Genomic DNA, 57,671 nt, shown 5'->3' with positions numbered 1-57,671 from the left:
GATGGAGCTTACAAACATGTACTTTCTCCTGAAAAAGTCGATACTTATGTTAAAATGCAGGAGGCAAAACGTGAAGGAGAAATTGGTTTAGTAGCTGGAGCTGCAGTTATAGCTTCTCTTCCTGTTACTGCTGTTGAAGGACTTACGGTATTAGGAACAAAAGCATTGATTAGTATTACAGCTCAAGGAGTTATAAATCAAAATATTGATTTAGTTGATACTACTGCTGATATCCTAGCTGTTCCTGGAATTTCAGGTTTGGTTGGAGGAAAATATGATTATTATATTTTTGGTGATAAAAAGCTTGAACTTCAAAGCAATACAGATACAAATGCAATACTATTTAATGGAGTAACAAGTACTCTTGGAGCTGGTTTAGGTAATCGTGCAGACAAATTTATTAATGGAATGCAAAAATCAGGACTTGAAAATACAATTGGGACTGTTACCAATACAGCCACATCATTTTTAGAACAAGAATTAAATAAAATATATGGAAACAATAATCAAAAATAAATGGGGATATTTTGTCTTCTTTTGCCTATCATTAGTAACTTTATATATAGTTGTAAATAATTATTTTGATAATTCTACCAAAGAAAATTTTAGATATAGTATTGCTACTTTAACAGAGGTAAATTTTATGGGTAAGAGTTCTTTAAATAAAATAAAATTCAACTATTCTTATAATAAAAATATATACAAAGGGAGTCATTATTTTGATAATGATAGCACATCTTACTATGATAGTAAAATAGGTAAAAGATTCTTAGTTAAAATTAATAATAATGAATGGGTTAATAAACTATTTTCCACAAGTAGGTTATGTATAAATAAACCTGTGCCAGATAGTATAAAAGAAGCTCCATTAGAAGGGTGGAAAGAATTACCTACTTGGGCAAAATAAATAAATTCACAATAATACAAAAGGCAAACTATGTTTTGCCTTTTGTTATTTTATAAGTTTTAGTAAATCCTTTATTTTTTCTTCTTGCTCCATCTAGCCTAACTTTAGTTCTTCACTAATTAAATACATTTCAAACTCTGCTACAGATGCTAAAATTAGTTATAAATATGTCGATTAACTTAGACTCCTATTTTGGTTTGCATATCCAATGATGAGGATGACCTAGAAGACTTGATGAAAAATAAAAAAGGAACTAAATATTTAATTTAGTCCCTTTTTTAGTCCTTTACATTTATAAATCATTGATTTTAAACGTTTATAGTAGCGAGGACCGGACTCGAACCGATGACCTTCGGGTTATGAGCCCGACGAGCTACCTACTGCTCCACCTCGCGATTTAGTAGCGAGAACAGGACTCGAACCTGTGACCTTCGGGTTATGAGCCCGACGAGCTACCTACTGCTCCATCTCGCGTTATTGGACTGCAAATATACGTTCATTATTTAAAATACCAAACATTTTTCGAAATTATTTTATTTTATTCGGACATAAAACAAATAAAAACCACATAAACTATTTTATTAAAGAGGTTTATGTAGTTTTAAATAATTAAATTTATTTTTAATAATCTTCTAAAATAATTTTAAATCGCTTTGATTGGTGGATGATTTTCGATAAAATCAATTGCTAAATCAGCACTATCTGTTAAAAATAATAACTCTTTATATGGTCTTCCTGTTGCTAATTGATGCAAAACCGAATAAATCGCTGTATCTTCTACATATCTTTTCTTGCTCAAAAAAATCATTGGACTATAATATCCTGAAGTTCCGTAATGATTTTGAGCTGCTTCCTGAAAAATTTCTTGGGTTGTTCCTGCACTTCCAGGCGCATAAACCAAACCGAACAAGCTAATTGTTAACAACATATCTTCTCTGATACTATTTGAAAAATATTTTGCAATATTCGTGGCAAATAAATTACTTGGTTCATGACCATAAAACCACGTAGGAATTGCCAAACTTTCAGCACCATTTGGATAGATTTCTAAAACTTTTTTAGCATTCGTCATAAAATTCTTCGCCAAATATTCAGTTTTATCTTCATCAATAAAGTCTAAATCAGCCAAAATATGAATTGCATTCATCAAATCTTCATCCGAATAATTTGCCATATAAGCTCCTAGATTAGCAGCCTCCATAATTCCAGGCCCTCCACCAGAAACAACAAAATACCCTTTTTCAGTTGCTAATTTCGCCGCTTTTGCCGTTTCATTATAAAACTCAGAATTACGCGCAGTAGAATGTCCCCCCATAAAGCCAACCACTTTTTTCTTCGTCATTCCATTATCATCATATTTCAAAATTCGACGCAAACCATCATCAATAGACAAATCATGTAAGCGTTGTGCCAAAGCTTCTGAAACAGACGGATTATATTTATGTTTTTTAAAATGTTTATAGATTTTAAGATCGATACTTTGGTCATTATCTGGATTATAACCTTCCATCAGCTCTTGCCAAGTGTATAATTTTCCACGATAAGGATTATAAGGAACTGATTCAAATTTTGGATAAACAAATGCTCCTTTTTCAATTAAATAGATCGCTTCGTGTTGTTTAAACTTACAACCCAAAAACGATGTATTGCATAAATTATATTCTTCCCAATTAATTTCTTGACGCAAAAAATTAATATCTTGAACTACTTTATCGGTTAAATCTTTGGTTTGAGAAACTAATTCATTCCATTCTGATAGATTATGAACTAAATCTTTGATTGGTTTTATTTTCATTCTTTTTTCTTACTTCATTAAAAATTCGTAAAATGAATTTACACGAATTATTCCAAACCAACGAATTCGGCACAATAAATCTGCTAATTTTCATTTTTCTAATTTATATTTGCATCAAATTCGTGCTCAACTTATTGGGGAATCGTGTGCAATTCACGAACTGTCGCGCAACTGTGAATCAATATTTTTGATAAGTCAGAATGCCACTAATTGAGTTAATAATTAGTCAAAAACTTTCGCAAAAAAAGTAAAAATTATGTTCTATGAAATCATCAAACCACCACAAAAAAACATTATCAACTCAAAAAATAATGAAGAAAAGTAACGTGTAAATATTATGATAATGGAAGTGGAAAAAACACCAAGAGAAGAGTTGATCGAACAACGTATCATCAATTCTGAAACTCGCATTTTCAAAGCTGTTTTTCCAGGAGATACAAACCACCACAACACAATGTTTGGAGGGTCAGTAATGTATTTGATGGATGAAATTGCTTTTATGACAGCAACTCGTTTTTGTCGCAAACCTATTGTTACGGTAAGTAGTGACAAAATTGATTTTAAACACTCAATTCCAGCAGGAACTATCGTAGAAATGGTAGGAAAAGTGGTACGTGTAGGACGTTCAAGTTTGGATGTACAAATTGACGTTTTTATCGAAAGTATGTATCGTGACGGACGTGATAAAGCGATTTCTGGAACGTTTACATTAGTTGCAATTAACGAAAACAAACGACCAGTTCCTGTTATTGACTAACACAAGCTATAGAAAATTTTTAATCCTTTATCTTTTTGATAGAGGATTTTTTTATGATTTTCAATTAATAATTGATAATATTCTAAAGGTTTCTTAGTTTTACATTAAACACAAGAAAAATGGAATTACCTTTTGCCGAACCATTTCGTATAAAAATGGTCGAAGAAATTTATCAATCTACTCGAGAAGAACGCGAAAAGTGGATCGAAGAAAAAGATTACAACCTATTTAACCTAGAAAGCCACAAAGTATTTATTGATTTATTAACTGATTCTGGAACTGGAGCAATGTCTGATAAACAGTGGTCTGCAATGATGACTGGAGACGAAAGCTACGCTGGTTCTCAATCTTTCTTAAAACTGAGAGAAACCATTAATACCATTACTGGATTTGAGTTTCTTTTACCAACGCATCAAGGTCGTGCAGCAGAAAACGTATTATTTTCAGCTCTTGTAAAAGAAGGTCATGTTGTTCCTGGAAATTCGCATTTTGATACAACAAAAGGTCATATCGAATTTAGAAAAGCGCACGCAATTGATTGTACTATTGATGAGGCTTTTGACAGCGAATTGATTCATCCTTTCAAAGGAAATATCGATTTACAAAAATTAGAAAATGTCTACAAAGAATATGGGAAAGAACAAATTCCATTCACATTAATCACTGTTACGTGTAATTCTTCTGGTGGTCAACCTGTGTCTATAGAAAATATTCGTCAAGTTCGTGAATTGTCTAATCAATATGGAATTCCAGTCTTTTTTGATGGCGCTCGTTTTGCGGAAAATGCTTATTTCATCAAAGAAAGAGAAGAAGAATTCAAAACGGAAACGATTAAAGAAATTGTTTTAGAAATGTTTTCTTACGGAGATGGAATGACGATGTCTGCGAAAAAGGATGGTTTGGTAAATATTGGTGGATTTATTGCACTGAATAATGAAGAGCTATATAAAATTTGTGGAAATTTTGGAATTATCTATGAAGGATATTTAAGTTATGGCGGTTTAGCTGGACGCGATTTAGCCGCTTTAGCACAAGGTTTACAAGAATCTACAGAATATTCTTATTTACAATCGCGCATCAAACAAATTGAATATTTAGGGAATAAATTAATTGAATTTGGGATTCCAATTCAGCAGCCAATTGGTGGACACGCTATTTTTGTTGATGCTGTAAAGTTTTTACCAAATGTAACGCGCGAAGAATTTCCTGCACAAACATTGGGAATCGAATTGTACAAAGAAGCTGGAATTCGTGGTGTAGAAATCGGAACTATTTTGGCAGATCGTGATCCTAAAACACGTGAAAATCGTTATCCAAAATTAGAATTATTGCGTTTAGCAATTCCAAGAAGAACTTATTTCCAAAGTCATATGGATTATATCGCGGTTGCGTTGAAAAATATTTTTGATCGACGAAACGAAATTAATTCTGGTTATGAAATTTCGTGGGAATCTGAAATTTTAAGACATTTCACTGTAAAATTGAAAAAGAAATAAATAAAAAATCCTTCAGATAATCTGAAGGATTTTTTTAATATTACCATCTCCAATCGCCCGAAATACGAAGTGGAGTTTCTAAATTTCCTTTGATTAAGGCTTCTTTTACTTCTTGCTCGTTCCAACGTTTTGAAGGAATTTCTTTCAAATTACTCAAACGATACAACAAATAGGTTTCCAAAATCACATTATTTTTCAAACCAATTTCTTCTACATAATCAAATGTATCGCAATTCGCGTGGTAACAATTTAACGCTCCTTTTGTAAATTGACTATCCGAAAGCCCAATAATAGGCACGCCTTGCAACATAAACGGTTGATGATCTGAATGTAAATCTACACTCGCAAATGTTTTCAATTTAAAATCTGGAATTACTTTTTGCACATCATTCGCATAATCAGTTAAAATAGGTAAATTACTTTCCATTGTCGAATAATAAGACTTTGGATTTGTCGTCATATCCATGTTCGACATTACTTTAATTTGATTGATAGACCCATCTTTCAACGCTTGATTGACATAATATTTAGAACCTATCAAACCTACTTCTTCGCCCATAAATAAAACAAATTCTATTGTTCGATCATTTTGAAGATTTAACTTTTTATACGTTCTCGCAATATCCATTACAGAAAAACTTCCAACGCCGTTATCAATTGCTCCTGTAGCCAAATCCCAACTATCTAAATGTCCTCCAAGAACTATTTTTTCATTTGGAAATTTAGAACCGATTTTCTTTGCAATAATGTTGCGACCTTTCATTTGTCCAACATCATTTTTCATTTCGATTTTAGCAATTTCTTTTCCTTTTGATAGATTTTCTTTGATTTTCAATCCATCTTCTAAACTGATATTAATCGCAGGAATTTTAATAATTTCTCCCGTTACAGAGGCCGTTCCTGTCAATAGAATTCCTCCAGCAGGGCGATTAAACAAGATAATTCCTTTCGCTCCGTACTTTTCTGCTAAAGCTGTTTTTTCGGAACGATGTAGATTTTCTATTTCTTTTGGCGTTCCATCCAACAAACCAAGCGCAGCAAAAACAATCTTTCCTTTTACTTTATCACCAATCTTTTTGTAATCTTCTTCAAGTCCATTTCCTAAATCAATCAATTCTCCCGAAAGACTAACATTTTCTGGCGAATGCGCCAAAGCAACGGCTTTTATAGGTTGATTATTGATTTTTAAATCTAAACTTCTACGATTCCATCCGCTAAATGTAAACTCTTGAAAAGACACATCATAACCATACGAACGCAACAAATTTGCTGCATATTCTTCTGCTATTCGTCCATTTTCTGTTCCTGTTGCACGATGTCCGATTGTTTCGGTTGCTTTTTTTAATTGTTGATAAGCTTCAGAATTTTGTTTTACTTCTTTGTTAATCAAGTCTAAAACTTGTTGATTAGTTTGAGCAGATAAACTCATGATTGTAGAGATTAAACCTAGTGTTAATAAAAATTTCGATTTCATGTGTGAGTATTTCTATAAACTTAAAAATGTTTTTGGAAATAGTTGATAGAATGGAAGAAAAATTTACTTAAAAAAAATAGTCCTCAAAAAATGAGGACTATTTATATGAAATTATAAATTATTTCTTAATGAGCTGGTACGAAACGCTCTCTTGCATCTTGCAATAATTGTTCTGCTTCTGCTTTATCACCGTACCCTTCAATTGTTGTTGTCTTATTTTCTAAGTCTTTATAAACTCTGAAAAAGTGCTCAACTTCTTTCAATGTATGAGGATTCATATCAGTGATGTTTTCTAATTGGTTCCATGTTGGATCAGCAACTGGTACACAAATTAATTTTTCATCTTGTCCTTTGTCATCAGACATTTTAAGAACACCGATTGTTTTTACTTCGATTACACATCCAGGAACAGTAGGTTCTGTTAAGAAAACTAATACGTCAATTGGATCTCCGTCTAATCCTAATGTATTTTCTACGAAACCGTAATCAGCTGGGTAGAACATTGGAGAGAATAATACTCTATCAAAACGAATTCTTCCTGTTTCGTGATCCATTTCGTACTTGTTGCGAGATCCTCTTGGGATTTCTATAATTGCATCAAAAGTCATTTTTAACTACGTATTTAATTTAATATTCTTTTATTTTTAAAATTTCCAATTTAATCCAACGGTTACTCCAAATTTTCGAGCTCCTGGGATATCTTTATAATTACCTCTCCAGTTAAAATCTACACGAATTGGTCTTATATTGCCATATCCTATGTTTTCAATCCCAAATCCATATTCATAATAAATTTGTTTGTTTGGAGTAAAATAATCTATCGTTGAACGGTTCATAGCTATACTTTTTTGAGATAAATCTCCATAAGCAGCTCTTAAAAACCCTACTTCTCTTAATTTTAATTTTTTAACCAAAGGAATTTTATTTAAAATCCATCCGTTAAAATGGTGCTCCCAGTTCATTGTAGCATATTGATCAGTTACGAACTCGTAATAATCAACTTGGGAAAATGTTCCATAAACCTGACCATAACTTTCATTACCTGGAATTGCACTCAGCAAAGATAATGGAACTGCTTGAAATGTTTTACCTGCTTCAACAGTTATTAATGTTCTACCAAAAGAACCTATTAAAATTGGTTGTGTATATAAAAATTGTAATTTATCATATTCAAAATCTGAATTAATTACACCTTTCAATCCTTTTGTATAACGCAACATCAACGTTGGAGCAAGTGTTGTCATTTCGTAACGATCAATTCCATATTGAGAATATTTTGCACCTGGACGAGCAATTACCGAAACACTTACACTTGAATTTGTTAAAGTTTCTTTAATCTGACCGTTTTTTTCATATCCAATCGAAAAATGTACTGCATCAGCTGGTTTGATCAATTGATAATTTCCATCAACACGAAACGTTACATTTTTCCAAGGCTCTATCGACGCATACACATTTGTCAAATTATTGTTACTCAAAAATGTATTATCTCCTTGATTGATGATTGATGACGAAGCAAAACTACGGGTCATAATTCCGTCAGAAGCCGTTAACGTTGCAGCCAATTGTTCTACATCACGTTTTGTTCCGATACCGACTTGAAAACGATTATATTTATTGAACATGTAACGAAAATCTGCTCCATATTTGAATTTATCATCTCGAAAACCATATGCCAAGAAACCTTGCGCACGCCACATATCATTTTGCGAAAAATATGTACGAGCTCCAGCTCTCAAACGGAATCCTTCGATTTGGTTGTATCCAAAAGATGAATATAAATTCCCGATATCAATTGCATTTCCAACATTGTAATATCCAGAACCAAAAATCTCGATTGCTTTCACAATATTATTGAATTTTGGTACTTTATTTAATTGCTCTAATGTTTCGTAAATCCCTTCTTGATCTTTTGTTAAAGCTTCAGGACGATTTTCTGCCCAAAACTGATTATCTTTTTCGTTAAGCGCAGCTTTTGCTGGATCTAATTTCTCGTAATAAAAAGCTTCGGGATGTGTTGTATCGAAATCGTAATTGTAATAATTCACCGTTTTATGCGCAAAAATACCTTTCGCACTTTCCTTTTTACTCAACAACGACATATCCAACATCGCGTATTCTTTTTTCGGATAGAAAATAGAATCATTTGGAATATCATATTCTAAATTCATGAAAATATTACGTACAAAATTCACGTTCATTTCTTTCGTTGTTTCCATCACAACCTCTTTCACCGCATAAGCATCTTTCGAAATATATAATTCTCCTTTAAATGTCAACTCTCCTTCACGACGCGGATAATATTTGATTCGATAAGATTCTATTCCATCTACATCAACTGTATCTTTCAATTCGTAATCATAAACTGCGAAACCATCTGTAGCAATTGGACTCACAAATTTGATGTCTAAAATATTGACACGATTATCATAAATATCAATATCACGGAAAAGATTTTTTACCGTAGAAGCTACCACTTCATTTTTCTCGAAACCAGATGTTTTATTCGCAATTAATTCTCGACGCTCCTTTGTTGAAGGTTTATTAATTCCCGCAACATTGTAAATTGACTCATTCAAGAAAGCTGGTAAATATGTTTTTCCATTAATAGAAGAAGTATCTACTTTCTCGAAAACAAACTCCATTCCTTTAAAAATCTTACGTTTCATAAAAGTTGAATCGATATTACTAATATCAAATTGCAACTTTTCGTATTCATCATATTGGTAATGTGGCGCTAATTTTAGTCCATTTTTCTTTTTATGCTTCCATACTTCACGTAAAATAGCATACGCTGGATTTTCTTTCTTTTTAAGACGTTTTTTCTTTGCCGAAACAACCGCAGTTTGTAAATCTACCGTTCCGTCATCTTCTTCTGAAGTATTGTCTTCTGCTAAAAATAATTGAGCAATAAAATTATAATCGATTTTATTTTCGATTACATAATCAGAAGTTTCGTATCCATTTTTTGATACGACAATTTTATTTGCATTCGAACTAGATTCGATATAAAAAGTACCATCAGAGTTTGATGTTGCACTTACTTTAAGTTCTGGTAAACGAATATCTGCGTAAGGAATAGGCTTCTGAGTTTCAGAATCGATGACCTTTCCTTGGATTTTTACTTGCGCGTGCACAGACGCTAGAACAACTATAAAAAAAGCTGTTATATAACTTTTCATCAATAAGATCTGTTTAAAAAAATAAAGTCTAGCAAAATGTATGCTAGACTTTACAAATATAGTTTATAAATCTTAATTATTTATACATCACAGCTTTTAAAGCTTCAACTACATCTTTTGCATTAGGAATCCAAGTCTCATACAAGTTTGGAGCATAAGGCGCTGATGTATCTTTTGTTGTGATACGTTTGATTGGTGCATCTAAATAATCGAATGCTTTTTGTTGAACCATATATGTAATTTCTGAAGCAACTGAAGCGAAAGGCCAAGCTTCTTCTAAAACTACCAAACGATTTGTTTTTTTAACAGATTTGAAAATTGTATCATAATCTAATGGACGAACTGTACGTAAGTCAATTACTTCTACAGAAATTCCTTCTTTTGCTAATTCATCAGCAGCGATGTAAGCTTGCTTAATGATTTTCCCGAAAGAAACTAACGTTACATCTGTACCTTCACGTTTGATTTCTGCTTTACCAATTTCGATTGTGTATTCTTCATCTGGCATTTCCATTTTATCTCCATACATCTGTTCAGATTCCATGAAAATTACTGGATCGTTATCACGAATTGCAGATTTTAATAAACCTTTTGCATCATAAGGGTTTGAAGGAACAATTACTTTAAGACCTGGTACATTTGCATACCAATTCTCAAAAGCTTGTGAGTGTGTTGCACCTAATTGTCCTGCAGAAGCAGTAGGTCCTCTAAATACAATTGGACAGTTGAATTGTCCTCCTGACATTTGATAAATTTTTGCAGCGTTATTGATAATTTGGTCAATAGACACTAATGAGAAGTTGAATGTCATATATTCTACGATTGGACGACATCCCGTCATTGTAGATCCAATTGCGATTCCAGAAAAACCAGCCTCTGCGATTGGCGCATCAATTACACGTTCTGCTCCAAATTCGTCTAACATTCCTTTCGAAGCTTTGTACGCTCCGTTGTATTCTGCTACTTCTTCTCCAATTAAAAATATAGATTCATCGCGACGCATTTCTTCACTCATTGCCTCTGCGATTACTTCTCTAAATGTTTTTATAGCCATTTTATGCGATTTCGTTCTTTATTATATTTTTTCCTAAAGCAAATGTAATAAAAAACTTGCGAATTATTTAAAACGAATTCATTCAATAAAAAAATCCCAAAATAATCTAAAGTTATTTTGGGATCGAAAAATATTTAAAAAAGAATGTAATCTCTATTTTAGAACCAGCCTTTGTGACCTTCTACATATGTTTTATCAAACTCTTCGTCAGATTTAGTCAAATAAATAATCCCTTCAATAAATCCAATAAGTCCAGCAAATCCAAATGTTACAAAAGTGGCAATAATTTGAATAACTCCTTCTTTTGTATATCCTAAATAGAATTTATGAATTCCTAAATATCCTACTAAAATTCCTAAAATTCCAGCAATGATTTTTTTCTCTGATTTGTACGGCTGATTGTTTTCCATCGTTTTTAAAGTTTAAATAATAATTGTTTTTGTTGGTTACAAATTTAATTTGTCCATCATTCTTAAAAATCACTAGATATAATGATTTTGAATACTGTACAAATAAAATAAATCTGATCTTAATTTAAGGCTAACGATTTAACAATCTACTTTTTATAAAATCAATTGCTTTTCTTTACATTTGCATAAAATGGTGCTCAACGAGTGAGTTAAAAGGGAATTTGGTTCAATTCCAAAACTGTCCCCGCAACTGTAAATTCTAACATACTTTTTGTAAAAGAATAAGTCAGGAAACCTGCCATTGCTAACAAATTAATAGAAAATGTTTTCGGAGGAAAAACAGATTTTAATATGAAAAAACTTTTTCTTTGTTTTAATCTTATCGCTGGAATTGCTTTTGCACAGACGGATACCATCAATTTGAAACCTTTGATTTTGAACGATGCTTTTCTTAAAAATCATTACAAATCTCAAAGTATTATCAAACTTAATGATAGTATTTTAGAGCAAAATCCTAATCAACTGACGCAAGTTTTACAAGCGCAAACGCCAATTTATTTTAAAGAAAATGGACGAGGAATGGTTTCTTCGCCTTCGTTTCGTGGAACTTTAGCTTCGCATACAGCGGTAATTTGGAACGGAATAAATGTCAATTCGCAAACAACAGGACAAACGGATTTTAATTTATTTGCAAGTAATTCGTTTGACGGAATTTTAGTGAAACCAGGAGGCGGAAGTATTGCGTATGGAACAGGTTCTATCGGCGGTACAATTCATTTGTTGAATAAATTTGAGTATGACAAAGGTTTACAGCAAAAAATAAATTTAGGATACGGAAGTTACGATACATGGTCGGGAAAATATCAATTGAAATATAGTACAGAAAAATTTAGTTCTTCAATCGATTACGAACGAAATCAATCTGATAATGATTATAAAATTCCGAATCACATGAAGAAGAATTTGAACGGAAAATATTATTTCAATACAATTAATGGAAATTTTGGCTATAAAATTAATCCTGAAAACGAATTGAAACTTTATTCAATGATCAATTTTGGGAAGCGCGAATTTCCTTTAGTTGACATTGGTTCAACGCCTTCTGGGTACGAAAATAAGGATTATCGTTTGATGACAGAATGGAATTTCAATCCAAATGAAAAGTGGCAATCGCAGTTAAAATTAGCTTATATACGAGAAGAAAGCAGTTATTTCAACAATATTCACAAATCTTATTCGGACGATTTACAGGTTGATAACTATATTTTAAAATATTATCTGAATCATCAATTGACCAATAATTTCGAGCTTTCGCTTTTATCTGAAGCTAATTATAATCAAGGAAGTGGAAATAATTTGACTAAAAGCGATCAAAACTCAATCAATTTTGCCTTAATCGCGAAGCATAAATTATCAGATGTTTTGGAATACGAAGCGAGTATTCGTCAAGATTTTTCTGATACGTACCAAAATCCATTTATTTATTCATTGGGTTTTAATTATCGTCCGATTCATTCGTATCAATTAAGAGGAAATGTTTCGAAAAATTTCAGAAATCCAACGTACAATGATTTATTTTGGAAAACTGGTGGAAATCCGGACTTGAAATCAGAATCAGCTTATCAATTTGAACTTGGAAATGATTTTATCAACAAAAATTTAAACATTCAAACCAATATTTTTTATAATAAGTTGAGTGATATGATTCAATGGATTCCGAGTTCGCAAAACAGTTCTTATTGGGTTCCTGTGAACATCAACAAAACTGAAACCTATGGTTTTGAAATGATTGGAAACTACAAATGGAATGCATTTAGTTTCAATACAACTTATGCATACACCAAAACAAAAGATAAATTTAAAAATAAGGAACTGATGTATTCCCCAAATCATAAATGGACGGCGAGCGCACAATACACTTACAAACGTTTATCTGCTTTTGTACAAAACATTTATACAAGTAAAGTTTTTACCGATTCGCAAGAAGAAAGAACACTTGATGGATTTTGGCTAATGAATTTTGGTTTAAATTATACAATTTCACCACTTTATAGCATTTCTATGAGAGTGAATAATGTGTTTAACCAAGAATATCAAACGCAAGAAAATCGTTGGCAACCTGGCACAAATTATAATATACAATTACAAATAAAATTTTAAAACTATGACTAAATTTAAATCTATTGCGCTTATAGCTTTAGCAGGAATTTTTTTACAATCATGTTCTAATGATGATGATAGTGTAAAAAATGATCCAGAAAATGGAAACTATTCAAAAGGAATTTTTATTTTGAATGAAGGAAAATTTCAAGCAGGAAATGCTGATATTACGTATTATGATCCAAGTACTGTAGTGGGAGATAAAAATCCTGTTCAAGAAATTTTCAAAAAAGCGAATTCAAGAAATTTAGGAGATGTTGCTCAAAATATGGTTATTAAAGGAAATAAAGCCTATGTTGTGGTAAATAATTCTAATAAAGTTGAAATTGTTGATAATACAAATTTTAAAAGTATAGCAACTGTTACAGATAATATTCTTAACCCGAGATATATTGTTACGGATAATAAATATTTTTATGTTTCTAACTGGGGAGATTCACAAAACCCGAATGATGATTATATAGCTATTTATAATTTGTCTGACAATAAATTTGTGAAGAAAATAAGTGTTTCTGAGGGACCTGGTCACATTATTGTTGACAACAATAAACTATATGTTGCATACGAAGCAAGTGGAAGAAATGGGATTTTTGGTAAATCTGTAGATGCTATTGATTTAGATACCTCTATAAAAACTAATTATCCAGTAGGAGATTCACCGACAGATATGGTAAAAGTAGGAAGTAACTTATTTGTGCTTTCTCAAGGAATTATTGATTGGAATGGAGGAGTTAATACAATTGGTGGAGCTTTAACTCGCATTAATTTAACAAATAATGTTTCAACAATAATGCCTTTTGACAAAACTGAACATCCTGATTTTTTGATTGAAGATCAAGGATATTTGTATTACTCATTAAATAAAGATATTTATAAAATGTCTATTAATGCAGCTTCTTTACCAACAACAAGATTATTCAAATCTACTGCAATATATATTTATGGATTAGAAGTTAAAAATAATTCAATCTATGTTTTAGATGCAAAAGACTTTGCTAGTGCAGGGAGTTTGTTAATTTATAATGCAGCAGGTGCCTTACAAAACGAAATCACAACTGGAATTGGACCAAACTCTGTTTACATCAAATAATATTTCCTGAAAAATCAACATAAAAAAATCTGAAGATTAAACTTCAGATTTTTTTATGTTTTTTAATTTGAAAATTGTTTGCGAATTAAATACTACAATCGCGAGTAAAATCAAACTATAACCGATCATTTGCATTGACGAAACGGCTTCTTTATAATAGAAAATTGCCAAAACAAAATTCATAATTGGATTCAAATAAATTAAAATTCCAACGGTTGAAGAATCAATTCCTTTTAAAGCAAAATTGTTTAAGAACATAGGAATAATGGTGAACAAAACTACAATCATCATAATACATTGATAGAAAATTGTTTCGGTCGGAATCGGTCCTGAAAAAATAAAAACCAATGGTAACATCAGAATAGCTACAATTAATAATTGCGTCATCAACAAATTAAAACTATCAAAAACATTCAAACTTCTCTGAATGATGATATACAGCGCAAATGTACACGCAACAATCAAACTATAAATCAAGTCAATCAAATGACCTATAGAAAGAACCAAACATGCTAAAAGACTAATACCAACTGCTATCCATTTTATTTTGGTTAAATGTTCTTTCAGAATAATGAAAGCCAAAACGGTTGTAATAATCGGACAAACCAAGTACGATAGCGACGCGGCTTGCACACTAATATGATTCATGACAATAATAAACATCAACCAATTTGTCATCAAAATCAACGATCCGCCAACAATTAAACTTCCTAATTTTTTCTGTTTCTTTTTATCAAATGATTTGAATAAATCAAAATCAGCTTTCATCTTATTGCGTCGAAATCCAAGATTAATTACCACTAAAAAGAAAACCGAAACGTACAATCTAAAAAATAGAATATCCAAAGGTGGATAACCGGCGATCGGTTTCAATCCGAAACTAAAAAATCCCCACATAAAGTAGGTTATAATGGCTGCAATGATATATTTTGATTGATTCATAAAAGAGGCATCAATTTGTACAAATGTATCGAATATCCAATTTGGAAATGATTATTTTTGCCTTAAATTTTATAGAAATGGAAAATCTTTTTACAGACGAATATTTTATGCGAATCGCCTTTAACGAAGCGGTTACAGCTTTCGAGCGAGACGAAATTCCAGTTGGAGCTGTGATTGTTTGCAACAACAAAATTATCGCGAAAGCACATAATCTAACGGAAACATTGACTGATGTTACAGCGCACGCAGAAATGCAAGCCATTACGTCTGCAGCAAATTATTTAGGTGGAAAGTACTTACAAGATTGCACATTGTATGTAACCTTAGAACCTTGTGTGATGTGCGGCGGAGCATTGTATTGGAGCCAAATCTCGAAAGTGGTTTATGGTGCTTCGGATGAAAAACGCGGTTTTAAAGCAAAAATTGGCGAATTACATCCAAAAACTGAAATTGTTTCGGGAATTATGGAAGAGAAATGCGGTCAATTGATGAAAGAATTTTTCCAACGTAAGCGCTAAATTGATTTCAAAATCGATAAAACTTCGTCATAATTTTCTATAAAAGCCATGTGTCCGCCATCAAATTTGTACAAATGAATATTAGGTAAATTTGGAATTAAAGTTAAAAATAATTCAGGATTAACTGTTTCATCATTCATTCCAACAATAATATAAATTCCACCTTTGAAATCATACAAAATCGACGAACGATCTGGACGCTCTCGCATTCCTTTCAAAGCTGCACAAACCCCTTCAATTGGAGTTTTTAAAGCAATTTCTTTTACAAATTTCAACTCATCTTTGAATTGATCTCGATGATGCGCTGCAAATAAAGTAGGCATACTAAAACTCACCAACGCATTGAAATTTTTACGAGCAGTTTCACACGCTTTCAAACGTTGATTTTTCTTCGCTTCATCATCTGGTAAAGTCGAGGAGTTAATCAAAACAATATTTTCTACTCGTTCAGGAAAAAGATCAGCCAACGCACACGTCACATATCCTCCCATCGAATGTCCTACAAAAGCTACTTTTTCAAGATTTAATTCATCCAGAACTTCAATCACTTTTTCTGCCATTTCTTCCATCGTATTCACCTCTTGAAAATTTTCAGAATTTCCATGTCCAGGTAAATCAATTGTAATAATTTGATTGTGATGAAATAAATCATTCTGTAAACGATTCCATATTTTATGATTTTCCAAAAAACCATGTAAGAAAACTATAGGTTTCCCAACTCCAATACTTTCGTAGAACAACATATTTTGGTTCAGAATTTGTAATTAATTAAATACAAATTTACAACAATGAAAAAATATAATCCTATTATAATACTCACAATAGCTATTGGTGCTATTCTTATTTATTGTATTACAAGAAATAAATCACTTATAATTGGAGGTTCTGTACAAAAAGAAATTAAAAAAGATTCTTCTATTCAGGAAATTGCTTTTGCTTCTCCAAAGATTATGAATAATTCTGAATTGAAATTAATACAAGGAAAAGGTAAATTTGAAATTGAAAAAGTAGCAAAAGAAGAACAAACATTTAGTTTTAGAAATGATTCTTCTTCATCTGTTTTTATTCAAATAATTCCTCAAGATAAACTAGGAAACATTAGAATTAATCAACTTATCTCTCCAAATAATGAAAAAGATGGTCCTTTTGGACAAGAAATCAATTACGATTTAAACGAAAAAGGTTTGTATCAAATTCGAATTGGCGAAAGTTTGATGCAAGGCGATCCATTTGAAGGAAAATATACCTTGAAATTGCAGTTAAAATAGTTACTTTTACAACAGAATTTTTCTGTTATGAAATGGACTTTTATCGCTTTTATTACATTGATTACGCTTTATAGTTGTGAAGACAAATCTACACCAACCATTTATCCAAGCAAGATTGGAGTTGATTCTGCGTACAAGGATTTGGTAAAAAAAGATAAACCAACAACAGAAGATGTAATGAAAGAAGAAGTGGTAAAAACAGCTTCTCCTCAGAAAAAAGTTGTGATAAAACCTCAGCAAAAAGTTATATCTAATACAGATAAAATTGTTCCTTTAAGCGCTAATAACACTACAGAGAATCTTGAAGTAAGTTATGCAAAAGCAAAAGCGGAACCGACTAAAATAGCGGGACAAACCAATACGTTTACGTTTAATGCAGATTCTGCAAAGAAAGTTTGGATCAAAATTTCTGCACAAGATTCTACAGCGAATATTAGAATTAATCACATCAAAGGACCTGCGGATTCTATAAAAGGTGGTCCTTTTGGCAAAGAAACCATTTTCGAATTACCTGCGCGTGGCGTGTATCAATTCTCGATTTCGGAGAAACCAACAACCCCAAAACCATACGCTGGGAAATATAAAGTTGAATTGAAATTATTGTGGAAATAAATCTATTTGTAATAGATTTTGTAGTTAAGTGAATGATTTTTCAAAATATCTTGTTTAATCATTTCACCATTAATTTCATTGTAATATTCGACTGATTTTTTTGTTACAATCAAATCAAAATAACCATTTCCTTCGGGACAAAAAGGATTTTCGTAAGAAGTTTCTAAACCAATAAAATAGTTTTTGGCTTCGGAAGGTTTAAGTTTTAAATGAATCGGAAAAATATATTTTCCTTGATAATCTTTATCCACTTCAAACCATTTTTCTTCAATCAAACTTTGTTTATCCTCAATCGATTTTAGAATCATTGGTTTGAAATAATAATATTCGTTGCAATAATTTTTCTTTTTCACTTTTGATTCAAACAAAATTTCAATTGCGACAATTTCAATTTCTTTCTCATTTGGAAGTAATAAATTCGAAAATATTTTAAGTCCGAAACTTGTGTTATCCGTTAATCGAACCACTTGTTTAAACTTTGGACGAAATTGTTTGTAATTGGAATAATTCACTACCTCAACTTGATTGAGATTAATCGTATCCAACTTTTGAGCAAAACTCATCACAGAAAGTAAGAAAAGAATTAGAAACTTCATTTTATAAAAATAGAAAAAATTTTCAGTAAATGATTTTCTCAATTCATCCTAAAAAATCAACAATTCGTAAACATATATTTATACAAGTCTTTTGCTAACTATAGTTTTGATAAAAATTAACAACATGAAAACACTTATCAAAATCCTAAAAATCTTCTTTATTGCTCTAATTTCAATAATTACACTTATTTTTTTGTATTTATTTATTAGTAATAAAATTTTCTTAGCTTCTAAAAATGAAACAAATATTGGCTATCTAAAAAATAATAAAACAACAATTGACAGCAACTTTGATTCTCAGATTTTTGATAATAACTTCAACACTTCAAATGTTATTCTATTAGGTGAAATTCATGGTTTTGCTGACAATCAAAAATTAGATGAATTTATGTTTAAATATTTGAATAAGAATCTTGGATTCAACTATTACATTGCCGAAATGGACAGTTTAAATTCTAAAAAATTAAACACATTTCTAAGCTCCGATGTTAAAAATGAAAAATTATTAAAAGAAGTTGTTTTAGCTATTAAAAAAAGAATTCCTCAACAATCAAGTCAAGAGTTACTAAAAAAATGGAACAACTTGTATGATTACAATAAAACATTAAATGATTCATCTAAAATCGTTGTTTTGGGTATTGATACAAACTTTGATGATTCTAACAACAAAATTTCAAGAGATTCTGCAATGATTGAAAATTTTAATCATATCATTTCAAAGAATCATCTACAAAATGAAAAATTCTATGGATTATTTGGTCTTTTTCATACACTTCAAAAAAGTATGAATGATAAAGAAAAACCTTTTGCTGAAAGACTTTTAGACAATAAATATAACGTAACAAGCATCGTAAGTTATACATTGGACAGTGAAATGTATTTACCTAAAAATGATCAATTTCCTACTCCAGAAAATGAAAAAATAAACTGGGTAAATGCTGATGGACCGATGATGTTAATAAAAGGTATTCTTGATTTTAAAGAACTTGCAAAGTCTAATTCCATTTCAATTTTTAATCTTAATGCGAAAAATTCACCATACAAATCTTCTCAAAATTTAATTCAAATAAAGTCAAGATTATTTGGAGAAAACTTTACACCAAAAGAAAATTTAAAAACAACTGATTATTTTCAATATATTGCAATACTCCGAAATTCTGAAGCGTTAACTCCAATTCAATAAAAAAAACGGAATCTTATAGATTCCGTTTTTTTATTTTCCATTTATCGATTAAATCAAGTTCAAAACTTGTTCTAAATCTTCTAATAAGTCATCTATATCTTCGATACCAACAGACAAACGAATTAGATCATCTGTAATACCAATTTCAGCACGTTTTTCAGCTGGAATAGATGCGTGTGTCATCGTAGCTGGATGATTTGCTAACGATTCAACTCCTCCTAATGATTCAGCTAAAGTGAAGACTTTTAAGTTTTCTAAAATTTTGAAAGCATCTTCTTTTTTCCCAGAAGTCAACGTAAACGTTACCATTCCTCCGAAATCTTTCATTTGCTTTTTCGCAATTTCGTGTTGTGGATGATTTTCTAAACCTGGATAATACGTATGCGCAACTTTAGGATGAGCTTCTAAAAATTGTGCGATTTTCATTCCATTTGAACAATGACGATCCATACGAACAGCCAATGTTTTGATTCCACGTAAAACTAAGTAAGAATCTTGTGGTCCTAAAATTCCTCCTGTTGCAAATAAATTGAAGTGAACATCTGTTGCCAATTGTTCAGAGTTTACCACAATTGCTCCAGCAACTAAATCTGAGTGACCTCCTAAATATTTTGTTGCTGAATGCATCACTATATCTGCTCCCAACTCAATTGGTCGTTGTAAATATGGCGACGCAAATGTATTATCAACAGCGACTAAAATATCAGATTTTTTTGCTTTTGCAGCATCATTTACCGCTTTGATATCAACCACTTTCATCAATGGATTTGTAGGTGTTTCAACCCAAACCATTTTTGTATTATCATTAATTAAAGCAACAACAGCCTCAACATTTGTCATGTCTACAAAATGGAATTTCAATCCGAATTTTTCATAAACACGTGTAAACAAACGGTAAGAACCTCCATATAAATCGTCCATCGCGATGATTTCATCACCTGGTTTAAATAATTTTAATACACCATCGATTGCTGCCAAACCAGAACCAAATGCAAAACCTGCAACTCCACCTTCGATAGATGCTAATGCATTTTCTAAAGCAGTTCTTGTTGGATTTGCACCACGAGAATATTCGTATCCTTTGTAATCTCCTGGTGATCTTTGCGCGAATGTTGATGTTTGGTAAATTGGAGTCATTACGGCTCCTGTAGAAGGGTCATGTTGTTGACCTCCATGTATAGCTTTTGTATTGAATTTCATTGTAAATGCTTTTAACTATAGCAAATATATGGAGTTTTATTTATTCTTTGTTTTAAAGATTTGTTAGAATTTATTTCGGGAGATTAACTAAACAATTCGTATAAAACTTGTAATGATTTTGGCTTCTTAAAATTATTGGTGTGAATTTGATAGTACTTCACTAGAATTTCGAGTAAAAGAGAACGTTGCGATTGGTTGAATGTATTTTTTGAATCTTCGGAAAAGTGTAATTCTAACAATTTTTTGAACAAAACAGTTTCATCTGCTTTCAACATATTGATAGATGAATTCGAATTTGTGAAAAATCCATTTTCTAAATCGAATAGATTTCCATCAATTTCTAAGTTGGGATAAAAACCAAGAAAATGTGATAATTGAATTAAAAAAATCAAATGAAAATCTGCAAAATCATCTTTTTTTTGATCAAATTCTTTTAACGAATCTTCGATGTAAAAATATAATTCTGGATTATCTGATTCTTCTTTTAGAACTAAGTTTAGGATTTCAGCTAAGAAAAAAACAATCGCCGATTTGATGGGATGAAAATGCAACGATTCATAATAATGCGACGTCTGAGCTGATTTTAAGAAAACTAATTGTTGTTCATTTGATTTCGGTTGAAAGCTCAAATCTATTTCTGCTAGCGGAAAATACAACGAAGTATTTCGTTTTTTTTTGGAGAAAACTCCTTTTGCTATAAATGATTTTAAGCCAAAATCTTGTGTATAACAACGAATAATTAAACTCGTGTCACCATATTTTAAACTCGAAAGTACAATGGCTTTGGTTTCTAAAATTTTCATTAACGGACAACTGCAATTTTTAATGTTTTGGTATCTGTACCATCAGCATTTGTCATCAAAACTAAGTAAATTCCAGAAGCTACGGGCTTTCCTTTTGCATTATTTGTGTTCCATTCTACAATTCCTCCTTCTGCTTTTTTCTCAAAAAGTAAATTTCCAACAATATCTGTAATCTTAACCAACGCACGATTTGGAAGATTTTTTATCGTGACATTTCCCTTATATTCTGGGCGATAAGGATTAGGATAAGCAATTGCATTGTTAAAATTATTCGCTTCTGTCGATACATCTCCGTTATACGAAACCACACCTTTTTCCGTTGCAAAATATACTTTTCCTGTCGATTCATCAATCGAAACATCGTACACAACATCCGAAGGTAAAGATGAATTTTTAGACGTAAAATGCAATTTCGTCGATTCTCCATTATCCGAAACATAATAAACTCCTGCCCCATTTGTTGCAATCCATTTATTATTTGCGTTATCTACTTTTATAGCGTAAATCCCAACATCGGTTAACAACGCTTCCGGAATTCCATCTTGAATAATGACAACAGGCTCAGCAATTATATTATTAGAACTTACAGCATTATCAGCTCCGTACAAAACGACTAAACCTTGTTGAGTTCCTATCCACAAGTTGTTTGATCTATCATTTGCAACTGTCAAAACGTTATTAATAGGCAACTTGTTTGAAGTTGTTAAAGTTGTTACTATTTGATAATTTTTATCTAATACAGCAACCCCTCCTCCTTCTCTACCACTTGGATAATAGGTATAAATATCAGAAAAATCAGGAGTTAGAGCCACTATTGCAGAGGCTTTATCAACAGAAATATTATTCCACGTCCCATTAGCATTACGTTCTAAGTAATAAACCGAATTATAATCAGGAGATTTTCCATCTGGAAATGAAGCGCCAATATGTAAGTTTCCTAACTTATCATAAGCCAAGCCCGAAATTCTAGAACTAGGGAACTGATTACTAATAATTCGATCAGGTTTATAATTATTTGCAAACTCGAATTTAGTTGGATCAAATTCTAATAAATCTGTTCGTCCATTTACATCGCGTCCATACTTATTGAATGATGAAACTATAAATGTATTATTATTTTTATCTGGATGAGGAGCGATTCTTAAAACATCTCGAATATCAAAAATATCTTTTGAACGAAAATTGTTCCATTGTTTTAGATTATAATAATAGAAACCATCACTATTATCTAAAACATTTCCATAACCTTGAGTTCCTCCTGGAGCAATCCAGACTTTTCCATTTTTTGTTGTTACAGACCAAGCTTTATTATTGAAAGGTCCATCGGGATAAAATTCTTTATGATTAGATAAATTAATAATTCCATGATTTACAGATCCTCCAAAATAAATATTGTTAATAAAAATTCCAGAATTGAAATTTATTTCATTTCCATCTTCATCAATTAAAGGGTAATTATCTCCTTTGAAAACAGAAATTTGATTATTCTGAGTAATTATTAATTTACCATTCGACGATTTTAACTCTTTAATCAAATTAAAAGGGGGGGTAGAAGTTCCACTTAATGATTTTAATTCATTGTTTACCGAATAATAAATCTCATTTTCAAATAATTCTATATTGGTAACATTTTGATTAAATGTTGGCTGTGTCCACGAATTAATATTTGGATTATTTATTTTTTTTGAAGTTAATTCACTTGAATAAATTCCGTTTGAAGTTGCGATATATAGTTTATTATTCAAAATTGTTGCATCATTTACAACAGCTGTATTTGTACGTGTTGTCTCTTTAAATTCTTCCTTTTTTAAGTCGAAAGAAACAATTCCAAAAGCTCCAGAAATAAACGCAATTCCATCATTTATAAAAATATGATTGACTTTTTTATCACCCGAAAAACCATTCCATTTGATATCCAAAACCATTGTTGATTCTCCAGATTTCAATAAATCTAAACCTCCATTTTCATAACCAACTAAAAACGAATCAGAATCTTTGTCATAAGCCATTGCAGAAACCCCAACATTGTTCAAGAAATTGGTTTTATTTAACTTAATCCAATCACTTGTTGGATTTTGAGGATTGAACAAGAAAATTCCGTTTTCAGTTCCACAATAAATCACACCATTTACTTCTTCCAACAATTTCACATTATTGTAAGAAAAAAGATCAGTCCAACGCACTTTATCATTTTGAGCGTTTAAACTTGTGAAAATCATGGTGATGAAAATGAACAATTTTGTCTTCATAATGCACAAAAATACTGTAATTTATAACAAAATAACTTGCTAAAAATTGTATTGCTTGTTACAATAAATCATAAAATTTACCTGGAAGAGTAGAAATTATTTGCTTCAATTCTAAATCTAATAAAGTTGGCATCAATTCGTAGGATTTCAAATTTAAGTCAAAAGACATTTTATCAATATGTTGTTTTCCATTGGTTTTGAGATAATTTACAATTAAATTTTCATCATCAGAAAACTCAATAAACAAATCTATTTGTTTTGGTTTCTTCTTCGAATTGAAGTTAAAATAATCAATAATATCTTTCGAATTTTCGACCAAATAAGCTTGATGAGATTTTATCAAATAATTACACCCAATACTCAACACATCGGTTGATTTCCCTGGTAAAGCAAATACTTCGCGATTATATTCATTTGCAAATTTTGCAGTCACCAAACTTCCTCCTTTAAAAGCAGACTCTACCACAATTGTAATATCCGACAAACCTGCAATAATCCGATTTCGTTGTAAAAAAGCTTCAGGTGAAGCAATTTTAAAACTTGGTTGCTCGGTAATCCAACCTCCTTTTTGTAAAATTTCAATCGCAATTTTTTTGTGAGCAACAGGATAAATTCGTTCAAAATTTGTTCCCATTACCGACCATGTTACAACATTATTTTTAAGCGCATTTGAATGTGCTTCAATATCGCAACCATACGCCAATCCACTCACAATTGTAACATCAAAATCAGCTAAACCTTCAATTAATTCAGTAATAAAATTTCGTCCATAATTGGTCATTTTTCGTGTTCCAACAATCGAAATCTTTTTATTACTGAGATGATTAAATTCTAAATTTCCTTTGCAAAAAATCACTAAAGGTGCATCAATACATTCTTTTAAGAATTGTGGATAAGCTTCATCATAAAAAGTTAAAATATTGATTTGATTATTTTTACAATATTCTATTTCGTTAAAAGCTAAATCTAACCATTTTTTATTCCCAAAATCTTTGCTTATTTGCTGTCCAATTCCCGAAATTTGCATCAAATCTTTTGGTTTACAATTCCAAGCAGCCGCTGCCGAACCAAAAAATTGAATAATTTTTCGAGCCGTGATATCGCCAATTCCTTTCTGGAAAGAAAGTGCTAAAATATATGGTAAATCGGTTTGCATTTTGTTAAATTATTAATATTAAACCAACTAAGAATAATTTTAAGTATTTATTTTTTGCTAAATCTAAAAAAAATGTTAATTTCGTAGTATGAGGTTAGAAGAGCATATTAGTCAATTATTATTTCAGCACGATTGTGTAATCGTTCCAAACTTTGGTGCGTTTATCTCAAACACTGCTAATGTGGCGTTTGACGAGCAAACAAACACATTTATTCCACCAAGAAAAGAGCTTTCTTTCAATACAACTTTAACAAAAAGTGATGGTGTTTTGGTTAATAAAATTGTAGAAGATGAGCCAATGTCTTTTGAAAATGCGCAAACATTTTTGAATGAACAAGTTTATTTTTGGCAAGAACATTTGAAAAATGGAAAAGTTTTAACCTTACAAAATATCGGATCATTACAATTTAATGACGCTGGAAAAATTGACTTCAAACCAGAAAATGCTCAAAATTATTTCATCGCCGCTTACGGTCTTTCAAATTTACAAGCCAATTACATTTTAGATTCGTCTAAAACTAAAACCTCTAACAAACACATGTCAAAATTTTTAGCCGCAGCCTCATTAATTCCCATTATTGTTGGTGGCTTCCTATATTTTAATACACCGCAACCCGTGCAAGAATTCGTAACGGAGCAATGGAGCGGTTTGGTTTTACCAATGATTGGTAAAGATGACGCAACCAAAACTGAAAAACCTACAGTGCAATACGATGTGTATAATATGCCACAAACCATTGCTGAACCTTCTTTGGTTGAATATCAAATTGCTGAAACCGTAACGAAAACAGATACAATTGAAACGCCTAAAAAAGTTGAAATTACAGTTGTAAAAGAAACGAAACTGAATGAGACTGAAAAGGAAATTACTGCAATTGTAAAGGAAAAACCTTCGACAAAAGAAGTTGTAAAAACAGAAACGAAAAAATTAACGAAAGTTGAAACTCCTAAAACAGCTGAAAAGAAAGTTGAGGACAAAAAAGAAATTGCAACTAAAACAACTGCAAAATCTAGCAATAAAAAATATCAAGTAATTGCGGCTTCATTAAAACGTCAAGAAGATGCTGATCGTTTGGTTGAAGAATTGAAAAAACAAGGTTACAAAGATGCTGGAATTTCTTATGTAAAAGGTCGCTATTATTATGTTACATATAGCAGCTTCAATAATATAGAAGAAGCGCAAAAATATATGAATGATGTGAATAAAAAGTCTCCTGGAACTTGGGTTAGAACTGAAAATTAAATCATTTTTTAATACAAAATAAATCGAAATAAGCTGCCTTTTGGGCAGCTTATTTCTTTGTTAGAATGAATATGAAAACTACTTCCAGCCTCCGCCTAAACTTTTGTAAATAGCGACAACTGTACTTAATTGTTTTTCTTTTGTTTCGATTAATTCCATTTTTGCATCCAATAAATCACGTTGAGTTGTTAACACTTCTAGATAATCTGCACGATTATTTTTGAACAACTGATTCGCAATATCAATAGATTCTACAAGTGCTTTCGCCTGTTTATCTTTGTACGAATAACTTTGTTCTAAATTATTAATCTTCGACATTTGATTTGACACTTCTAAATAAGCATTTAAAATCGTTTTATCATATTCGTACAACGCTTGTATTTGATGAGCATTTGCTGTATTAAACTCCGCTTTTATCGCACTTTTATTGATTAAAGGCGCAGCTAATTCTCCAGCCAATGAATACAAAATGGACTCTGGCATTTTTACCAAATAAGATGGTTTGAACGCATTTAGTCCTAAAGCCGCAGAAATATTAAGCGACGGATAAAACTCTGCACGAGCCACTTTCACATCTAAAGCAGAAGCTTTTAACTCTAATTCTGCTTGTTTGATATCAGGACGATTTGATAATAATTCAGAAGGAATTCCTGCATGCACTGTTTGTGGAATCAAATCCATAAAAGACGAACCATCACGTTTTATCGTTTGCGGATATCTTCCCAATAATGCATTAATTCTATTCTCAGTTTCTGTGATATCTTGTTTAATATTAAACTCTTCACTTTCTGATTTTAATAGCTCTGCTTCAAATTTTTTCACCGCTAATTCAGTTTCACGCGCTGCTTCCTTTTGAATTTTAACTACACGAAGTGATTCTTTCTGTAACTCAATATTTCGATGAATTAACTCCAATTGACTATCTAAAGACAATAATTCATAATAAGACGACGCGATCTCTGAAATTAAATTTGTCAAAACAAAATTCTTTCCTTCTACCGTTGATAAATATCGCGCAATCGAAGCATCTTTCGAATTACGTAATTTTTTCCAAATATCAACTTCCCAATCAGCGCTCAATCCAATCGCATAATCCATCAAAGGATCAGGCATTTCTTTCCCGGGTTTTATCTCAGTCGAAGCATCACCAGCACCTTGACTTGTATAACGACCAACTTTCTCAACTCCAATTCCTGCATTTGCTGAAACAGTTGGCGATAATTTTCCGTTTTTGTACAACACTTCATTTTTAGAAATCTCAATTTCTTGAAGTGTAATCATCAATTCTTGGTTATTTTTTAACGCTTCTTCAATCAAAACGACCAAATTTGGATCAGTAAAAAATTGTTTCCAAGGCGTTAACCCAGAACTTGGTGTATTATCATTTTGAACATTCTGATAAGCTTCTGGAATTTTTGGTGCTTGATGATTTTCAATCTCTTTGCTTACCGCAGGAGCTTTACAGCTCCAAATCATTGTTCCAAAAAGACTTATTGCAATTATATTTTTTAAACTATTTTTATTCATCTTCCGTGATTTCTTCTGTTAAAGGATTTTCATCTTCGTATTTCACCAATTGCATTTTATCCGCCAAAGCGCCAAACGCAACATACAAACCAGGCACAATAAACAACCCGAAAATAGTTCCGAACAACATTCCGCCTGCAGCAGCAGTACCAATTGTTCTATTTCCTACTGCTCCCGGACCAGAAGCAATAACCAACGGAATAAGACCTGCAATAAACGCAAATGATGTCATCAAAATTGGACGGAAACGAACACCCGCACCTTCAATCGCTGATTTTACAATTGATAAACCTTCGTTATGTTTTTGTACTGCAAACTCAATAATCAACACCGCATTTTTACCGAGAAGTCCAATCAACATCACCATTGCAACTTGTGCATAAATGTTATTCTCTAATCCTAATAATTTCAAGAAGAAAAATGCTCCGAAAATCCCTGTTGGTAATGAAATAATAACTGGTAAAGGCAAAATAAAACTTTCGTATTGTGCTGCTAAAATCATGTAAACGAAAATTAAACAGATGACAAAAATTATGACCGCTTCATTTCCACGAGAAACCTCATCTTTCGATATTCCTGCCCAATCAATTCCAAAACCACGAGGCAAAGTATTCTTAGCTACTTCATTAATCGCTGCAATCGCTTGTCCACTACTATAACCAGAAGCTGGCGTACCACTAATTTCTGCTGCATTATACATATTGTGACGCGTAATTTCTGATAAACCATATACTTTTTCAATTTTCATGAAAGCTGAATATGGAACCATTTCACCTTGATCATTTTTCACATACAATTTCAATAAATCTTCCGGTAGCGCACGATATTCTGGCGAAGCTTGTACCATCACTTTATAAGGTCGGTCAAATTTGATGAAACTTGTTTCGTAATTAGAACCAACTAATGTTGATAAATTATCCATCGCATTTTCGATCGAAACTCCTTTTTGTTCGGCAATATCATTATCAATTTTCAAGACATATTGAGGAAAGGAAGCACTATAAAATGTGAATACAGAGCTCAATTCTGGACGACGAGTTAATTCTTTTACAAAATCACGGCTCACTTCTTCCATTTTATGATAATCTCCACTACCCGCTTTATCCAATAATCTCAACTCGAAACCTCCTGCAGCTCCATATCCAGGAACAGATGGTGGTTGAAAATATTCGATATTCGCACCATTAATATTTCCAGCTTTTTCTTCTAATTCTTTGATGATTTCTTCCGCAGACTTAGAACGTTCGTCCCAACTTTTCAAGTTAATTAAACAAGTTCCAGAGTTTGCTCCTGTACCTTCTGTCAAAATCTCATAACCAGCCAAAGATGAAACTGATGAAACGCCATCAATTCCTTCCGCTATTTTTTGTAATTTTTGAGAAACTTCATTCGTTCTTTCTAACGTAGAACCTGGAGGTGTTTGAATAATTGCATAAAACATTCCTTGGTCTTCGTTTGGAATAAATCCAGAAGGCAAACTATTATTCAAAAAGAAAACTCCAGCGCAAAATGCAAGTAAAATTCCGAATGTAACAGTTCGTTTGTTAACTGTTTTGGTTAAAACTTTTTCGTATTTAAAAGAACCTTTGTTGAACAAATTATTAAACTTCAACAAAAATTTATTTAGCATCGTTTTCTTTCTTGGTTGATTATGATTATTTTTCAAAATCATTGCACACAAAGCTGGTGTAAGCGTTAAGGCAACAATTCCTGATAAAATAATTGATGTTGCCATCGTAATCGAAAATTGACGATAAAAAATTCCAACTGGACCAGACATAAACGCAACTGGAATAAAAACAGCTGCCATTACAAATGTGATTGCTATAATTGCTCCACTAATTTCGCGCATCGCTTCTTCCGTCGCTCGTAAAGGCGAGAGATTTTTCTCTTCCATCTTGGCGTGGACAGCCTCTATCACCACAATCGCATCATCGACGACAACTCCAATCGCCATAACTAAGGCAAATAATGAAATCAAGTTTAATGTAATTCCAAAGAAACTCATTAACGCAAAAGTTCCGACCAAAGAAACAGGAACCGCCAACGCAGGAATCAATGTAGAACGCCAGTCACCTAAGAATAAAAACACAACAATCCCAACTAAAACGAAAGCTTCAAAAAGTGTATGTACCACTTTTTCCATTGAAGCATCTAAGAATTTCGAAACGTCATATGAAATCTCGTAATCCATTCCTTTTGGTAAATTATTCTCTTTAAGATCAGCCATTAATGCTTTGATGTTTTTAATCACTTCACTCGCATTACTTCCGTACGATTGTTTTATCACAATTGCGGCAGAAGGTTTTCCGTTCAATGTTGAGTAAATATCATACATCGAACTTCCGAATTCTATATCAGCAACATCTTTTAAACGTAAGATTTCTCCATCAGGATTTGCTCTTAAAATGATGTTTCCATATTGTTCTTTTGTGTTATATCGACCTGAATATTTTAATACATATTCAAAAGCTTCTGAACGTTTTCCAGAACTTTCCCCTGTTTTCCCTGGCGAAGCTTCAATACTTTGTTCATCCAACGCTTTCATCACATCATCCGCAGAAATATTATAGGCTTGCATTCTATCTGGTTTTAACCAAACACGCATTGCATATTCTCGGTTTCCTAAAATATCTGCATCTCCAACTCCATTAATACGTTTCAACTCAGATAAAATATTGATATCTGCATAATTATATAAAAATTGTTGGTCAGCTTTTGGATCGTTACTGTACAAGTTAATGTACATCAACATGTTTGATTCTTCGCGTGTAATTTTCACTCCTTCGCGAACTACTAAAGGCGGAAGTTTATTGACAACCGAAGAAACACGGTTTTGCACATTTACAGCTGCAATATTGGGATCAGTTCCTAAATCAAATATCACTTGAATAGACGCTTCACCGTCATTCCCAGCATCAGATGTAATATATTTCATTCCTGGAACACCATTTAGCGCACGTTCTAATGGAATTACCACCGATTTGATTAATAATTCATTATTTGCACCCGGATATTCCGCTGTAATATTCACCTTTGGTGGCGAAATTGAAGGGAACTGCGTTACGGGTAATTTGACTAATGATAGAATTCCTAAGAAAACTATAATCAACGAAATGACAATCGATAGAACGGGTCTTCGAATAAATTTATCAAACATAACTTTGAATTTTTTAGATTAGTTTGATTTTAATTTCAACGATGAAAGAACTTTTCTTGGTGCAATAAATTTCGTTTTGATTTTATCATCATCTTTCACTTTCTGAACACCCTCTAACAAAATATTATCTTTCTCCGAAAGTCCGCTTTCTACCACATAAACATCAGGCATTTCTAGACCAATCGTGATATTTCTCGATTTGACAACACCATTTTTATCTACTACAAAAACATAGGTTTTATCTTGAATTTCGTAGGTTGCTTTTTGTGGAATTAATAAAGCATCATGTAACGGAACTGTCATTTTTACTTTCCCTGTTTCACCATTTCTTAACAGATGATTTGGATTTGCAAAACGTGCACGAAACGCAATATTTCCTGTTTCGTTGTTAAATTCTCCTTCTATCGTTTCTACCAAACCTTTTTCTGGTAAAGGTTTATTATTCGCCATAATCAACGAAACTTGTTTATTCGCTCTATCTTGAATATTTGTTTGATAATCTAAATATTCAGGTTCAGAAACGTTGAAATAAGCAAACATTGATGAGTTATCAGATAAATTTGTTAATAACATTCCTTCGTCAATCAAGCTTCCCAATTTCATAGGAATTCTATCAATAACACCAGAAAATGGTGCACGAATATCTGTAAATGATAAATGTAATTGAGCCAATTGCATTTCTGCTTTCGATTTTTCTAATCGTGCTTGCGCAATGGCTTTTTCGTTCTTAGAAACGACATTATTATCAGCCAAAGTTGCTGAATTTTGTAATTCAATTTGTGCCTCTTTTACCTCAGCTTTCGATTTTAAATATTCGGCTTGATACATCGAAGGCATAATGCGAAACAACAATTGACCAGCTTGTACATGTTGACCTTCATCCACAAAAACTTTTTGCAAATAACCTTTTTCTTGCGCACGAATTTCGATGTTTCGTACCGATTGAATTTGGGCTACATAATCCTTATCTACAATCGTATCCATTTTGATTGGCGTTGTGATTGGATAATCTTTCACTTCTTCTTTTTCCTGTTTTTTTGATGAACAACTTGTTGTCAACAATACAGTACTTAGAGCTACAAATAATGCGACTCTTTTCATAATTCTTCTAACTATTAAATGTAAAATTTGATGAAATGGATTTCTTGGCAGAAGTAGTTTTACCAAAAAATATTACATACAAAAATTGGTTAACATTCAGCTATTCATGAACTGAACACTAATTTTTGGTGTAATTTTAAAAATTTAAGAAATCAATCAAATTCTAATTGTACGTAACAAAATTTACTTACAACTCGAAAATTTGATGGTTTTATTGTAGAAGATGTGCTTCTTTCTTAAACCTTGAATCATAAAGTTTAAAACCAGAACAACACTTAATAGTTTGATACAAGTTTCTAAATCGATTTTGTTTGATGTCTGAAAATCATCATCAATCGTTTCGATACTTGGATTAAATTCTTGAAATTGATTTGAATTTGAAGTTTTAGAAAATTTAGTTTCAACAATTTTACTTGCGTGATAAATATGTGTATTATCGTTAACAACTGTCTGCGAAGTTAAATTTCCTTGAAAATGTTGAGTACCCGCAAACACTTTAGTTTCCGCAAAAAATAGCAGAAATAAAGCAGACAGCAAGTATGTGATAAACATTTTCATAATTCTGTTCAAATGTAAGACTTGAAATAATACAATAATCTATATTAACATTTTTTAACTATAAAATTTTATTGATTTAATAAAAAACTCAATTACAAATACTTAACACAACGATAATAACTGTTTCAAAACTCGAATATTTTGTTGAAATTTGCACCCAACAAACAAAAGTTTATGGCGAAAGCAAAAACAGCAAAAGAGTCGTTAGCAGTAATGACAAACTTGGTTTTACCGAATGAAACCAACAACTTAGGAAACATGTTCGGAGGCGAATTATTGGCTTCTATGGACAGAATTTCTTCTATTTCTGCGAAAATGCATGGTGGAAGTTTTTTGGTTGTAACAGCAAGTGTCAATCACGTTGCGTTTAACATTCCGATTCCGATGGGAAGTACAGTGAAGTTAGAATCTAAAGTAACTCGCGCATTCAAATCATCGATGGAAGTGTATGTTGATGTCTATGTTTACGATTACGAAAATTGTGTTTATAACCAAACAAATAGCGGTATTTATACATTTGTAGCCGTTGATAATGATAATAAACCTGTTCAAGTCCCTGAATTAATTCCAGAATCTGAACAAGAAATCGAGCGTTATGAAGCTGCTTTGCGTCGTAAACAATTAAGTTTGATTTTGGCTGGCAGAATGAATCCTGCTGATGCACACGAATTAAAATCGTTGTTTATTACAGAATAAAATAAAAAAGTCGAAACAATGTTTCGACTTTTTTATTGATATAATTTTTTAACCTTTTCCAGCTAAACGATCCACCACATATTCTATTTGTGTTTTCCCGTGTGGTTTTGGTTTTCCTTCTGCATCTAAATTTACCATCGTAATTCGATCGACTGTAATAATGGTTTCATGCGTCATTTTGTTACGTACTTCGCATTGTAAAACCAATGAAGTTGTTCCAAATTTCACCACTTCAATTCCAATTTCTACAATATCACCTTCACGAGCCGAAGCCATAAAGTTGATTTCCGACATATATTTGGTCACAACATGCGAATTTTCTAATTGCACAATGCTATACAACGCCGCTTCTTCATCAATCCAAGCCAAAAGCTTTCCTCCAAAAAGTGTTTTGTTTGGGTTAAGATCTTCTGGTTTTACCCATTTACGAGTGTGAAATTTCATAGTTTTCTATTTTAAGTTCTTGCTTATTTTCTGTTGCCAAATGATTCGCATCCGAAATAAACTTGACTAAATTTACAGCATATTTTCCATCTAACAAAGATTCATTATGACGGATTAACGCGTCAGAAATTTCGGCAATGGCGTTAGGATGAAAATTCTTTTGTTCAGTAGAAATTTTGTTTGAACAACACACATTTTTTAAATCAGAATAAATCATTTGATTAAGATATTGATCTCCAATCTTTATTGTTCCTTTTTCAGCAATAAGCGTGATATTACTTTCGAAATTTTTATTGAAAACTGACGTTGTATAAATCATATGTCCGATTGCTCCATCGGCAGTAAAATCAACACAACCCGAATCATCAAATTCTGTCACTTCTTGATGCGTAAAATTGAAACTTTTTGAATTTGTACAAATTACCTCATCAAACCAAAAATTCATGATATCAACAAAATGCGAAAATTGAGTAAATAAAACACCTCCATCCATTTCTTGGTTTCCGTGCCATTCACGCAACTTGTAATAATTCTTGTTACGATTCCAATAGCAATTAATATTCACCATGAAAATTTTCCCTAATGAATTATTATCTATCAAATTCTTTACATATTGCACAACTGGAGAAAAACGAAGCTGCATCGACGTAAAAACTCTAAGTTTCTTTTCGTCAGCAACTTTCAGTATTTCAGTAATATCTTCTACAGTTAATGCAATTGGTTTTTCAATCAAAACATTTTTTCCCGCTTTTAAACAACGAATCGCATGTTCGCGGTGCAAACCATTTGGCGTAGCAATCACAACAACATCAGTTTCTTGATCTTCGTTCAGAAAACTTTCAAGTGTTGAATAACCTTTGAAAGGTAAATCTTCTGGTAAATTGAAATCAATCACCGAAATTAATTGCGCATTTTCCGTTTCTTCTATCGCTTGTTGATGTACACGTCCAATATGACCGTAGCCTAAAATGGAAAAATTCTTCATTGAATTTATTTAATAATTTTTTCTAATATCTTTTGTGTGATTAGATAAGTTGGTTTTACACCTGTTAATCCTAAACCTCCAGAAGCCAATGTACTTCCTGTTTCTAACGGATTATCAGAAGCGTAATAAGCATACATTACTTTAACATCTTTATCGATGTGATGTCTAATTTTTGACGCAACCTGAATCGCTTTTTGATAATGCGCACCTTCCATTTCTAATCCAATCGCTTGGAAAGACGAATTTTTGAAATACTCTAAAACGTCTTTATTTTGTAATGATGTTCCTAAAACCGAAATCATTGGTCCTTCATAAACACCTAAACCTTGTCCTTCGAAATCTGCAGCGGTTAATTCGTTATCAAAAACATAATTATCTGTTGTTCCTTCGAAAACATGCGCTGTAGCAATCATTATATCACCTTTTATTCCTTCAAGAATACCAGCTTTACCCATAATCGCAACAGATTTTACATTCATTTTGAATTTTACATCTCCTACTTTGTATGGTTTCAACAACTCATCCATCGCCTCAAATGCTTGCTCACCAAAGGCATAATCCATCACAATAATCACCTCATTGTTCTTATCTTTTGCATAAGAAAATGCTGAATTTGCAATGTTTACTTTAGATAAATCAATAATTTGAACATCGATATTTGTTCCTGATTGATCTTTGATGTAAACTAAACCATTTTGTTGAGTGTATTCATTTAACGAATCGCGCAACATTTTGTTGTTTGCCGCACTCAAATCTTCGTAAATTTCTACACCATCATTTTTGTATTTTCTTTTTAATCCATCATAGGCATACAACATGTTAGACACACTATGCATATTAGCAGAAATGATGTGAATGTTTTTATCTTGAAGATTATTTTCGAATAATACACGTTTGATTTCATTCGCCCATTTTTCTCCAATCATATGATGACCAATCGATTCACGTAAAGTTGACGTAAATGTAATTTCACGTTTCTTTGTTCCGATACGATCTTGTTGGCTAGTATATCCCATCCAATAAACTACACGGAAAAAATAATCTTTGTCGTCTGCTTTACTGAAATAATGATGAATTTCTTGTGTTTCTTCAAATGTTCTTCCTAAAATCGTCGATAAATGCATCAAAGCAACTTCGCGTTCTTTTCGAGAAATTTCAACTTCATTAAATGCAACATTTTCGATAAATTCCCACGCTCTACTTTTAGAAAGTGTTTCGTTACTGAATGCTCTATTTCTGATTTTATCTGCCTCGTTATATAAAAACGTTAAGTGCGTCAACACATCATAGATATCAGAACGACCGCGAGAAATTTCGATATTCATTTGATCATCATCAATTCTATAGCAAAAACGACGACGTTTTGCAGGAATAATTGGTGTGAAAATAGAACGATCATAGCCTTCGTCAGATGTAAAAGACACATAAGGTGTTTCTACAATTCCTTCTGGTAAACGATCTAAAACGTACATTAATCCGCTTAATTCTACTTTGTTTGGATCTGTCATTGATCCGTAGATTTCAGGATTGATTTCGAATAATAAATTTCTTAATATTTTTCCAGGCGCACCAGATGGACGGTACACTCCTCTATGAAATAAATGACGCATAGAGATATATAATCTTTCAATAGCGTCAGTAGATCTTCTTGCTCTTGTTATTGACATAATAATTTTTTTTTTACTTTTTTTGGTTGTTTAATTCTTGTTGAATGTCCATTAATTCATCGTACCATTCTTGTCCAAATTTTCGGACCAACGAATCTTTTGCAAATGTTGCAACATTCACTTTCAATTCTTTTCCTAAGGTACAAGCATCTGAGCAGATATCCCATACATCATAGTTCACAGAAGTGAAATTTGAATATTCCTTAACACGAACTGGATACAAATGACAAGAAATTGGTTTTTTATAATCGACCTTTCCGTCTTCGTATGCTTTTTCAATACCGCATTTTGAAAAACCATTTTCTTCGAAAACTAAATAGGCGCATTCGCGATTATTGACTAATGGAGTTACCCAATCGCCGTCAGTATCCATTGTGTATTTACCTTCTTGCTCAATCACCGCAATTCCTTCGGGACGCAAATAAGGTTTTACATCTTCATAAATATCGTCTAATACAGTTAGTTCGTCATCATTCAAAGGCGCTCCTGCGTCACCTTCTACACAACAAATCCCTTTACATTTGTTAAGATTACAAACAAAATCTTCATTTAGTAGTTCTTCAGATACAAGGGTTTTTCCTATTTGGAACATGTTACATTAAATTTTGTAACATGCAAAGGTACGGAAAATTCCTCAGAAAAATGTAATTTTGTAAAAGAATAATGGATAATCTACTTTCAAAAATCAATCATCCTAAGGAACTTAGGACTTTTGAAGCGTCTCAATTAACTGCTTTAGCTCACGAGATGCGCGAGTTTATTTTGGATACTTTGAGTGTAAAACCAGGACATTTAGGTGCTAGTTTGGGTGTGATTGAATTAACGATTGCATTACATTATCACTACAATACACCTAAAGATTTGTTGATTTGGGATGTAGGTCATCAATGTTATCCACATAAAATTTTGACTGGTCGTCAACAAATTTTCGATTCTCTTCGTCAGAAAGATGGTATTTCTGGTTTTCCAACGCGTACAGAAAGTGAGTTTGATACATTTGGAACGGGACATTCTTCTACATCTATTTCAGCAATTGTTGGGATGGCAACAGCAGATAAAATCAATCAAATCAATAGAAAACATATTGCAATTATTGGTGACGCATCAATTACTTCTGGAATGAGTTTAGAAGCATTGAATCACCTTGGATCGACAGATTTGGATGTTTTAGTGATTTTGAATGATAATGATATCGGAATTGATCCTTCGGTTGGTGGTTTGAAAAAACATTTTAAATCATTAGAAAATCAATCCGAAAATATCTTTACCAATTTTGGTTTAAATTTCATCGGAACAATTGATGGGCACAACTTTGATGAATTACTGAATGCTTTCAATAAAGCTGATTCAATCAGAGGTCCAAAAGTTTTACACATCAAAACAACAAAAGGAAAAGGTTACGAACAAGCCGAAATCGATCAAGTAAAATGGCATGCTCCTGGTTTGTTCGATAAAGAAACGGGTGAAATAAAATCGAAGAAAAAAGAAAAATCGTATCAAGATGTTTTTGGAAAAACCATGCATCAATTACTTGAAAATAATTCACAAATTGTAGCCATAACGCCTGCTATGTTAACAGGAAGCAATTTAGTAAAATGTCATCAAGATTTCCCAAAACGAGTTTTTGATGTCGGAATTGCAGAACAACATGCGGTAACGTTTGCAGCTGGTCTGGCGACGCAAAACACCATTCCGTATTGTATGATTTATTCGACATTTTTACAACGTGCCTACGACCAAGTGATACACGATGTAGCGTTACAGAATCTACCAGTTGTGTTTTGTATTGATCGTGCAGGATTCGTTGGTACAGATGGCGCAACGCATCATGGTTATTTTGATATAGCATATTTACGCGAAATTCCAAATATGATTGTGTCTTCGCCTCGAAACGAAAAAGATTTCAAAAATCTATTGTATACAGCACAGTTTACAACTCGTCCTTTTGCAATTCGTTATCCAAAAAATAATATCCAAACAAGTAATTCTAAAGTCGAAAAAATAGAAATCGGTAAATCTGAAATTATTTTTGAAGGAAATCAATTAGCAATTCTTTCGACTGGATTGATTAGTTCTCGAATCGAAGAAATTATCATCCAAAATCATCTTCAAGATAAAGTTGCTTTGATTGATTTTCCTTTTATCAAACCTTTAGATGAATCTCGTTTAAAAGCTATTTCGTTGAAATATTCTACCATACTAACTTTTGAAGATGGGATTAAAAAAGGAGGTTTTGGAAGTGGAATTTTAGAGTTTCTGAATTCAATACATTACAAAGGAAATATTACAATCAACGGTTATCCAGACGAATTTATCGAACACGCTTCGATTACCGAATTAGAAGAAATCGTTGGTTTGGATGATGAATCAATTTTGGAAATGATAAAAAGTTATTTGTAATGGAAAATGAGTATTTAGAAAAAGCTTTAGTTGGTTTTTTATTAGGTCTAGGAATGTTAATATTTATATCTCCTTTCTATTATCCATATTATAAAAATAAAAAATCGAAACCTAAATTTGGAATTGATTATGCAGTAAAAAGAGAAAATAAATTAGACCATTTAAAAGACGGTTTTAAAGTTTTAGCTTATAATCGATTAATAGGTGGAATTATAATAGGATTTTTCCTGATAATTTCTTCAATTGTCTATTTGGTTTTAGGAATTATTGAATATTTTTAAACTTAATAATTTTCGGTACGAGAGTTGTAATAGCTTTTTCTAATTTATAAGCACAACAACAATGAAAAAAATAATCGGTTTATCTTTTATAGCAGTATTGTTAACATTGCAATCTTGCGGTACAACAAGCAACATGCAAGAATTCTACAAAAAATATGATAATCAATCTACTGTAATTCCTTTACCTTCTTTTGCGTTGAAATTAGCTGGAAAAGCTGGTGGAACAGATTTATTTAATTATTTAAAATCGGCTAAAGTTTTTGTTGTTTCAGATGCTGGACAAGGAAAGCAAAAAAGAATCATGAATGATTTGCAGTCATCTATGCGTGGTGAAAAATATGAGAACTTAGTAAAATTCAAAGCGAAAGACAGCCGTTTGAACATTTCATTACAAGAAGATGGCGGACGAGTTAAGAAAATGATTTTTGGAATTAACGGTTTACGAAATGTATTGGTTATCGATTCGAAATTAGATATTCCTAGAACAGATTTAGACAAAATTTTGGACAAAGTTTCGGCTGAAGATATTGCAGATTTAGCAGATATTTTGAAATAATATAGGAAGCCAGCTAATTTGCTGGCTTTTTCTTTTGAAATTACTTTGTAACTTTGTCGCATGAGTGGAAAATTATATTTGGTTCCGACGCCAATCGGAAATTTAGGAGATATGACATTTAGAGCGGTTGATGTGCTAAAAGAATCAGATGTGATTTTGGCAGAAGACACGCGAAATAGTGGTATTTTACTGAAACATTTCGAAATTTCTACTCCAATGCGTAGCTATCATATGCACAATGAGCATCAAGCAACTGAGGATATTATTCGTCAGTTAAAAGATGGTCAAATCATTTCGATTATTACAGATGCTGGAACTCCAGGTATTTCTGACCCAGGTTATTTGTTAGCCAAGGAGTGTGTGGCAAATAATATTGTAATAGAATGTCTACCAGGTGCAACCGCTTTTGTTCCTGCATTAGTTGTTTCTGGATTACCAAATAACGAATTTACTTTTGTCGGATTTTTACCTGTAAAAAAAGGAAGAAAATCTAAATTAGATTCATTGTTAGAAGAAAAGAAAACGATGATTTTCTACGAATCTCCACATAAAATTGGACGCACATTAAAAGATTTAGCCGAAGCTTTTGGAGCTGAACGCAAAGCAAGTTTATCACGCGAAATCTCGAAAAAATTTGAAGAAACTTTACGCGGAACATTAACTGAATTAGCCGAAATAGCTGAAAAAAGAAATTTAAAAGGTGAAATGGTTTTGGTTATAGAAGGGAATCATTAATCGTTGAAACGAATATCTTTGATATTCAATTGCCAAGTTCCTTTTCCTTGCCAATAATTCATTCCGATTGTGTAAACCATATCAAACGATTGTCCTTTCTCTAATTTTGGTCCAAATTTCCCTAATTTGAAACCAATCGCAGGAAACGTAATACGTGTATCGCGCTGATGTACGTACAAACGCGCGTGTTCTTTACCAACTAATCGGAAATCGGTTGCCAATAAATCCTTTGAAATAAAAACTGGATTCATATTATCTGGTCCAAAAGGCGCCATTCGCATCACCGATTCCAAGAAAGAACGCGTCATATCATTAAAAGAAATTTCTTTATCGATCAAAATTGATGGCGTAAAATGTTTTCCATTCGACATTTCTTTCACTGTTTGATCAAATCTAATCTTGAATTCTTCAAAATTTTCTTCTTTCATTGCCAAACCAGCAGCAGCCATATGTCCACCAAACTGTGTTAACAAATCTTTGTTTTTTTCGATTGCCGAATGTATGTCAAACTCTTGAATAGAGCGAGCCGAACATACAATTTCGCCTTCATTATTCTTCGTGCAAACAATGGTTGGTTTATAATACAAATCGACCAAACGAGAAGCAACAATTCCGATTACTCCTTTATTCCAAGAAGCATCGTAAACAATGGTCGAATATTTTTCTTTGGTATTAATTTGATTCAGTTGAAAAAGTGCATCATGTGTCATATCAAGATCCAAGGTTTTGCGTTCATTATTTAATGAATTTATATCATTCAAATATTTACGGCAATCCTCTTCATCTGTACTCAACATAAAACGAACCGCTTCCGAACCGTGTTTTATACGACCTGCAGCATTAATTTTTGGCGCAATAGAAAAAACAACATTCGAAATATTGACATTATTTTTAATATTAGTCGGAATTAATTGCTGAAAAGCTAAACGAGGTTCTGAATTTAATCGTTTCAAACCAGCAAAAGCCAATACACGATTTTCTCCTGTAATCGGAACAATATCAGCCGCAATACTTACTGCAACTAAATCTAAAAATGGTAAAAGATTTTCTTTCGGAAGATTGAATTTCTCTGTATAAGCTTGCACCAATTTAAACCCAACGCCACAACCGCTCAAATCTTTGTAAGGATAACGACAACCCTTTTGTTTCGGATCTAAAACCGCGTAGGCTTTTGGCACAGAACGATCTGGCAAATGGTGATCACAAATAATATAATCGATGCCTTTTGATTGAGCATATTTTATTTCTTCGTGTGCTTTTATTCCACAATCTAAAGCAATTACAAGTGAAATATTGTTTTGTACAGCGAATTCTATACTTTGTTGAGAGATTCCATAACCTTCATTATTTCGGTCTGGAATATAAAAAAAGACTTTCGAGTAGATAGAAGTCAGAAATTCGTAAAACAAAGTTACAGCTGTCGTTCCATCTACATCGTAGTCTCCAAATATTAAGATATTTTCTTCATCATCAATTGCATTTTTGATACGTGAAACCGCATCAGACATTCCTTTCATCAAAAAAGGATCATGCAATTCGTCTAAGGATGGATTAAAATACGATTTGGCTTGAGCAAAATTCGTAATTCCACGTTGGACTAATAAAATAGCAAGCACCTCAGATATGTTAAGCGATTCTCTTAAATCCTTAACAACTTCAGTATTGGGCTGTTCTTTTATTTCCCATCTTTTTTCCATCTCTTTAATTTACATATTTTTTAATTAGAGAGAAGGGTAAAGCGAATATTATTTTGATTTATTTGCTTCTTTCACGTATTTATCTAACGCCATTGTCATTGAAGGCGTTTGTGGTGTTGGCACCTCAATGTCTACACGTAATCCCATCTCTTTTGCTTGATCTACTGTCGATTTTCCGAAAACGGCAATTCTTGTATTTTCTTGCACGAAATCTGGGAAATTTTCAAATAATGATTTGATTCCTGAAGGTGTAAAGAATACTAAAATATCGTATTTTACATCAGACAAATCAGATAAATCACTCGATACAGTTCTAAACAAAGTTGCTTTTTGCCAAGTTAATCCTAAACTATCTAATAAAGTAGGAACATTTGGTTTTAAAACATCAGATGCTGGTAATAAGAAGTTTTCGTCTTTGTGCTTTTTAAATAAAGGCACCATATCCGCAAAAACTTTTTCTCCAATATAAATTTTACGTTTTCTGTAAACAATGTATTTCTGTAAATAGAATGCAATTGCTTCTGATTCGCAAAAATATTTCATAGAGTCAGGAACAGTAAAGCGCATTTCTTCTGCTAAACGAAAAAAATGATCAATAGCGTTTCTACTTGTAAAAATTACAGCAGTCACTTTGCTAAAGTCAATTTTTTGTTGTCTTACTTCTTTAGCGTCTATTCCGACAACTTGGATAAATGGTCTAAAATCAATTTTGATTTTATTTCTTTTTTCAATCTCGTAGTATGGCGAGTTTTCTGCCTGAGGCTTAGGTTGAGATACTAATATTGATTTAACTTTCATAGTAATTTTAGATTACTTTACCTACAATTAATAGTTTTGCTAATACCATTATAGGTAAAATTTCTAGGGTGCAAAGGTACAAAATATTATAATACCAAACTGATTTATTGTCACTTATTTGTTTTGCATATATATGATAAATTTCGAATATTCTATTCAAAAACAACAAAATAAAGCCAATCACCATCAAGTAATCTTTGTTAATTTGTGTGTAAAAAAACAAAAAACAAATAATAAGTAAGAGTAAAACATTTTTTGCATTAACAAAACTCGAACTTTTCATAAAATATGAAAGAGAACTAGATTCGTAGAAAACACGATAAAAAATTACCTCAATCATCAACCTAAAGAGCATAATCAAACTGATTACACCAAAGGTAATTCCGACACGTGAAAGATAATAAAACTTAAAATTTGGAATATGATTATACGTAATATCAAAATACGAAACCAACAACAAACTTATCAGTAAAACCGTCACACCATTGACAATAAAACTAAATAAGGTCGTATTATCATCTGTAAAACTCATGTATTCGGTTTTATTATCTAGCGTTTTGAAATTTTTAGCAAACAAGTATTTTGCTGCACAAACCAATAACAAACACACCGTCAAAGCAATAAGAACAGTATCATTGCCAAGTGTATTTTTTCCTATCGAGATTAAATCGTTTGTTTTCATAATTTTTTCAAAAATACAAAAGACTAACAATCTTATAACTATCTTTATGCCCACAAAATAATATTTATGTCGGACAAATTAGTTATTATCCCGACCTATAACGAAAAAGAAAACATAGAAGCCATTATTCGTGCAGCTTTGGCTGTTGACGGAGCATTTGATGTGCTTATTGTTGACGACAGTTCCCCAGACGGAACGAATGATATTGTAAAACGTTTGATTCCTGAGTTTAATGGACGTTTGCATTTAGAAATTCGTACCACAAAAGATGGTTTAGGACGCGCTTATGTACATGGATTTAAGTGGGCTTTAGCAAATAATTACGAATATATTTTCGAAATGGATGCCGATTTTTCGCATAATCCAAATGATTTACCTCGCTTATACCAAGCTTTAGCAGATGGTGCCGATTTAGCTATTGGCTCACGCTATTCTAATGGTGTAAATGTTGTGAATTGGCCAATGAACAGAGTTTTATTGTCTTATTTTGCGTCGAAATATGTGAGCATCATCACGCGATTACCTGTTCATGATGCTACAGCAGGGTTTGTTGGTTATAGAGCAAACGTGTTGAAGTCTCTGGATTTGGATAAAATACAATTCAAAGGGTATGGATTTCAGATTGAAATGAAGTACAAAACTTGGATTAAAAAATTTACACTCAAAGAAGTTCCAATTATATTTACAGACAGAACTTTAGGCGAATCAAAAATTAGTTCTGATATTATTGGAGAAGCCGTTTTTGGTGTAATTTCGTTACGATTAAGAAAAATATTTGGCAAATTATGAAAAACTTGATCTTTTTATCACTGATTTTTTTGAGTATTTTTAGTTGCGCACCAAAAAATTACGACAAACCAAAAGATCTCATCGGTAAATCTGAAATGATTGATATTCTTACTGATTTATATATTAGTCAACAAGGCTTGCAGATGTTTCCTACTCAACAACAAGATCAAAGTATAGATTTAGCAAAAGATGCCGTAGATATTATGAAAAGTTATGATATCACGTTTCATCAATTTTCTGAGAGTTACAAATATTATATGATGCAGCCTGAAAAATTCAAAGAAATGCTAAATGATGTGAAAAAAAATCTTGAAGATAAATTATCTGACGAAGAAAAAGAGCGTCAAAAAAATCAAAAGAATAGCTTAAATAATACTATAGAAGCAGAAAAATAACAAAAAACCTCAAGTGAATCGCTTGAGGTTTTTTTTGTTTACTATATTTTAGTATACATAATTTTTTTTTAAATAAAATCGAGGCTTTCCAAATGGAAAACCTCTAAAAATGTTATATTTCTCTATGAGGAGAAGATATATATAAAAAATGTTATCACGATGGATTCTGTTCACACAACGGATTCGAATTGATTTCAGCGACAGGAATTATCCATTGCCATTTTAAATCTGTTGGCTCTATTGTATAAACGTTGTTAATAACAGTTGCATTGTGATTTGCTCCTGTACGATCTAATTTTTGACCTAATCGTTTTAAATCGAAGAATCTAAATCCTTCTCCCCATAATTCGATTCGTCTATTCAGTAAAATCTGTTGATAATATGCATCCCCAGAAGTTGTAAATCCTGTGAAAGATGTATCCCTTGCTTTTTCTAAAGTTGTTAATACTGCTTTAGATTCTGTTTCTTTTCCTAATTTATATAACGCTTCTGCTTCTATCAAATACATTTCTGCCACACGCATAAACGGTACATCTCCTAAAGAACTTGATGTACTTTGTGCTAAAAATTTTTGAGATGTATATGCAAATAGTGAATAGTTAGACGGTAAATCTAAACTTGTATGCTTTCCTGTCGGATCCACAACTTGCGTACGAACATCTGTTGTTGGAAAAGCATTGTACAAATTGGTATTCATCACTTTTGGAGCAGTACGAATTTGAGATGAATTGTAATTTCGAGACATATAAGCATGGAAATTTCCGAAATAGTCGGATTGATCTTCTTGAATTGTTACGCCCCACATCCATTCTGGATTTGAATAATCATTAAACCCAGCTTTGTATTGCGTTTGTGACATTAACGAAAATTGTGATTTTACCTCGTTAGCATATTCAGCAGCTTTTGCATAATCTTGCTGAACCAAAGCAACTCTTGCCATAATACCTTTTACATTTTCGATCGAAAAATGTGAAGCATTAGACGCTTTTTTTCCTGTTAAATAAGTTTCTGCTTTGGCTAAATCATTCCAAATTTCAGTATAAACTTCTTGTACAGTTGCACGCGTTTTTGGATCAACATCTTTTGGATCATCTCTTAAAACAACTCCTAAATCAGAATTTGCGGCACCTGCTACATATCTTTTACCATACAACTGAACTAATTGAAAATATCCAAATGCACGGTAAGCATAGGCTTCTCCAATAGCTTGATCTTTTATATCCTGATCTCCCGATGCATCATCTCCGTATGTAATAATGTTATTAGCATTTTTGATCATTTCGTACCAAAATGTCCAAGGATAAGATGAAGTTGTAGAAGAATTGTTGCTTTGAGAAATCCATCTTAATTCACTTACAAACCAGCCATTTCCAGTAGAAGGAAATACAACATCTTCTCCCATTACATCTGTAATAATCAATTGTGCAGTATATCCATTATTTCCTTGAGAAGAATTTTGTCTAACATACATATTTCTATGCATTCCATTTATTGCAGCCATTAAGTTATCTGCTGTAGAATAAATAGTTTGGTCACTTACTGAGGATGTCGGAACAACATCTAAATAATCATCACTACACGATGATAGCGAAAGCGACGATATTGCAATAACTGCTAGTAATAATTTTATTTTTTTCATTATAAATTCAATTTTAGAAAGAAACATTTAGTCCAAAACTGACCGTTCTAGACGGTGTGTAACGATAAGTTGTTGTACCATTGAATGATTGTGCTGGCTCTAAACCTTGTCTTGCAGTCCAAGAATATAAATTCTCACCAGAAACATACACTCTCAAATTGCTTAAACCAATTCCTTCAATTGCTCTTTTATCGAAATTGTAACCTAATTGCACTGTTCTGATTGTTAAATAATCTGAACTAACCAACCATCTCGTAGAAGCAGCAGAAGCATTTGTTGTATTTGCCGTACTCATAATCGGAACATTTGTAACATCTCCTGGATTTTTCCAAGCTGATAACATATCTGTACTAATTGCTTGCCCTTGCGGATAAGAGCTCATTAATAAAGCATAATTACTATCGTATGTTTTTCCTCCTAATTGATAATTCAACATCACAGATGCATCAAAATTTCCTATTCTGAAATTATTTGTAATACTACCATAAACGTCTGGTAATGCTGAACCTGAATAAGCATACAATGCATTTGCATAATTAGTCGTTACTTTAGTTCCGTTAACTGTACGCGTATTAGAATCGTCTGCTTTTGTTGGATCTTGGACATACAATGCCGCTCCATCCGAAGAATCTACTCCATACCATTGACGTAACCAGAAATCATACAAAGAATGACCTTCTGCAATACGTTTTGTTCCATTAATAATTGCATCATCCGCTCCATTTGCCATTTTCAACATTTCGTTTTCATTATGAGCAGCAATCAAACCTAAATCCCATGAAAATTTTTCATTTCTGACAATTCCAAAATTTAATGAAAGCTCGACTCCTTGATTTCTCATTTTACCAATATTTTGATAAATAGAGTTTCCTGGAACTCCAGCAGAATTTGGCACAGGAACAGCGAAAATCATATCTTTTACATCTTGTAAATAATATTCTAACGATCCTGAAATTCTATTTCTGAACAAAGCAAAATCTAACCCTACATCAAACGAATTTTTAGACTCCCATGTTAAGTTAGAATTACCAACTTGACCAAGTAAGACTCCCGATTCTGTCCCATTGTTATATCCCAAAGAATATAAATCTAAATCGACTTGATAACCTGGTTCTTCATCAATTCCACCATCATTCCCTACTTGTCCATAAGAAGCACGTAATTTTAATTCATTAATCACTGATGAATCTTTTAAGAAATCCTCTTTATGAATATTCCATCCACCACCTACAGACCAGAAAATACCTTGATTATTTTCATCCGAAAAACGAGATGACTTATCTAAACGAGCAGAAGCAGACAACAAATATTTGCTTGCATAATCATAGTTAACGCGTGCAAAATATCCTTCTTTTCTAATGATGTAATTGTACCCCGTTGCACTTGTTGTATTCAAGAAATTGACTAGTTCATAAATACCAGAAACAGTTTCTCCAGTTTTACGAATATTAGAATAATCAGTTTTTCTCTCAAAACTTTCGTGACCTAAGATTGCATCGAAGTTGTGTAAACCGAATGATTTTCTATAATTTAAGATTTGATTGAATGTTGTACCTGTATACTTATATTCCGTAATTTCTAAAGCAGCAGTACCAGACGCATCTCCAATTTCTTTATTACCATATTCTTTGTATTTGTAATTTCTTACATCATATGATAAGTTTGAAGTAAATGTTAAACCTTTTGCAAGTTTAATCTCTGCATTGAATCTTGAATTAATCGAATTTGTATCTTGATACTGATTGTTCAATAACGTTTCTTGCAACACATTTCGTCCAGAACTTGCACTAGAACCTCTACCACGAGATTCGTTTCCATCATAAACAGGATTTCCTTCGGTATCATAAACACGTTGTCCATTTGCATCATACAAATAAGGTGAATAAATTGGCCCCATTGCTCGTGTAAAATAAAATGGATTGATGTAAGAAGAACCTCCACTCGAATCTGCTTGATTCGATTTTATTAAACTTCCTGTTAAATTAGTTCCTAATTTTAACCAATCTGTAACTTGAGAATCCACATTTACACGTGCATTATAACGCTCAAAATCAGACTTAATCACATAACCAGTTTCTTTATTATAACCAAACCCTGCAAAATAAGTCGTCTTCTCATCACCACCCGAATAATCTATATCATACTTTTGAAAAGATCCAGTGCGAGAAATATAATCTTGCCAATCAAAATCATTGTACAAAGCATCTGACGAAGTTAAAACTCCATCAACCACAACCTGATCATTGGCAACTCCGTAAATATTATTTTTAAGATTATTTGTAATTAAATTAGTTGAAGCATAAGCATTCGCTTGTGCCAATGTTGCAGAAGAATTCGAAGCTAAATAGCCATTTCGCATAGATTCCCAAGTGGCAACATAATAATCTCCAGCTCCCACTCTTGAATATTCTGGCGTAGCTCTTGTTACAACTCCTGTATTAGAAGATAATCTAAACGATCCTTTACCTTTTTTACCCTTTTTTGTTGTAATCATCACCACTCCATTTGCTGCAGATGCACCATATAAGGAAGTTGAAGCAGCGTCTTTCAAGACTGTTAAAGATTGAATATCATTCGGATTCAAATCTTGCAAACTTCCTGTGTAAATAACACCATCTACAACATACAAAGGCGAACTCGATAAATTGTAAGAACCTACTCCACGAACTTGCACCGATAATCCAGAACCAGGTTGTCCAGAACCAGTAGAAACTTGTACACCAGCTACAGCACCATCTAATGCTTTTGCCACATTAGACAAAGGCCTATTTTCTATATCTTCTGCACTAATAGTTCCAACAGAACCAACCACAGTTTCCTTTTTTTGTACACCAAATGCAGTCACAACCGTTTCAGCAAGATCTACAGTTGAGTTAGACTGTAATTTTATAATACCCAAATGATTGCTCGAAACCACATACTCTTTTCCATTAATGATTAAAATATCACCAATTTTAGCATCAATATCAAATTCTCCATTTTCATCTGTGTAAGCTACCTTGTCAGATCCTTTGATCGTAATTTGCACATCTGCTTCTGGAAAACCATTGCCATCATTTATAATTCCTTTCGTTTGCCCATACGAAAATGCAGCAAAACCAAGAAAAGCGAATAAGCTTAATGAAGTTAATTTTTTTCTCATGTTTAATATAAATTGATGCTACAATGATATTTGACATCTTTAACTTCGAGATTATTTTAACTTTCATTCAATTTTAATTAGAATTTACTTAACATAAATAATGAATGATTTTGTTTATTATTTAATGGAATAATTAAGTAAAATTTTAAACATGACGTTTTAACTATTTTTAACATAATAATTGTACTAAAACGCACAACCTGATTTTCAGAAGATGAAAAAAATTGTAAAAAATAAATTTTTATGCTTCTTACAAAATGACTTAATATAAAAATCAAACAGACTTCAAAACAACTAAAATCATCCTTATATATAATATTGTTGTTTTCACAATATTGCATAAGATAATAACTATCAAAAGCAGTTAATAGTTGATAGATTTAAAAGCTTTTCGATACCTATTGTGAGGTTTTTTTGTGGAAAAATAAATGGACGAAAATAAAAAAAGCACTAATCAAATTGATTAGTGCTTTTTGAGGTTCCTAGCGGATTATAAGTATGCAATATGATAATTTGTTATATTGTATTGAATTCATTAAATCTTAATTAAATGCAATGAATATCAAAGTTTAATGACTTTTTCAACATTGCACATAATTGTTTCTAATTTCATTTGATTTCAATTTAGTCGGACTAATGTCGGACTCGATCTCTTACTTATAAATTAGTAATCAAAAAATAACAATTATGGCTAAAGTAAGATTTGTAGTAAAAGGATCTCAAGAAATCGTACAATTAATCATTCGAGTATCAATCTCAAGACAAAATGATTTTCAGAAAGGATCTAAAATATTCATTCCAAAAAAATATTGGAATTTTGAAGAAAAGAGACTTTACGATAAAAAAGATAAATCTTCATTTAAGAATGATGCGGATTTTATCACAACAATCAATAACTCCAATAGGCTTTTATCTTCGATTGAAAATTTCGTTTTTAATAATTTGTCAAATCCGGAATTCATTACCTCATCATCAATAGAAGATGAAATACTTAAATTTCATGGACTCCCTACATCTCATGAAACATTAATTAAAGAAAAAGAGATCGAAAGAAAAAAAGAAGTTGAAAATAACAATAAACTGTTATTATATATTCAAAATTACAATAATATTAGAGCTAATGATTATTCTATTGAAAACTCAACAAAACAAAAATATAAATATCTTGAAAGTGTAATATCCAATTATCAAAATTACATAAATAGAGAAATTAACATTATTGAATGTAATAAAGAATTCTTTTTAAACTTAGAAACTTTCTTATTTGATTACAAAATGTTAATGAAATCAACAATTAGACGAATATTAAAAAATCTTAAAACCATTATATATGATGCACGAAATAACGGACTTGATGTTAATCCTAGTATAAATTTTCCTATTCAAAGAATAAAAGAAGGTGATGTAGTATATCTCAACTTTAAAGAACTGGATCAAATAAGAGATTTTACAACTGATGATAAAATATTAACCTTAACAAGAGATTGGTTGCTCATTGGATGTTATACCGGACAAAGAATTAGTGACTTTATGAGGTTTACTACTGATTGTATTAGAAAATATTTAGACAATAATGGTAATGAATATAGTATAATAGAAATAACTCAAGTCAAGACTAAAAAAAGGGTTGCTATACCTATTCATCCAATTGTAAATGAAATAATTATTAAATATAATGGATTTCCTCCTTTATTCAGTCCAAAAACCTCTTCTAATGCAACAATATTCAATCAACACCTTAAAATTCTATTAGAACAAATAGGTATAAATAGATTAGTATTTGCAAAAGAATTTGATGAAAATGATAAACGAAATTACATGAAAATGATTCCGTTATATAAAGCTGCTTCATCCCATATATGTAGACGATCATTTGCTAGTAATTACTATGCACACCCAAACTTTCCAACACCATTATTAATGAGTATTACCGGACATCAATATGAAAACACTTTTTTACAATATATAGGAAAGAATGATATTAGTAATGCATTGCAAGTAGCAAAAATATTCAACGATTAATATAAATGCGTCATTAACGATATAATGACGCATTATTTTTAATTTGAATTTCGTGATGCATAATCAAATCTAAATTTCTTACTCTATATTTAGTTATTCCAATCACATTAAGTTTTTTGCCTGAAATTCTTCAATACTATAAATTATTCCCTGGTACATTTGATTTTTTTGATATTATATATTGTTTTATTGCATTAATGTTTAATCACTTGATATATAAAAAACTTAAATCAGAGGATCAAAATTTACATAAAACAAAATCAATAAAGCTTAAAGAAAACAAAATTTAAAATACAACTATTTGTATCTTTACAATCTTAGATATAAATACATGATTTCAACTAACTTCCATGCAAAGTATTTTGCACACGATTTAACTCGTCGTTTACCTTCAGATAGTGTAGGGAAATTCGTAGCTTCATTACAAGATGCTCAAGTTGATTTAAATCCTCATCAAGTTGATGCGGCTTTATTTGCTTTCCAATCTCCTTTATCAAAAGGTGCAATATTAGCTGATGAAGTTGGTCTAGGAAAAACAATTGAAGCCGGAATCATATTATCACAAAAGTGGGCTGAACGAAAAAGAAAATTATTAATTATTTCTCCATCGAATTTACGCAAACAATGGAATCAAGAACTTCTAGACAAATTTTTCTTACCATCTACAATTCTTGAATCTAAATCTTTTAACGATGAAATAAAAAAAGGTAATTTGAATCCTTTCAACCAAGAGGATCAAATCATCATTTGTTCCTATCAGTTTGCTAAAACTAAAGATGCATACATCAAACAAACAAAATGGGACTTAGTTATTATTGATGAAGCACACCGACTTCGTAACGTATACAAACCAGCAAATAAAACAGCAAACGCTATTAAGGAGGCTTTACATCCGTATAAAAAAGTATTATTAACAGCAACACCACTTCAGAATTCTATATTAGAATTGTTTGGTTTAGTTTCAATTATTGATGATTATGTTTTTGGAGATTTAAAAAGCTTTAAAGAACAGTACTCACGTAATCTGGATGAAGATTATCTTGAGGATTTAAGAAATCGTATTCAACCTGTTTGTCATCGTACATTACGCAAACAAGTATTGGAGTACATAAACTACACGAATAGAATACCAATTTGTGAAGAGTTCTTTCCTACACCAGAAGAAGAAGATTTATATGATCTAGTTTCTGAATATTTACAGAGACCAAAACTTTATGCACTACCGAATAGTCAACGTCAATTAATGACATTAATACTTCGTAAACTACTTGCATCCTCATCATATGCTATTTTCGGAACATTAAACACATTAGTTAATCGACTTGAAAGTATTTTAATTAAAGAATTGAATTCTGATTTGTTTGATGAAATTGATGAAGATTACGAATCGACTGATGAATTACAGGACGAATGGGATGACGACAATGATGATGATATTTCGGATGTGATTTATTCACCTGAAGATTTAGTTAACATCCAGAAGGAATTAGATGAATTAAAGCAATATAGAAACCTAGCTGAAAAAATTCAAAAAAATTCAAAGGCGGAACACCTTTTTACAGCACTTGATAAAGGATTCAAAGAACTAGAAAATCTTGGTGCAAATAAAAAAGCATTAATATTCACAGAAAGTAGAAGAACTCAAGATTTCTTATATAAAACATTAGAAAAAAGAGGATACAAAGACAAAGTAATATTGTTTAACGGAATGAACAATGATGCTAAGTCAAAAGAAATTTATAAAAATTGGATTCAAAAGAATAAAGGTTCAGATAAAGTCACTGGATCTAAAACAGCTGATATGCGTGCTGCATTAGTAGACTATTTTAAAAACGAAGCTACTATAATGATTGCTACAGAAGCTGCATCTGAAGGAATCAATTTACAATTCTGTTCCTTAATTGTTAATTACGATATGCCTTGGAATCCTCAGCGTATTGAACAACGTATTGGTCGTTGTCATCGTTACGGACAAAAACATGACGTTGTAGTGGTTAACTTTTTAAACAAAAAGAACGAAGCTGACATCCGTGTATATGAATTATTAGAACAAAAATTTCAATTATTTGATGGCGTTTTTGGAGCTTCTGATGAGGTTTTAGGAGCAATTGGTAGTGGCGTTGATTTTGAAAAACGTATTGCAATGATTTACCAAAACTGCCGTAAACCTGAAGAAATAAAAGCTGCTTTTGATGAATTACAAGAAGATTTAAAACCGCAAATTTCTGAAAAAATATTAGAAGCTAAAACTACTTTACTAGAGAATTTTGACGGAGAAGTTAGTGCAAAACTAAAAGCTAATTTATTAGAAACTACTGATTCATTATCAAAATTTGAGGAAAAATTATGGAAACTAACCAATTTTGTTTTAGTTGATAATGCTACATTCAATGATAATTTTTCATTCGAACTAAAGAAAAATCCTTTTAATGACATTAATATCAATAAAGGGAAATATATTTTACTGAGAACAGATGATAAAGGAAAAAAGAATGAAGTTCCGGAACATACTAATATTTACAGAATTGGTCATCCATTAGCGCAACAAATTATTCAAGAAGCTTCTATATTAGAAACTCCAACTCAAAAAATATCATTTAATCTTTCTAGTTCAAAATCTAAAATTAGTTACTTAGAACAGTTTATAGATGAAGAAGGTTGGATGAAAATTGTTAAACTTGAAATTGATTCTTTTGAAAAAGAAGATTACATCATTGCTTCAGCTATTTTAGATGATGGAACAGTATTAGAATCTGATATGGCTCTAAAATTATTCTCATTGGACGGAACTGAAGAAGGAGGAGTTTCACTTGATCCTGAATTTGCACAAAAACTTGAAGAAATTCACTTTGCCAATTGTCAAGAAATCATCAGTACTAACGCAATGAAAAATAATGATTTTTTTGATGAAGAAATGGATAAACTTGATCAATGGGCAGATGATATGAAACTTAGTTTAGATAAAGAGGTAAAAGACTTAGATGCCGAAATAAAACTACGTAAAGCTGAGGCTAAAAAAATCTTGAATTTAGATGAAAAAGTGAAAGCTCAAAGAACGATTAAAGAGCTTGAAAATAAGAGATCTGAAAAGCGTAGACGTTTATATTTAGCACAAGATGAGGTAGATGAAAAGAAAGAAAACCTACTTTCTGAAACAGAAAAACGTTTAGAACAAAATATAACTGAAACGGAATTGTTTGCAATTCGTTTTAAAATTCTTTAATATGACAAACGAAGAATTAATAACATTAGTTAATGAATTGCTCCAACAAGGCAAAGAATTAGAATGGCTTGAATTTAAACAAGGCGATGCGACAGATGCACAACGCTTGGGTAAATACATTTCTGGGTTAGCCAACGCTGCTAATTATAATAATGTGCCTTTTGGTTATTTAGTCTTTGGAATTAAAGATGAAACACTGGATATTGTAGGTACAAACTATAATTACCTCAATAAAAAAGAGAAAGGGAGTGAATTAGATTTTTACATTCGTAGAAACCTAAGTCCTTCGGTACATTTTCAGCATTTTGTTTGTGATTATGATGGTAATAAAATAGAAATATTTAAAATATCTGCTGCTCAAAATATCCCTGTTTCTTTTGAAAATGAAGCCTATATAAGAGTAGCTTCTAGTCTTACTGAATTAAAAAAATATCCAGATCGTATGAGAGCAATTTTAAATTCTCATATTGATTGGTCAGCAGAAATCGTACCTAATGCCACTTTAGAAGATTTAGATACTTACGCTATTCAAAAAGCAAGAGATATTTATAAAGAAAAAAACAAAAACAAGTCTTTTTATAAGGAAATAGACAATTGGACTAATGAAGTATTTCTCGATAAACTTAAAGTAACCATTAACGGTAAGGTCACTAATACAGCCTTAATATTATTGGGTAAATCAGAAGCATCACATTTATTGTCTCCTAAAGTAGCTCAAATCACTTGGAAATTAGATACCGAAGAAAAAGCATACGAGCATTTTTCTATGCCACTGTTTCTAGCAGTAAATGAGGTATTAGCTAAGATTAGAAATGTCAACTATAAGTTTTTTCCAACCAATCAATTAATTTCTATTGAAGTACCTAAATACGATAACGAAAGTATTTTAGAAGCTTTAAACAATTGTATTGCACATCAAGATTATAGTTTAAATTCTAGAATTATAGTTACTGAAAAAATAAACAAATTGATATTTGAAAATGCAGGTGGTTTTTTTGAAGGGAATGCCGAAGATTACTTTTTAGGAGAGAAAACACCTAAGAATTACCGTAATAAATGGCTGGTAGAAGCTATGGTCAATCTGAATATGATAGATTCAATGGGTTATGGTATTTTCAAAATGCTGAAAAGCCAAAAAGAGCGATATTTTCCATTACCTGATTATAGTAAGTCTAAGGGAAACGAAGTCATTTTAGAAATATATGGGCATTCTATTGACGAAAATTATTCAAAATTGCTGATAGAAAATAAAGATGGATTAGACCTTACACAAGTGATTTTACTGGATCGAATACAGAAAAAAACACCTATTACAGATGCTGCAGCCAAAATGCTGCGCACCAAGGGCTTGATTGACGGCAGAAAACCTAATTATTTTATATCGGCAAAAATTGCAGAATTGACCAACCGAAAAGCCGAATATACCCGAAATAAAGGATTAGATAAAGAAGTGCTTGAGTCATTTGTTTTAAAGCATATTGAGCATCATGGATTTGCTTCAAGATCAGAAATTAATCAATTGTTGATGGATAAACTCCCTGATTATTTGGATGAAAAGCAAAGAAAAAAGAAAATAGACAACCTATTACAGGGCATGAAGGATAGCATTCACAATGTGGGCTCTCGTACGGAATCAAAATGGGTGAAAATTAGGAAAGACTAGGAAAGGTTTAGGAAAGAAAAAGAGATTTATCAGATAATAATAAAATGCAAATAAATGATTTTCAGCATTTTGCAATAAAATATTTTAGGAAAGCTCAGGAAAGAACTTAGGGTACGATTAGGAAAGGGAAAAGGGGTTTGTTTAACAATTATAAAATACAAATAAATGATTTTCAGTGTTTTAAAAGAGGATATTTCAGGAAAACTCAGGAAAGATAGGAATAGACTTTGGGATACTTAGGTGATGTAAAGCAATGAAAAAGACAATGCATAATAAGGATTATTCTATTGTTAATCAGGGTTCTACAAGAAAGCCTATTTGGGTATTAAGTTTATCTAATGAGTAACCAAAGAATATTTTTAGACAAACTTTTCCAATTTTAGACAAACTTTAGTTGAACTTCGGAAAGATTAGGGATAAACTTAGGGCAATCTAGGGAAGATTAGGGATAAAAAAGAACGAATCCTGTCCATCCTAACAATCCTTTAATCATGTTCAAGACTATTTAACAACAAAATAAAGATTATAGTAACACACTATGGCTCAAAATAAAAACTTACAAAAATTAGAATTAACGTGGATTGGCAAAGGCGATGAACCTAAGCTAGAACCTCGCATTTTAATAGAAAACCCAGAATACTCATACGGTGACACAAACACCGAAAATATGCTGATACATGGCGACAACCTATTGGCATTAAAAGCCCTAGAACAAGACTATGCAGGTAAAGTGAAGTGTATCTATATAGACCCGCCGTACAATACAGGTAATGCTTTTGAGCATTATGATGATGGTATTGAGCATTCGTTGTGGTTGAATTTGATGTATTTGAGATTAAAATATCTATATAAATTACTATCTGAAGATGGGGTAATTTGGATAACTTTAGATGATAATGAATCTCATTATTGTAAGGTATTATGTGATGAAATATTTGGGCGTAAGAATTTTATACAATCAATAATTTGGAAATCTAGTGACAATTCTAACAATGATGCTAAGCAATTTTCAATTGACCATAATTCTATTTTAGTTTATAGTAAATCTCCAAATTGGTTATCTAAAAAATTAATTCCCAAAGAAGGTCAATCAAAACATTTTAAAAATCCAGATAACGACCCAAGAGGTCCATGGTTTGATGGCAACCCAATCTCATCACCAGCTTATAGAGAGAACTTGGTTTATGATATTGAAACACCAATTGGTACAAAAATAAAATCGCCTAAAAATGGTTGGAGATGGAGTAAAGAAACCTTATTTGAAAAAATGCAAACTGGTGAAATATATTTCAATAAGGATTATACAAATATTAAAAGAAGAACATATTTAGCTGATAGTAAAGGTTTACCTCCTTCATCGTTATGGGCTGATTTGGAAGAAACTGGTCATAATAGACAGGCTAAATACGAACAGAA

The 57,671-nt window shown here is 31.8% G+C and carries 48 protein-coding genes, 2 tRNA genes and 2 riboswitches (2 of these 52 cut by a window edge); of the genes, 22 read left to right on the top strand and 28 right to left on the bottom strand.

What is annotated here, in order from left to right:
- Both G0Q09_RS04150 and G0Q09_RS04145 read left to right on the top strand, forming a co-directional pair.
- A protein-coding gene (locus G0Q09_RS04150) for a hypothetical protein (protein ID WP_219034063.1) crosses the window boundary here: on the top strand, positions 1-516 show its 3' portion. It extends 348 nt beyond the left edge of the window; the window shows 516 of its 864 coding nt (coding positions 349-864); the start codon falls outside the window, past its left edge; the stop codon is at positions 514-516.
- Complete coding sequence (locus tag G0Q09_RS04145; RefSeq protein ID WP_125349955.1) at positions 494-907, top strand: hypothetical protein; 414 nt, start codon at positions 494-496, stop codon at positions 905-907. The genes G0Q09_RS04150 and G0Q09_RS04145 overlap by 23 nt, the downstream gene beginning before the upstream one ends.
- 322 nt (positions 908-1,229) lie before the next feature.
- On the opposite strand, the gene G0Q09_RS04140 is transcribed toward G0Q09_RS04145, so the two are convergent.
- From G0Q09_RS04140 to G0Q09_RS04130, 3 genes are all read right to left on the bottom strand, one after another.
- A tRNA-Met gene (locus tag G0Q09_RS04140) sits at positions 1,230-1,302 on the bottom strand.
- A gap of 6 nt (positions 1,303-1,308) precedes the next feature.
- A tRNA-Met gene (locus G0Q09_RS04135) sits at positions 1,309-1,381 on the bottom strand.
- A 169-nt stretch (positions 1,382-1,550) separates the two neighbouring features.
- Positions 1,551-2,702 (bottom strand): LOG family protein, encoded by a 1,152-nt coding sequence (locus tag G0Q09_RS04130; RefSeq protein ID WP_219034062.1) that lies wholly within the window; start codon positions 2,700-2,702, stop codon positions 1,551-1,553.
- A gap of 126 nt (positions 2,703-2,828) precedes the next feature.
- Positions 2,829-2,916: riboswitch (adenosylcobalamin-variant (AdoCbl-variant) riboswitch) on the top strand.
- Positions 2,917-3,045: 129 nt separating this feature from the next.
- Between G0Q09_RS04130 and G0Q09_RS04125 the strand changes: the two genes are divergently transcribed.
- A complete protein-coding gene (locus G0Q09_RS04125; RefSeq protein ID WP_114998110.1) occupies positions 3,046-3,459 on the top strand; it encodes an acyl-CoA thioesterase in 414 nt (137 codons plus the stop codon).
- A gap of 119 nt (positions 3,460-3,578) precedes the next feature.
- Positions 3,579-4,955 (top strand): tryptophanase TnaA, encoded by a 1,377-nt coding sequence (tnaA, locus tag G0Q09_RS04120; RefSeq protein ID WP_114998113.1) that lies wholly within the window; start codon positions 3,579-3,581, stop codon positions 4,953-4,955.
- 40 nt (positions 4,956-4,995) lie between these two features.
- Here the strand turns inward: tnaA and G0Q09_RS04115 are convergent, their stop codons facing one another.
- The 5 genes from G0Q09_RS04115 to G0Q09_RS04095 form a co-directional block, all read right to left on the bottom strand.
- Positions 4,996-6,429, bottom strand: coding sequence for a M28 family peptidase (locus G0Q09_RS04115; protein ID WP_257468053.1), 1,434 nt, complete (start codon positions 6,427-6,429; stop codon positions 4,996-4,998).
- A gap of 125 nt (positions 6,430-6,554) precedes the next feature.
- Positions 6,555-7,037, bottom strand: coding sequence for an inorganic diphosphatase (locus G0Q09_RS04110; RefSeq protein WP_219034061.1), 483 nt, complete (start codon positions 7,035-7,037; stop codon positions 6,555-6,557).
- A 36-nt stretch (positions 7,038-7,073) separates the two neighbouring features.
- Positions 7,074-9,611: a DUF5686 family protein gene (locus G0Q09_RS04105; protein ID WP_219034060.1), complete on the bottom strand. Its 2,538-nt coding sequence runs from the start codon at positions 9,609-9,611 to the stop codon at positions 7,074-7,076.
- A gap of 76 nt (positions 9,612-9,687) precedes the next feature.
- Positions 9,688-10,665: a pyruvate dehydrogenase complex E1 component subunit beta gene (locus tag G0Q09_RS04100; protein WP_038336777.1), complete on the bottom strand. Its 978-nt coding sequence runs from the start codon at positions 10,663-10,665 to the stop codon at positions 9,688-9,690.
- Between the two features lie 158 nt (positions 10,666-10,823).
- Positions 10,824-11,075, bottom strand: a complete 252-nt coding sequence (locus G0Q09_RS04095; protein WP_219034059.1) for a TM2 domain-containing protein — start codon at positions 11,073-11,075, stop codon at positions 10,824-10,826.
- Between the two features lie 174 nt (positions 11,076-11,249).
- A riboswitch (cobalamin riboswitch) is annotated at positions 11,250-11,392 on the top strand.
- Between the two features lie 34 nt (positions 11,393-11,426).
- On the opposite strand from G0Q09_RS04095, the gene G0Q09_RS04090 reads away from it, so the two are divergent.
- Positions 11,427-13,235 (top strand): TonB-dependent receptor plug domain-containing protein, encoded by a 1,809-nt coding sequence (locus G0Q09_RS04090; protein WP_219034058.1) that lies wholly within the window; start codon positions 11,427-11,429, stop codon positions 13,233-13,235.
- 4 nt (positions 13,236-13,239) lie between these two features.
- Positions 13,240-14,325: a YncE family protein gene (locus G0Q09_RS04085; RefSeq protein ID WP_219034057.1), complete on the top strand. Its 1,086-nt coding sequence runs from the start codon at positions 13,240-13,242 to the stop codon at positions 14,323-14,325.
- Positions 14,326-14,361: 36 nt separating this feature from the next.
- Here G0Q09_RS04085 and G0Q09_RS04080 read toward each other — a convergent pair whose 3' ends face one another.
- Positions 14,362-15,267, bottom strand: a complete 906-nt coding sequence (locus G0Q09_RS04080; RefSeq protein ID WP_219034056.1) for an EamA family transporter — start codon at positions 15,265-15,267, stop codon at positions 14,362-14,364.
- A 77-nt stretch (positions 15,268-15,344) separates the two neighbouring features.
- Between G0Q09_RS04080 and G0Q09_RS04075 the strand changes: the two genes are divergently transcribed.
- On the top strand, positions 15,345-15,785 hold the full coding sequence (locus G0Q09_RS04075; protein WP_115001927.1) for a nucleoside deaminase: 441 nt from the start codon (positions 15,345-15,347) through the stop codon (positions 15,783-15,785).
- On the opposite strand, the gene G0Q09_RS04070 is transcribed toward G0Q09_RS04075, so the two are convergent.
- Positions 15,782-16,528: an alpha/beta fold hydrolase gene (locus G0Q09_RS04070; RefSeq protein ID WP_219034055.1), complete on the bottom strand. Its 747-nt coding sequence runs from the start codon at positions 16,526-16,528 to the stop codon at positions 15,782-15,784. The two genes, G0Q09_RS04075 and G0Q09_RS04070, sit on opposite strands and share 4 nt — an antisense overlap.
- Before the next feature lie 45 nt (positions 16,529-16,573).
- Here G0Q09_RS04070 and G0Q09_RS04065 point away from each other — a divergent pair, with 45 nt between their 5' ends.
- Both G0Q09_RS04065 and G0Q09_RS04060 read left to right on the top strand, forming a co-directional pair.
- A complete protein-coding gene (locus tag G0Q09_RS04065; protein WP_114998135.1) occupies positions 16,574-17,053 on the top strand; it encodes a hypothetical protein in 480 nt (159 codons plus the stop codon).
- Between the two features lie 27 nt (positions 17,054-17,080).
- Positions 17,081-17,665 carry a hypothetical protein gene (locus tag G0Q09_RS04060; RefSeq protein ID WP_114998137.1) on the top strand — a complete coding sequence of 195 codons (585 nt, stop codon included), beginning with the start codon at positions 17,081-17,083 and terminating at the stop codon, positions 17,663-17,665.
- 2 nt (positions 17,666-17,667) lie between these two features.
- On the opposite strand, the gene G0Q09_RS04055 is transcribed toward G0Q09_RS04060, so the two are convergent.
- On the bottom strand, positions 17,668-18,261 hold the full coding sequence (locus G0Q09_RS04055) for a hypothetical protein (protein WP_219034054.1): 594 nt from the start codon (positions 18,259-18,261) through the stop codon (positions 17,668-17,670).
- A 124-nt stretch (positions 18,262-18,385) separates the two neighbouring features.
- On the opposite strand from G0Q09_RS04055, the gene G0Q09_RS04050 reads away from it, so the two are divergent.
- Positions 18,386-19,444, top strand: a complete 1,059-nt coding sequence (locus tag G0Q09_RS04050; RefSeq protein WP_219034053.1) for a hypothetical protein — start codon at positions 18,386-18,388, stop codon at positions 19,442-19,444.
- Positions 19,445-19,492: 48 nt separating this feature from the next.
- Here G0Q09_RS04050 and G0Q09_RS04045 read toward each other — a convergent pair whose 3' ends face one another.
- The 4 genes from G0Q09_RS04045 to dprA all read right to left on the bottom strand — a co-directional run bounded on the left by G0Q09_RS04045 (position 19,493) and on the right by dprA (position 24,852).
- Positions 19,493-20,644, bottom strand: a complete 1,152-nt coding sequence (locus G0Q09_RS04045) for a cystathionine gamma-synthase (protein WP_125349970.1) — start codon at positions 20,642-20,644, stop codon at positions 19,493-19,495.
- Between the two features lie 83 nt (positions 20,645-20,727).
- Positions 20,728-21,447: a DNA repair protein RecO gene (gene recO / locus G0Q09_RS04040; RefSeq protein ID WP_219034052.1), complete on the bottom strand. Its 720-nt coding sequence runs from the start codon at positions 21,445-21,447 to the stop codon at positions 20,728-20,730.
- Complete coding sequence (gene porZ / locus G0Q09_RS04035) at positions 21,447-23,696, bottom strand: type IX secretion system anionic LPS delivery protein PorZ (RefSeq protein ID WP_219034051.1); 2,250 nt, start codon at positions 23,694-23,696, stop codon at positions 21,447-21,449. The genes recO and porZ overlap by 1 nt, the downstream gene beginning before the upstream one ends.
- 58 nt (positions 23,697-23,754) lie before the next feature.
- Entirely contained in the window at positions 23,755-24,852 is a 1,098-nt protein-coding gene (gene dprA, locus G0Q09_RS04030) for a DNA-processing protein DprA (RefSeq protein ID WP_219034050.1), read from the bottom strand.
- Positions 24,853-24,940: 88 nt separating this feature from the next.
- Between dprA and G0Q09_RS04025 the strand changes: the two genes are divergently transcribed.
- Positions 24,941-26,095 (top strand): HU domain-containing protein, encoded by a 1,155-nt coding sequence (locus G0Q09_RS04025; protein ID WP_114998158.1) that lies wholly within the window; start codon positions 24,941-24,943, stop codon positions 26,093-26,095.
- 78 nt (positions 26,096-26,173) lie between these two features.
- Here the strand turns inward: G0Q09_RS04025 and G0Q09_RS04020 are convergent, their stop codons facing one another.
- The 4 genes from G0Q09_RS04020 to G0Q09_RS04005 all read right to left on the bottom strand — a co-directional run bounded on the left by G0Q09_RS04020 (position 26,174) and on the right by G0Q09_RS04005 (position 32,435).
- A complete protein-coding gene (locus G0Q09_RS04020) occupies positions 26,174-27,622 on the bottom strand; it encodes a TolC family protein (protein WP_219034049.1) in 1,449 nt (482 codons plus the stop codon).
- Positions 27,615-30,782, bottom strand: coding sequence for an efflux RND transporter permease subunit (locus G0Q09_RS04015; RefSeq protein ID WP_125349975.1), 3,168 nt, complete (start codon positions 30,780-30,782; stop codon positions 27,615-27,617). Before G0Q09_RS04015 ends, G0Q09_RS04020 begins: the two co-directional genes overlap by 8 nt.
- 18 nt (positions 30,783-30,800) lie before the next feature.
- Positions 30,801-31,883: an efflux RND transporter periplasmic adaptor subunit gene (locus G0Q09_RS04010; protein ID WP_219034048.1), complete on the bottom strand. Its 1,083-nt coding sequence runs from the start codon at positions 31,881-31,883 to the stop codon at positions 30,801-30,803.
- A 183-nt stretch (positions 31,884-32,066) separates the two neighbouring features.
- Complete coding sequence (locus G0Q09_RS04005) at positions 32,067-32,435, bottom strand: hypothetical protein (protein WP_219034047.1); 369 nt, start codon at positions 32,433-32,435, stop codon at positions 32,067-32,069.
- 180 nt (positions 32,436-32,615) lie between these two features.
- Here G0Q09_RS04005 and G0Q09_RS04000 point away from each other — a divergent pair, with 180 nt between their 5' ends.
- The gene (locus G0Q09_RS04000) at positions 32,616-33,137 is read left to right on the top strand and encodes an acyl-CoA thioesterase (protein ID WP_219034046.1); all 522 of its coding nucleotides are present in this window, start codon (positions 32,616-32,618) and stop codon (positions 33,135-33,137) included.
- Between the two features lie 48 nt (positions 33,138-33,185).
- Here G0Q09_RS04000 and G0Q09_RS03995 read toward each other — a convergent pair whose 3' ends face one another.
- From G0Q09_RS03995 to G0Q09_RS03980, 4 genes are read right to left on the bottom strand one after another with little or no spacing between them, the layout of a single operon-like run.
- Positions 33,186-33,581 carry an acyl-CoA thioesterase gene (locus tag G0Q09_RS03995; RefSeq protein WP_038336752.1) on the bottom strand — a complete coding sequence of 132 codons (396 nt, stop codon included), beginning with the start codon at positions 33,579-33,581 and terminating at the stop codon, positions 33,186-33,188.
- Entirely contained in the window at positions 33,562-34,566 is a 1,005-nt protein-coding gene (locus G0Q09_RS03990; protein ID WP_219034045.1) for a Gfo/Idh/MocA family protein, read from the bottom strand. The genes G0Q09_RS03995 and G0Q09_RS03990 overlap by 20 nt, the downstream gene beginning before the upstream one ends.
- A gap of 5 nt (positions 34,567-34,571) precedes the next feature.
- A complete protein-coding gene (locus tag G0Q09_RS03985; RefSeq protein WP_125349979.1) occupies positions 34,572-36,233 on the bottom strand; it encodes a DUF6909 family protein in 1,662 nt (553 codons plus the stop codon).
- Between the two features lie 13 nt (positions 36,234-36,246).
- On the bottom strand, positions 36,247-36,825 hold the full coding sequence (locus G0Q09_RS03980) for a DUF3109 family protein (RefSeq protein WP_219034044.1): 579 nt from the start codon (positions 36,823-36,825) through the stop codon (positions 36,247-36,249).
- Positions 36,826-36,896: 71 nt separating this feature from the next.
- Here G0Q09_RS03980 and G0Q09_RS03975 point away from each other — a divergent pair, with 71 nt between their 5' ends.
- The 4 genes from G0Q09_RS03975 to rsmI all read left to right on the top strand — a co-directional run bounded on the left by G0Q09_RS03975 (position 36,897) and on the right by rsmI (position 40,205).
- On the top strand, positions 36,897-38,633 hold the full coding sequence (locus G0Q09_RS03975) for a 1-deoxy-D-xylulose-5-phosphate synthase (RefSeq protein ID WP_219034043.1): 1,737 nt from the start codon (positions 36,897-36,899) through the stop codon (positions 38,631-38,633).
- A complete protein-coding gene (locus G0Q09_RS03970; RefSeq protein WP_219034042.1) occupies positions 38,633-38,914 on the top strand; it encodes a hypothetical protein in 282 nt (93 codons plus the stop codon). The genes G0Q09_RS03975 and G0Q09_RS03970 overlap by 1 nt, the downstream gene beginning before the upstream one ends.
- 61 nt (positions 38,915-38,975) lie before the next feature.
- Complete coding sequence (locus G0Q09_RS03965; protein WP_038336746.1) at positions 38,976-39,470, top strand: DUF4252 domain-containing protein; 495 nt, start codon at positions 38,976-38,978, stop codon at positions 39,468-39,470.
- A gap of 60 nt (positions 39,471-39,530) precedes the next feature.
- Positions 39,531-40,205 carry a 16S rRNA (cytidine(1402)-2'-O)-methyltransferase gene (rsmI, locus tag G0Q09_RS03960; RefSeq protein WP_125349982.1) on the top strand — a complete coding sequence of 225 codons (675 nt, stop codon included), beginning with the start codon at positions 39,531-39,533 and terminating at the stop codon, positions 40,203-40,205.
- Here the strand turns inward: rsmI and recJ are convergent.
- Genes recJ through G0Q09_RS03945 form a run of 3 tightly spaced genes read right to left on the bottom strand, consistent with a single transcriptional unit; the run spans position 40,202 to position 43,382 of the window.
- Positions 40,202-41,902, bottom strand: a complete 1,701-nt coding sequence (gene recJ / locus G0Q09_RS03955) for a single-stranded-DNA-specific exonuclease RecJ (protein ID WP_219034041.1) — start codon at positions 41,900-41,902, stop codon at positions 40,202-40,204. The two genes, rsmI and recJ, sit on opposite strands and share 4 nt — an antisense overlap.
- A 48-nt stretch (positions 41,903-41,950) precedes the next feature.
- The gene (locus G0Q09_RS03950; protein WP_019974792.1) at positions 41,951-42,700 is read right to left on the bottom strand and encodes a uroporphyrinogen-III synthase; all 750 of its coding nucleotides are present in this window, start codon (positions 42,698-42,700) and stop codon (positions 41,951-41,953) included.
- A gap of 7 nt (positions 42,701-42,707) precedes the next feature.
- Positions 42,708-43,382, bottom strand: coding sequence for a DUF4271 domain-containing protein (locus G0Q09_RS03945; RefSeq protein WP_219034040.1), 675 nt, complete (start codon positions 43,380-43,382; stop codon positions 42,708-42,710).
- Between the two features lie 66 nt (positions 43,383-43,448).
- On the opposite strand from G0Q09_RS03945, the gene G0Q09_RS03940 reads away from it, so the two are divergent.
- Together G0Q09_RS03940 and G0Q09_RS03935 are read left to right on the top strand one after the other, a co-directional pair.
- Positions 43,449-44,171 (top strand): polyprenol monophosphomannose synthase, encoded by a 723-nt coding sequence (locus G0Q09_RS03940; RefSeq protein WP_219034039.1) that lies wholly within the window; start codon positions 43,449-43,451, stop codon positions 44,169-44,171.
- A complete protein-coding gene (locus G0Q09_RS03935) occupies positions 44,168-44,566 on the top strand; it encodes a DUF4296 domain-containing protein (RefSeq protein WP_219034038.1) in 399 nt (132 codons plus the stop codon). The genes G0Q09_RS03940 and G0Q09_RS03935 overlap by 4 nt, the downstream gene beginning before the upstream one ends.
- 154 nt (positions 44,567-44,720) lie before the next feature.
- On the opposite strand, the gene G0Q09_RS03930 is transcribed toward G0Q09_RS03935, so the two are convergent.
- Together G0Q09_RS03930 and G0Q09_RS03925 are read right to left on the bottom strand one after the other, a co-directional pair.
- Positions 44,721-46,205: a RagB/SusD family nutrient uptake outer membrane protein gene (locus G0Q09_RS03930; protein WP_219034037.1), complete on the bottom strand. Its 1,485-nt coding sequence runs from the start codon at positions 46,203-46,205 to the stop codon at positions 44,721-44,723.
- Between the two features lie 13 nt (positions 46,206-46,218).
- A complete protein-coding gene (locus G0Q09_RS03925; protein ID WP_219034036.1) occupies positions 46,219-49,347 on the bottom strand; it encodes a SusC/RagA family TonB-linked outer membrane protein in 3,129 nt (1,042 codons plus the stop codon).
- A gap of 687 nt (positions 49,348-50,034) precedes the next feature.
- Between G0Q09_RS03925 and G0Q09_RS03920 the strand changes: the two genes are divergently transcribed.
- The 4 genes from G0Q09_RS03920 to G0Q09_RS03905 all read left to right on the top strand — a co-directional run.
- Positions 50,035-51,369 (top strand): tyrosine-type recombinase/integrase, encoded by a 1,335-nt coding sequence (locus G0Q09_RS03920; RefSeq protein WP_219034035.1) that lies wholly within the window; start codon positions 50,035-50,037, stop codon positions 51,367-51,369.
- 331 nt (positions 51,370-51,700) lie between these two features.
- Positions 51,701-54,592, top strand: a complete 2,892-nt coding sequence (locus tag G0Q09_RS03915) for an SNF2-related protein (protein ID WP_219034034.1) — start codon at positions 51,701-51,703, stop codon at positions 54,590-54,592.
- Position 54,593: 1 nt separating this feature from the next.
- Positions 54,594-56,255, top strand: a complete 1,662-nt coding sequence (locus tag G0Q09_RS03910; protein WP_219034033.1) for an RNA/DNA-binding domain-containing protein — start codon at positions 54,594-54,596, stop codon at positions 56,253-56,255.
- A gap of 538 nt (positions 56,256-56,793) precedes the next feature.
- Positions 56,794-57,671, top strand: partial view of a site-specific DNA-methyltransferase gene (locus G0Q09_RS03905; RefSeq protein ID WP_219034032.1) — the 5' portion only. 784 nt of this gene lie beyond the right edge of the window; the window shows 878 of its 1,662 coding nt (coding positions 1-878); it begins with the start codon at positions 56,794-56,796; its stop codon lies beyond the right edge, outside the window.

Origin of the sequence: Empedobacter falsenii (assembly GCF_019308355.1) — a bacterium.
Classification (GTDB): Bacteria; Bacteroidota; Bacteroidia; order Flavobacteriales; family Weeksellaceae; genus Empedobacter; species Empedobacter falsenii_B.
The sequence above is the reverse complement of the archived record's forward strand: the minus strand, read 5'-3'. Positions and strand labels throughout refer to the sequence as shown.

Bases quoted from the DNA above. Each gene is read 5' to 3' on its own strand.
- G0Q09_RS04010 (WP_219034048.1), bottom strand. From the start codon at position 31,883: ATGAAAAGAGTCGCATTATTTGTAGCTCTAAGTACTGTATTGTTGACA.
- G0Q09_RS04115 (WP_257468053.1), bottom strand. From the start codon at position 6,429: ATGAAATCGAAATTTTTATTAACACTAGGTTTAATCTCTACAATCATG.
- G0Q09_RS03985 (WP_125349979.1), bottom strand. From the start codon at position 36,233: ATGTCAATAACAAGAGCAAGAAGATCTACTGACGCTATTGAAAGATTA.
- recO (WP_219034052.1), bottom strand. From the start codon at position 21,447: ATGAAAATTTTAGAAACCAAAGCCATTGTACTTTCGAGTTTAAAATAT.
- dprA (WP_219034050.1), bottom strand. From the start codon at position 24,852: ATGCAAACCGATTTACCATATATTTTAGCACTTTCTTTCCAGAAAGGA.
- G0Q09_RS04050 (WP_219034053.1), top strand. From the start codon at position 18,386: ATGAAAACACTTATCAAAATCCTAAAAATCTTCTTTATTGCTCTAATT.
- tnaA (WP_114998113.1), top strand. From the start codon at position 3,579: ATGGAATTACCTTTTGCCGAACCATTTCGTATAAAAATGGTCGAAGAA.
- G0Q09_RS03940 (WP_219034039.1), top strand. From the start codon at position 43,449: ATGTCGGACAAATTAGTTATTATCCCGACCTATAACGAAAAAGAAAAC.
- G0Q09_RS04005 (WP_219034047.1), bottom strand. From the start codon at position 32,435: ATGTTTATCACATACTTGCTGTCTGCTTTATTTCTGCTATTTTTTGCG.
- G0Q09_RS04085 (WP_219034057.1), top strand. From the start codon at position 13,240: ATGACTAAATTTAAATCTATTGCGCTTATAGCTTTAGCAGGAATTTTT.
- G0Q09_RS04100 (WP_038336777.1), bottom strand. From the start codon at position 10,665: ATGGCTATAAAAACATTTAGAGAAGTAATCGCAGAGGCAATGAGTGAA.
- G0Q09_RS04090 (WP_219034058.1), top strand. From the start codon at position 11,427: ATGAAAAAACTTTTTCTTTGTTTTAATCTTATCGCTGGAATTGCTTTT.
- G0Q09_RS03970 (WP_219034042.1), top strand. From the start codon at position 38,633: ATGGAAAATGAGTATTTAGAAAAAGCTTTAGTTGGTTTTTTATTAGGT.
- G0Q09_RS03925 (WP_219034036.1), bottom strand. From the start codon at position 49,347: ATGAGAAAAAAATTAACTTCATTAAGCTTATTCGCTTTTCTTGGTTTT.
- G0Q09_RS04145 (WP_125349955.1), top strand. From the start codon at position 494: ATGGAAACAATAATCAAAAATAAATGGGGATATTTTGTCTTCTTTTGC.
- G0Q09_RS03910 (WP_219034033.1), top strand. From the start codon at position 54,594: ATGACAAACGAAGAATTAATAACATTAGTTAATGAATTGCTCCAACAA.
- rsmI (WP_125349982.1), top strand. From the start codon at position 39,531: ATGAGTGGAAAATTATATTTGGTTCCGACGCCAATCGGAAATTTAGGA.
- G0Q09_RS04070 (WP_219034055.1), bottom strand. From the start codon at position 16,528: ATGTTGTTCTACGAAAGTATTGGAGTTGGGAAACCTATAGTTTTCTTA.
- G0Q09_RS03945 (WP_219034040.1), bottom strand. From the start codon at position 43,382: ATGAAAACAAACGATTTAATCTCGATAGGAAAAAATACACTTGGCAAT.
- G0Q09_RS03950 (WP_019974792.1), bottom strand. From the start codon at position 42,700: ATGAAAGTTAAATCAATATTAGTATCTCAACCTAAGCCTCAGGCAGAA.
- G0Q09_RS04125 (WP_114998110.1), top strand. From the start codon at position 3,046: ATGGAAGTGGAAAAAACACCAAGAGAAGAGTTGATCGAACAACGTATC.
- recJ (WP_219034041.1), bottom strand. From the start codon at position 41,902: ATGGAAAAAAGATGGGAAATAAAAGAACAGCCCAATACTGAAGTTGTT.
- G0Q09_RS04015 (WP_125349975.1), bottom strand. From the start codon at position 30,782: ATGTTTGATAAATTTATTCGAAGACCCGTTCTATCGATTGTCATTTCG.
- G0Q09_RS03920 (WP_219034035.1), top strand. From the start codon at position 50,035: ATGGCTAAAGTAAGATTTGTAGTAAAAGGATCTCAAGAAATCGTACAA.
- G0Q09_RS04130 (WP_219034062.1), bottom strand. From the start codon at position 2,702: ATGAAAATAAAACCAATCAAAGATTTAGTTCATAATCTATCAGAATGG.
- G0Q09_RS03930 (WP_219034037.1), bottom strand. From the start codon at position 46,205: ATGAAAAAAATAAAATTATTACTAGCAGTTATTGCAATATCGTCGCTT.
- G0Q09_RS04075 (WP_115001927.1), top strand. From the start codon at position 15,345: ATGGAAAATCTTTTTACAGACGAATATTTTATGCGAATCGCCTTTAAC.
- G0Q09_RS03990 (WP_219034045.1), bottom strand. From the start codon at position 34,566: ATGAAGAATTTTTCCATTTTAGGCTACGGTCATATTGGACGTGTACAT.
- G0Q09_RS03995 (WP_038336752.1), bottom strand. From the start codon at position 33,581: ATGAAATTTCACACTCGTAAATGGGTAAAACCAGAAGATCTTAACCCA.
- G0Q09_RS04065 (WP_114998135.1), top strand. From the start codon at position 16,574: ATGAAAAAATATAATCCTATTATAATACTCACAATAGCTATTGGTGCT.
- G0Q09_RS04110 (WP_219034061.1), bottom strand. From the start codon at position 7,037: ATGACTTTTGATGCAATTATAGAAATCCCAAGAGGATCTCGCAACAAG.
- G0Q09_RS04045 (WP_125349970.1), bottom strand. From the start codon at position 20,644: ATGAAATTCAATACAAAAGCTATACATGGAGGTCAACAACATGACCCT.
- G0Q09_RS04095 (WP_219034059.1), bottom strand. From the start codon at position 11,075: ATGGAAAACAATCAGCCGTACAAATCAGAGAAAAAAATCATTGCTGGA.
- G0Q09_RS04055 (WP_219034054.1), bottom strand. From the start codon at position 18,261: ATGAAGTTTCTAATTCTTTTCTTACTTTCTGTGATGAGTTTTGCTCAA.
- G0Q09_RS03915 (WP_219034034.1), top strand. From the start codon at position 51,701: ATGATTTCAACTAACTTCCATGCAAAGTATTTTGCACACGATTTAACT.
- G0Q09_RS03975 (WP_219034043.1), top strand. From the start codon at position 36,897: ATGGATAATCTACTTTCAAAAATCAATCATCCTAAGGAACTTAGGACT.
- G0Q09_RS03965 (WP_038336746.1), top strand. From the start codon at position 38,976: ATGAAAAAAATAATCGGTTTATCTTTTATAGCAGTATTGTTAACATTG.
- G0Q09_RS04060 (WP_114998137.1), top strand. From the start codon at position 17,081: ATGAAATGGACTTTTATCGCTTTTATTACATTGATTACGCTTTATAGT.
- G0Q09_RS03980 (WP_219034044.1), bottom strand. From the start codon at position 36,825: ATGTTCCAAATAGGAAAAACCCTTGTATCTGAAGAACTACTAAATGAA.
- G0Q09_RS04020 (WP_219034049.1), bottom strand. From the start codon at position 27,622: ATGAATAAAAATAGTTTAAAAAATATAATTGCAATAAGTCTTTTTGGA.
- G0Q09_RS04105 (WP_219034060.1), bottom strand. From the start codon at position 9,611: ATGAAAAGTTATATAACAGCTTTTTTTATAGTTGTTCTAGCGTCTGTG.
- G0Q09_RS03935 (WP_219034038.1), top strand. From the start codon at position 44,168: ATGAAAAACTTGATCTTTTTATCACTGATTTTTTTGAGTATTTTTAGT.
- G0Q09_RS04080 (WP_219034056.1), bottom strand. From the start codon at position 15,267: ATGAATCAATCAAAATATATCATTGCAGCCATTATAACCTACTTTATG.
- G0Q09_RS04000 (WP_219034046.1), top strand. From the start codon at position 32,616: ATGGCGAAAGCAAAAACAGCAAAAGAGTCGTTAGCAGTAATGACAAAC.
- G0Q09_RS04025 (WP_114998158.1), top strand. From the start codon at position 24,941: ATGAGGTTAGAAGAGCATATTAGTCAATTATTATTTCAGCACGATTGT.
- porZ (WP_219034051.1), bottom strand. From the start codon at position 23,696: ATGAAGACAAAATTGTTCATTTTCATCACCATGATTTTCACAAGTTTA.